The 55,002-nt window shown below is 72.6% G+C and carries 57 protein-coding genes (1 of these 57 only partly in view); 9 read left to right on the top strand and 48 right to left on the bottom strand.

The genetic code is table 11. The annotated features are described in order from the left end of the window. The 3 genes in view from FHU40_RS25745 to FHU40_RS25735 are tightly spaced (at most 29 nt apart) and all read left to right on the top strand, a layout consistent with a single transcriptional unit that may run on beyond the window. Positions 1 to 1,441, top strand: partial view of a CoA-acylating methylmalonate-semialdehyde dehydrogenase gene (locus FHU40_RS25745; protein WP_183595375.1) — the 3' portion only. The gene continues 74 nt to the left of window position 1, outside the view; the window shows 1,441 of its 1,515 coding nt (coding positions 75–1,515); its start codon lies off the left edge, out of view; it ends in the stop codon at positions 1,439 to 1,441. A gap of 29 nt (positions 1,442 to 1,470) precedes the next feature. Then, on the top strand, positions 1,471 to 2,778 hold the full coding sequence (locus FHU40_RS25740; RefSeq protein WP_183595374.1) for an aspartate aminotransferase family protein: 1,308 nt from the start codon (positions 1,471 to 1,473) through the stop codon (positions 2,776 to 2,778). After that, a complete protein-coding gene (locus FHU40_RS25735; RefSeq protein WP_183595373.1) occupies positions 2,765 to 4,177 on the top strand; it encodes an NAD(P)/FAD-dependent oxidoreductase in 1,413 nt (470 codons plus the stop codon). Before FHU40_RS25740 ends, FHU40_RS25735 begins: the two co-directional genes overlap by 14 nt. An 87-nt stretch (positions 4,178 to 4,264) precedes the next feature. Here the strand turns inward: FHU40_RS25735 and FHU40_RS25730 are convergent, their stop codons facing one another. Further along, on the bottom strand, positions 4,265 to 5,086 hold the full coding sequence (locus FHU40_RS25730) for a class I SAM-dependent methyltransferase (RefSeq protein ID WP_183595372.1): 822 nt from the start codon (positions 5,084 to 5,086) through the stop codon (positions 4,265 to 4,267). 138 nt (positions 5,087 to 5,224) lie between these two features. Here FHU40_RS25730 and FHU40_RS25725 point away from each other — a divergent pair, with 138 nt between their 5' ends. Continuing rightward, positions 5,225 to 5,911 (top strand): winged helix-turn-helix transcriptional regulator, encoded by a 687-nt coding sequence (locus FHU40_RS25725; RefSeq protein WP_183595371.1) that lies wholly within the window; start codon positions 5,225 to 5,227, stop codon positions 5,909 to 5,911. A gap of 47 nt (positions 5,912 to 5,958) precedes the next feature. After that, positions 5,959 to 6,540: a GNAT family N-acetyltransferase gene (locus FHU40_RS25720; RefSeq protein ID WP_183595370.1), complete on the top strand. Its 582-nt coding sequence runs from the start codon at positions 5,959 to 5,961 to the stop codon at positions 6,538 to 6,540. Between the two features lie 31 nt (positions 6,541 to 6,571). Here FHU40_RS25720 and FHU40_RS25715 read toward each other — a convergent pair whose 3' ends face one another. From FHU40_RS25715 to FHU40_RS25615, 21 genes are all read right to left on the bottom strand, one after another. After that, positions 6,572 to 7,207, bottom strand: a complete 636-nt coding sequence (locus FHU40_RS25715; protein WP_183595369.1) for a dihydrofolate reductase family protein — start codon at positions 7,205 to 7,207, stop codon at positions 6,572 to 6,574. A gap of 101 nt (positions 7,208 to 7,308) precedes the next feature. Further along, positions 7,309 to 7,923 carry a thiamine pyrophosphate-dependent enzyme gene (locus FHU40_RS25710; protein WP_183595368.1) on the bottom strand — a complete coding sequence of 205 codons (615 nt, stop codon included), beginning with the start codon at positions 7,921 to 7,923 and terminating at the stop codon, positions 7,309 to 7,311. Beyond that, positions 7,920 to 8,495: a thiamine pyrophosphate-binding protein gene (locus FHU40_RS25705; protein WP_183595367.1), complete on the bottom strand. Its 576-nt coding sequence runs from the start codon at positions 8,493 to 8,495 to the stop codon at positions 7,920 to 7,922. The genes FHU40_RS25710 and FHU40_RS25705 overlap by 4 nt, the downstream gene beginning before the upstream one ends. Positions 8,496 to 8,518: 23 nt before the next feature. Next, positions 8,519 to 10,873, bottom strand: coding sequence for a xanthine dehydrogenase subunit D (gene pucD / locus FHU40_RS25700; RefSeq protein WP_221200315.1), 2,355 nt, complete (start codon positions 10,871 to 10,873; stop codon positions 8,519 to 8,521). Then, positions 10,870 to 11,382, bottom strand: coding sequence for a (2Fe-2S)-binding protein (locus FHU40_RS25695; RefSeq protein WP_183595366.1), 513 nt, complete (start codon positions 11,380 to 11,382; stop codon positions 10,870 to 10,872). The genes pucD and FHU40_RS25695 overlap by 4 nt, the downstream gene beginning before the upstream one ends. Continuing rightward, on the bottom strand, positions 11,379 to 12,254 hold the full coding sequence (locus FHU40_RS25690) for an FAD binding domain-containing protein (protein WP_183595365.1): 876 nt from the start codon (positions 12,252 to 12,254) through the stop codon (positions 11,379 to 11,381). Before FHU40_RS25690 ends, FHU40_RS25695 begins: the two co-directional genes overlap by 4 nt. Then, positions 12,247 to 12,522, bottom strand: a complete 276-nt coding sequence (locus FHU40_RS25685) for a hypothetical protein (protein ID WP_183595364.1) — start codon at positions 12,520 to 12,522, stop codon at positions 12,247 to 12,249. Before FHU40_RS25685 ends, FHU40_RS25690 begins: the two co-directional genes overlap by 8 nt. A 14-nt stretch (positions 12,523 to 12,536) precedes the next feature. Continuing rightward, positions 12,537 to 13,028 carry an aromatic-ring-hydroxylating dioxygenase subunit beta gene (locus tag FHU40_RS25680; RefSeq protein WP_183595363.1) on the bottom strand — a complete coding sequence of 164 codons (492 nt, stop codon included), beginning with the start codon at positions 13,026 to 13,028 and terminating at the stop codon, positions 12,537 to 12,539. Further along, the gene (locus tag FHU40_RS25675) at positions 13,025 to 14,329 is read right to left on the bottom strand and encodes an aromatic ring-hydroxylating oxygenase subunit alpha (RefSeq protein ID WP_183595362.1); all 1,305 of its coding nucleotides are present in this window, start codon (positions 14,327 to 14,329) and stop codon (positions 13,025 to 13,027) included. The genes FHU40_RS25680 and FHU40_RS25675 overlap by 4 nt, the downstream gene beginning before the upstream one ends. A 33-nt stretch (positions 14,330 to 14,362) precedes the next feature. Further along, positions 14,363 to 15,067, bottom strand: coding sequence for an ABC transporter ATP-binding protein (locus FHU40_RS25670; RefSeq protein ID WP_183595361.1), 705 nt, complete (start codon positions 15,065 to 15,067; stop codon positions 14,363 to 14,365). Then, on the bottom strand, positions 15,067 to 15,852 hold the full coding sequence (locus tag FHU40_RS25665) for an ABC transporter ATP-binding protein (RefSeq protein ID WP_183595360.1): 786 nt from the start codon (positions 15,850 to 15,852) through the stop codon (positions 15,067 to 15,069). Before FHU40_RS25665 ends, FHU40_RS25670 begins: the two co-directional genes overlap by 1 nt. Positions 15,853 to 15,919: 67 nt before the next feature. Continuing rightward, positions 15,920 to 16,918, bottom strand: coding sequence for a branched-chain amino acid ABC transporter permease (locus FHU40_RS25660; RefSeq protein WP_183595359.1), 999 nt, complete (start codon positions 16,916 to 16,918; stop codon positions 15,920 to 15,922). Then, a complete protein-coding gene (locus FHU40_RS25655; protein WP_183595358.1) occupies positions 16,918 to 17,778 on the bottom strand; it encodes a branched-chain amino acid ABC transporter permease in 861 nt (286 codons plus the stop codon). Before FHU40_RS25655 ends, FHU40_RS25660 begins: the two co-directional genes overlap by 1 nt. Positions 17,779 to 17,902: 124 nt before the next feature. After that, positions 17,903 to 18,685: an SDR family oxidoreductase gene (locus tag FHU40_RS25650; protein WP_183595357.1), complete on the bottom strand. Its 783-nt coding sequence runs from the start codon at positions 18,683 to 18,685 to the stop codon at positions 17,903 to 17,905. A gap of 7 nt (positions 18,686 to 18,692) precedes the next feature. Continuing rightward, the gene (locus FHU40_RS25645) at positions 18,693 to 19,610 is read right to left on the bottom strand and encodes a VOC family protein (RefSeq protein WP_221200314.1); all 918 of its coding nucleotides are present in this window, start codon (positions 19,608 to 19,610) and stop codon (positions 18,693 to 18,695) included. Between the two features lie 44 nt (positions 19,611 to 19,654). Then, positions 19,655 to 21,142 carry an NAD-dependent succinate-semialdehyde dehydrogenase gene (locus FHU40_RS25640; protein WP_343058054.1) on the bottom strand — a complete coding sequence of 496 codons (1,488 nt, stop codon included), beginning with the start codon at positions 21,140 to 21,142 and terminating at the stop codon, positions 19,655 to 19,657. Next, positions 21,139 to 22,128 (bottom strand): ornithine cyclodeaminase, encoded by a 990-nt coding sequence (locus FHU40_RS25635; RefSeq protein ID WP_183595355.1) that lies wholly within the window; start codon positions 22,126 to 22,128, stop codon positions 21,139 to 21,141. Before FHU40_RS25635 ends, FHU40_RS25640 begins: the two co-directional genes overlap by 4 nt. After that, entirely contained in the window at positions 22,125 to 23,147 is a 1,023-nt protein-coding gene (locus FHU40_RS25630) for a dihydrodipicolinate synthase family protein (RefSeq protein WP_183595354.1), read from the bottom strand. The genes FHU40_RS25635 and FHU40_RS25630 overlap by 4 nt, the downstream gene beginning before the upstream one ends. Before the next feature lie 34 nt (positions 23,148 to 23,181). Beyond that, positions 23,182 to 23,373 carry a ferredoxin gene (locus FHU40_RS25625; RefSeq protein WP_183595353.1) on the bottom strand — a complete coding sequence of 64 codons (192 nt, stop codon included), beginning with the start codon at positions 23,371 to 23,373 and terminating at the stop codon, positions 23,182 to 23,184. Next, positions 23,370 to 24,710 carry an NADH-ubiquinone oxidoreductase-F iron-sulfur binding region domain-containing protein gene (locus tag FHU40_RS25620; protein WP_183595352.1) on the bottom strand — a complete coding sequence of 447 codons (1,341 nt, stop codon included), beginning with the start codon at positions 24,708 to 24,710 and terminating at the stop codon, positions 23,370 to 23,372. The genes FHU40_RS25625 and FHU40_RS25620 overlap by 4 nt, the downstream gene beginning before the upstream one ends. After that, positions 24,700 to 25,863, bottom strand: a complete 1,164-nt coding sequence (locus FHU40_RS25615; protein WP_183595351.1) for an ABC transporter substrate-binding protein — start codon at positions 25,861 to 25,863, stop codon at positions 24,700 to 24,702. The genes FHU40_RS25620 and FHU40_RS25615 overlap by 11 nt, the downstream gene beginning before the upstream one ends. Positions 25,864 to 26,170: 307 nt before the next feature. Between FHU40_RS25615 and FHU40_RS25610 the strand changes: the two genes are divergently transcribed. The 3 genes from FHU40_RS25610 to FHU40_RS25600 are packed head-to-tail and all read left to right on the top strand — an operon-like array spanning position 26,171 to position 28,799. Next, positions 26,171 to 27,166, top strand: coding sequence for an acetamidase/formamidase family protein (locus FHU40_RS25610; RefSeq protein WP_183595350.1), 996 nt, complete (start codon positions 26,171 to 26,173; stop codon positions 27,164 to 27,166). Then, positions 27,163 to 28,032 carry a polysaccharide deacetylase family protein gene (locus FHU40_RS25605; RefSeq protein ID WP_183595349.1) on the top strand — a complete coding sequence of 290 codons (870 nt, stop codon included), beginning with the start codon at positions 27,163 to 27,165 and terminating at the stop codon, positions 28,030 to 28,032. The genes FHU40_RS25610 and FHU40_RS25605 overlap by 4 nt, the downstream gene beginning before the upstream one ends. Further along, positions 28,029 to 28,799, top strand: a complete 771-nt coding sequence (locus FHU40_RS25600; protein WP_183595348.1) for an IclR family transcriptional regulator — start codon at positions 28,029 to 28,031, stop codon at positions 28,797 to 28,799. The genes FHU40_RS25605 and FHU40_RS25600 overlap by 4 nt, the downstream gene beginning before the upstream one ends. Before the next feature lie 9 nt (positions 28,800 to 28,808). Here the strand turns inward: FHU40_RS25600 and FHU40_RS25595 are convergent, their stop codons facing one another. From FHU40_RS25595 to FHU40_RS25470, 26 genes are all read right to left on the bottom strand, one after another. After that, positions 28,809 to 30,233, bottom strand: coding sequence for an amidase (locus tag FHU40_RS25595; protein ID WP_183595347.1), 1,425 nt, complete (start codon positions 30,231 to 30,233; stop codon positions 28,809 to 28,811). A gap of 38 nt (positions 30,234 to 30,271) precedes the next feature. Next, the gene (locus FHU40_RS25590; RefSeq protein WP_183595346.1) at positions 30,272 to 31,414 is read right to left on the bottom strand and encodes a M24 family metallopeptidase; all 1,143 of its coding nucleotides are present in this window, start codon (positions 31,412 to 31,414) and stop codon (positions 30,272 to 30,274) included. 64 nt (positions 31,415 to 31,478) lie between these two features. Continuing rightward, positions 31,479 to 32,987 carry an ATP-binding cassette domain-containing protein gene (locus tag FHU40_RS25585; RefSeq protein ID WP_183595345.1) on the bottom strand — a complete coding sequence of 503 codons (1,509 nt, stop codon included), beginning with the start codon at positions 32,985 to 32,987 and terminating at the stop codon, positions 31,479 to 31,481. Then, positions 32,984 to 34,123, bottom strand: a complete 1,140-nt coding sequence (locus FHU40_RS25580; RefSeq protein WP_183595344.1) for a sugar ABC transporter substrate-binding protein — start codon at positions 34,121 to 34,123, stop codon at positions 32,984 to 32,986. The genes FHU40_RS25585 and FHU40_RS25580 overlap by 4 nt, the downstream gene beginning before the upstream one ends. Before the next feature lie 22 nt (positions 34,124 to 34,145). Next, entirely contained in the window at positions 34,146 to 35,054 is a 909-nt protein-coding gene (locus FHU40_RS25575) for an ABC transporter permease subunit (protein WP_183595343.1), read from the bottom strand. Between the two features lie 267 nt (positions 35,055 to 35,321). Next, the gene (locus FHU40_RS25570; RefSeq protein ID WP_183595342.1) at positions 35,322 to 35,954 is read right to left on the bottom strand and encodes a hypothetical protein; all 633 of its coding nucleotides are present in this window, start codon (positions 35,952 to 35,954) and stop codon (positions 35,322 to 35,324) included. Next, positions 35,951 to 36,391, bottom strand: coding sequence for a MarR family winged helix-turn-helix transcriptional regulator (locus FHU40_RS25565; RefSeq protein WP_183595341.1), 441 nt, complete (start codon positions 36,389 to 36,391; stop codon positions 35,951 to 35,953). The genes FHU40_RS25570 and FHU40_RS25565 overlap by 4 nt, the downstream gene beginning before the upstream one ends. A gap of 79 nt (positions 36,392 to 36,470) precedes the next feature. Continuing rightward, positions 36,471 to 36,851 carry an MmcQ/YjbR family DNA-binding protein gene (locus tag FHU40_RS25560; protein WP_246391565.1) on the bottom strand — a complete coding sequence of 127 codons (381 nt, stop codon included), beginning with the start codon at positions 36,849 to 36,851 and terminating at the stop codon, positions 36,471 to 36,473. 78 nt (positions 36,852 to 36,929) lie between these two features. Continuing rightward, positions 36,930 to 38,351, bottom strand: a complete 1,422-nt coding sequence (pntB, locus tag FHU40_RS25555; RefSeq protein ID WP_183595340.1) for a Re/Si-specific NAD(P)(+) transhydrogenase subunit beta — start codon at positions 38,349 to 38,351, stop codon at positions 36,930 to 36,932. 3 nt (positions 38,352 to 38,354) lie between these two features. Continuing rightward, positions 38,355 to 39,884 carry a Re/Si-specific NAD(P)(+) transhydrogenase subunit alpha gene (locus FHU40_RS25550; protein WP_183595339.1) on the bottom strand — a complete coding sequence of 510 codons (1,530 nt, stop codon included), beginning with the start codon at positions 39,882 to 39,884 and terminating at the stop codon, positions 38,355 to 38,357. A gap of 105 nt (positions 39,885 to 39,989) precedes the next feature. Next, positions 39,990 to 40,142, bottom strand: a complete 153-nt coding sequence (locus tag FHU40_RS25545; RefSeq protein WP_183595338.1) for a hypothetical protein — start codon at positions 40,140 to 40,142, stop codon at positions 39,990 to 39,992. A 49-nt stretch (positions 40,143 to 40,191) separates the two neighbouring features. Next, entirely contained in the window at positions 40,192 to 40,860 is a 669-nt protein-coding gene (gene cofC / locus FHU40_RS25540) for a 2-phospho-L-lactate guanylyltransferase (protein WP_183595337.1), read from the bottom strand. A gap of 36 nt (positions 40,861 to 40,896) precedes the next feature. Next, positions 40,897 to 41,568, bottom strand: a complete 672-nt coding sequence (npdG, locus tag FHU40_RS25535) for an NADPH-dependent F420 reductase (RefSeq protein WP_183595336.1) — start codon at positions 41,566 to 41,568, stop codon at positions 40,897 to 40,899. Next, positions 41,561 to 41,962 carry a RidA family protein gene (locus tag FHU40_RS25530; protein ID WP_183595335.1) on the bottom strand — a complete coding sequence of 134 codons (402 nt, stop codon included), beginning with the start codon at positions 41,960 to 41,962 and terminating at the stop codon, positions 41,561 to 41,563. Before FHU40_RS25530 ends, npdG begins: the two co-directional genes overlap by 8 nt. Positions 41,963 to 41,985: 23 nt before the next feature. Then, positions 41,986 to 42,996, bottom strand: coding sequence for an LLM class flavin-dependent oxidoreductase (locus tag FHU40_RS25525; RefSeq protein WP_281374874.1), 1,011 nt, complete (start codon positions 42,994 to 42,996; stop codon positions 41,986 to 41,988). Positions 42,997 to 43,021: 25 nt separating this feature from the next. Continuing rightward, a complete protein-coding gene (locus tag FHU40_RS25520; RefSeq protein ID WP_183595333.1) occupies positions 43,022 to 44,059 on the bottom strand; it encodes an LLM class flavin-dependent oxidoreductase in 1,038 nt (345 codons plus the stop codon). After that, entirely contained in the window at positions 44,056 to 44,778 is a 723-nt protein-coding gene (locus FHU40_RS25515; protein ID WP_183595332.1) for an ABC transporter ATP-binding protein, read from the bottom strand. Before FHU40_RS25515 ends, FHU40_RS25520 begins: the two co-directional genes overlap by 4 nt. Continuing rightward, the gene (locus tag FHU40_RS25510) at positions 44,762 to 45,583 is read right to left on the bottom strand and encodes an ABC transporter ATP-binding protein (protein ID WP_183595331.1); all 822 of its coding nucleotides are present in this window, start codon (positions 45,581 to 45,583) and stop codon (positions 44,762 to 44,764) included. The genes FHU40_RS25515 and FHU40_RS25510 overlap by 17 nt, the downstream gene beginning before the upstream one ends. Beyond that, entirely contained in the window at positions 45,580 to 46,596 is a 1,017-nt protein-coding gene (locus FHU40_RS25505) for a branched-chain amino acid ABC transporter permease (RefSeq protein WP_183595330.1), read from the bottom strand. The genes FHU40_RS25510 and FHU40_RS25505 overlap by 4 nt, the downstream gene beginning before the upstream one ends. 3 nt (positions 46,597 to 46,599) lie before the next feature. Continuing rightward, complete coding sequence (locus tag FHU40_RS25500; protein ID WP_183595329.1) at positions 46,600 to 47,469, bottom strand: branched-chain amino acid ABC transporter permease; 870 nt, start codon at positions 47,467 to 47,469, stop codon at positions 46,600 to 46,602. A gap of 24 nt (positions 47,470 to 47,493) precedes the next feature. After that, positions 47,494 to 48,660, bottom strand: coding sequence for an ABC transporter substrate-binding protein (locus tag FHU40_RS25495; RefSeq protein WP_183595328.1), 1,167 nt, complete (start codon positions 48,658 to 48,660; stop codon positions 47,494 to 47,496). After that, positions 48,657 to 51,062, bottom strand: coding sequence for a xanthine dehydrogenase family protein molybdopterin-binding subunit (locus FHU40_RS25490; protein WP_183595327.1), 2,406 nt, complete (start codon positions 51,060 to 51,062; stop codon positions 48,657 to 48,659). The genes FHU40_RS25495 and FHU40_RS25490 overlap by 4 nt, the downstream gene beginning before the upstream one ends. Continuing rightward, positions 51,055 to 51,600 carry a (2Fe-2S)-binding protein gene (locus FHU40_RS25485; RefSeq protein WP_343058053.1) on the bottom strand — a complete coding sequence of 182 codons (546 nt, stop codon included), beginning with the start codon at positions 51,598 to 51,600 and terminating at the stop codon, positions 51,055 to 51,057. The genes FHU40_RS25490 and FHU40_RS25485 overlap by 8 nt, the downstream gene beginning before the upstream one ends. Then, entirely contained in the window at positions 51,597 to 52,493 is an 897-nt protein-coding gene (locus FHU40_RS29795) for an FAD binding domain-containing protein (RefSeq protein ID WP_183595326.1), read from the bottom strand. The genes FHU40_RS25485 and FHU40_RS29795 overlap by 4 nt, the downstream gene beginning before the upstream one ends. Then, entirely contained in the window at positions 52,490 to 53,173 is a 684-nt protein-coding gene (locus FHU40_RS25475) for an SRPBCC family protein (protein ID WP_183595325.1), read from the bottom strand. Before FHU40_RS25475 ends, FHU40_RS29795 begins: the two co-directional genes overlap by 4 nt. Positions 53,174 to 53,190: 17 nt before the next feature. Continuing rightward, complete coding sequence (locus tag FHU40_RS25470) at positions 53,191 to 54,423, bottom strand: M24 family metallopeptidase (protein ID WP_183595324.1); 1,233 nt, start codon at positions 54,421 to 54,423, stop codon at positions 53,191 to 53,193. A gap of 137 nt (positions 54,424 to 54,560) precedes the next feature. On the opposite strand from FHU40_RS25470, the gene FHU40_RS25465 reads away from it, so the two are divergent. Next, positions 54,561 to 55,002: RsbRD N-terminal domain-containing protein (locus FHU40_RS25465; protein ID WP_221200313.1), on the top strand; the 442-nt coding region annotated here is incomplete at its 3' end.

The raw sequence follows: 55,002 nt of genomic DNA, 5'->3' as shown, positions 1-55,002 counted from the left end.
CACGAACCCCGCCACCGGCCGCGTGACCGGCCGGGTCGCGTTCGCCGGACCGGAGGAGATCGAGGCGGCGGTCGCCTCGGCCCGGAAGGCCGGCCTCGACTGGGCGCAGCGATCGGTGAGCGCCCGGACCCAGGTGGTCTTCCGGTTCCGCGAGCTGCTGAACTCCCGCAAGGAGGAGCTGGCCGCGATCATCACCGCCGAGCACGGCAAGGTGCGCTCCGACGCGCTGGGCGAGGTGTCGCGGGGCCAGGAGGTCGTCGAGTTCGCGTGCGGGATCCCGCACCTGCTCAAGGGCGGCAACTCCCCGCAGGTCTCCACCGGCGTGGACGTGAAGAGCATCCGCCAGCCGCTCGGCGTGGTCGGCATCATCAGCCCGTTCAACTTCCCCGCGATGGTCCCGATGTGGTTCTTTCCGATCGCGATCGCGGCCGGCAACGCCGTCGTCCTCAAGCCCAGCGAGAAGGACCCCTCGGCCTCGATCTGGATGGCCGAGCTGTGGCGGGAGGCCGGCCTGCCGGACGGCGTCTTCACCGTGCTCCAGGGCGACAAGGTCGCCGTCGACGGCCTGCTCGACCACCCCGACGTCGCGGCGATCAGCTTCGTGGGGTCCACGCCGATCGCGGAGTACGTCTACGAGCGCGCCAGCCGGACCGGCAAGCGGGTGCAGGCCCTCGGCGGCGCGAAGAACCACATGGTCGTGCTGCCCGACGCCGACCTCGACCTGGCCGCCGACGCCGCGGTCAGCGCCGGCTACGGCTCGGCCGGTGAGCGGTGCATGGCGATCAGCGTCGTCGTCGCGGTCGGCGACATCGGCGATCGGCTGGTGGAGAAGATCGCCGAGCGCACCGGCACCCTCGAGATCGGCGACGGCGCCCAGGCCCAGCCCGATTTCGAGGCGGACATGGGCCCGCTCGTGACCCGCACCCATCGCGACAAGGTCGCGTCGTACGTCGAGGGCGGCGAGGCCGAGGGCGCGACCCTGGTCGTCGACGGGCGCGCAGTCGACGCGAAGGGCGAGGCGGACGGTTTCTGGCTCGGCCCCACCCTCTTCGACCACGTCACCCCGTCGATGAGCGTCTACACCGACGAGATCTTCGGCCCGGTGCTCTCGGTGGTCCGCGCGGACACCTACCAGGAGGCGCTGGACCTGGTGAACGCCAACCGGTACGGCAACGGCACCGCGATCTTCACCGGCAACGGCGGCGCGGCGCGCGCGTTCGAGCACGACGTGCAGGTCGGCATGGTCGGCGTCAACGTGCCGATCCCGGTGCCGATGGCCTACTACTCCTTCGGTGGCTGGAAGGCCTCGCTCTTCGGCGACACCCACGCCCACGGCACCGAGGGCGTGCACTTCTTCACCCGTGGCAAGGTCGTCACCACCCGCTGGCCCGACCCGGGCACCGCGGGCGGGCTGGAGCTGGCGTTCCCGAAGAACCACTGAAGCTCCCCCCACGACGAGAGAAGAGGACCATGAGCACCGCCTACGACCTGGACCGCAAGCACGTCTTCCACTCCTGGTCCGCGCAGGCCGAGATCACCCCGATGGTGATCACCGCTGCGCGCGGGTCCTACGTGTGGGACGACGAGGACCGTCGCTACCTGGACTTCTCCAGCCAACTGGTCTTCACCAACATCGGCCACCAGCACCCGCGCGTCGTGGCGGCGATCAAGGAGCAGGCCGACCGGCTGTGCACGATCGCGCCGCAGCACGCCAACGAGCAGCGCGCCCAGGCGGCCGAGCTGATCGCCGGACTGGCGCCCGACGGCTTCGAGAAGGTGTTCTTCACCAACGGCGGCGCCGACGCCAACGAGCACGCGATCCGGATGGCTCGGCTGCACACCGGGCGGTTCAAGGTGCTGTCGACGTACCGCTCCTACCACGGCGGCACCCAGACCGCGATCAACGTGACCGGCGACCCGCGCCGCTGGGCCAACGACACCGCGACCGACGGGGTCGTGCACTTCTTCGGCCCGTTCCGCTACCGCTCGGAGTTCCACGCGAGCACCGAGCAGGAGGAGTGCGACCGCGCACTCGCGCACCTGCGCCGCACGATCGAGGCCGAGGGACCCGACACGATCGCCACGATCATCCTGGAGACCATCCCGGGCACCGCGGGGATCTTCGCGCCGCCGCCGGGCTACCTCGCCGGCGTCCGCGAGCTGTGCGACCGGCACGGCATCGTGATGATCCTCGACGAGGTGATGGCCGGCTTCGGCCGCGCCGGCAGCTGGCTGGCGCTGGACCGGTACGACGTCGTCCCGGACCTGATCACCTTCGCCAAGGGCGTGAACTCCGGCTACGTCCCGCTCGGCGGCGTGATCATCAGCGACCCGATCGCGGCGACCTTCGACCACCGGCCCTACCCCGGCGGCCTCACCTACTCGGGGCACCCGCTCGCCTGCGCGGCCGCCGTCGCGACCATCCAGACGATGCGCGACGAGGGCATCGTCGAGAACGCCGACCGGCTCGGCCGCGAGATCCTCGGCCCCGGCCTGGCGGCGATCGCCGAACGGCACGCGTGCGTGGGCGACGTGCGCGGCGTCGGCGCCTTCTGGGCGCTCGACCTGGTGACCGACCGCGCGACCAAGGCGATGCTGCCGCCGGCCGCGCTCAACGAGGTGGTGGCGGCGTGCAAGTCAGCGGGCCTGCTGCCCTTCGCCAACACCAACCGGATCCACGTGGTGCCGCCGTGCACGATGAGCGACGACGAGGCCCGCGAGGGGCTCGCGATCCTCGACGAGGCGCTCAAGGCCGGCGACCAGCATGTCGGGGCCTAGCCCGACCGCCTACGAGCGGAACGCACCCGCGAGCGCTGCCGTCGACGCAGCGCTCGCGGGCTCGCGACAGGCGGTCTTCTGGCTCGAGGACGCGCCGGGTACGACGTACGCACCCCTGAGCGGGGCGACCGACGCCGACCTCGCGGTGATCGGCGGTGGCTACTGCGGACTCTGGACCGCCGTGCTCGCCAAGCGCCGCAATCCCGGCGCCCGGGTGGTCGTGCTCGAGGCCGCGACCGTGGGCTGGGCCGCGTCGGGCCGCAACGGCGGCTTCTGCGAGGCGAGCCTCACCCACGGCGAGGAGAACGGCCGCGGCCGCTGGCCCGACGAGTACGACGAGATCGAGCGGCTCGGCCGGGAGAACCTCGACGCCCTCGAGGCCGACGTCTGCGAGCTCGGCATCGACTGCCAGCTCGAGCGCACCGGGTCGCTCACGGTCGCGGTGGAGCCGCACCAGCTCGCATGGCTGCGCGACGAGCCGGGCTTCCTGGACGCCGACGCGGTCCGAGCCGAGATCGACAGCCCGCTCTTCCTCGGCGGTGACTGGGAGCGCGACACCTGCGCGCTGGTGCACCCTGCGCGCCTGGCTCGCGAGCTGGCGCGAGTGGCGAGCGACCTGGGCGTGGAGATCCACGAGCGGACCCGGGTGACCGGACTCGACACGCCGACTCGCGGACCCGTCGTCGTGCACACCACCGGCGGCACGGTCACCGCCGACCGGGTCGCGCTCGCGACCAACGTGTTCCCGTCGCTGCTGCGCCGCACCCGGCTGATGACGGTGCCGGTCTACGACTACGTGCTGATGACCGAGCCGCTGTCGGACTCGCAGCTGGCGTCGATCGGCTGGGCCAACCGGCAGGGGCTGGGCGACCTGGCGAACCAGTTCCACTACGCCCGGCTCACCGCCGACAACCGGATCCTGTGGGGCGGGTACGACGCGGTCTACCACGCCGGTCGTCGGGTGCGCGCGGCGTACGAGGAGCGGCCGGAGACGTTCCGGCGCCTGGCCGCGCACTTCCTCGCGGCCTTCCCGCAGTTGGAGGGCGTGGCGTTCACGCACCGCTGGGCGGGGGCGATCGACACCTCGACCCAGTTCGTGGCGTTCCACGGACTGGCTGCGGGGGGCCGGATCGCCTACGCCGCCGGCTTCACCGGCCTGGGCGTGGGCGCCACCCGGTTCGCCGCCGAGGTGATGCTGGACCGGCTCTCCGGGCTGTCCACGCCGCGGACCCGGTTGGCGATGGTGCGCCGCAAGCCGCTGCCGTTCCCGCCCGAGCCGCTCGCGGCGATCGGCATCAACGCCACCCGCTGGTCGCTGGACCGCGCCGACCACCGCGAGGGCCGGCGCAACCTGTGGCTGCGCTCGCTCGACGCGATGGGACTGGGGTTCGACTCATGAGTGACCGCGTGCTCTCGACCGACGCCGCCGGGACGTCATACGGACAGTGTGTCCCCTTCCTCCGTCCGTATGACGTCCCACGGGTGCTCAGGTACGGGTGGCGGTGAGCAGCAGGTACTCCCACTCCATCCGGCCGTCGGCCAGCGCCGCGTCGCCCAGGGCGGCGAGGGCGGAGTCGAGCTCGGCGACCCGCTCCGGCGCGTCGGCCAGCGTGCGGTAGACCATGATCGTCGGGCCGTAGGTGGCCTTGAAGAAGTCGCGGAAGTCCGCACCCGTCGCGAAGCGGCTCACCGGCAGCCGCTCGCGGACCGCCTCGACGCCGGAGACCCGGTCGCCGAGCAGGTCGCGCACGTGCGGCTCCGCGCCCCACAGCGGCGGCGGCTGCGCACCCGGCGGCGGGGCGGGGGCGTACGGCTTCATGGTCGCGAACATCTGCCCGATGAAGCCCTCCGGCGTCCAGCTGACCAGCCCGATCCGGCCGCCGGGTCGGACGACGCGGACCAGCTCGTCGGCGGCGTCCTGGTGGCGCGGCGCGAACATCACGCCGACGCAGGAGATCGCGGCGTCGAACTCGTGGTCGTCGTAGGGCAGCGCCTGGGCGTCGTCGGCTCGCCAGTCGAGGTCGAGTCCCTGCGCCTCTGCGGCCCGCTGCCCGACGTCGAGCAGCGCCTGGGTGACGTCGGAAGCGACCACGTCGGCGCCGGTGCCGGCTGCGGGCAGCGCGGCGTTGCCGGTGCCGGCCGCGACGTCGATGACGTGCTGGCCCGCGCCGATCCCGGCGGCCTCGACCAGGCGCCGGCCGAGCGGCGCGATCACCTCGGTGGCCACGGCGTGGTAGTCGCCGAGAGCCCAGAGCGGAGTGGGGGTCTGGGTCGTGTTGGTGGTGTTGGTGGTGGTGTCAGTAGTCATGCCAGAGAGCGTCCGCCCCGAGCCGCCCCGGCCTCTAGTGCCGAGTCTGTATCGGCCCCGGTTCACGATCTGTACTGGTGCCCGGCGCCCTTCCGGGCGTCTACTGGTGGAGGCGCGGAGCGCCGGGGGAGGTGCTGGATGGCGACGTACGGCCAGTTCTGTCCGATGGCCAAGGCGATGGAGGTGCTCGACGAGCGGTGGACGCTGCTGGTCGTGCGCGAGCTGCTGGCGGGCAGCACCCACTTCAACGAGCTGCGCCGCGGCAACCCCAAGATGTCGCCCGCGCTGCTGTCCAAGCGGCTGCGCACGCTCGAGCGCGCGGGCGTGATCCAGCGCGACGTCGTCGGCGGCCGCACCAGCTACCGCCTCACCGAGTGCGGCGAGGAGCTGCGGCCGGTGGTCGAGGCGCTGGGCGCCTGGGGGATCCGCTGGATCGGCGCGCTCGGCGAGGACGACCTCGACCCGCACCTGCTGCTCTGGGACATCCGCCGCACCGTGCCGCTCGACGCGTGGCCGCGCCGCCGCACCGTGGTGCGCTTCGACTTCACCGACCAGCCCGCGCGCACCGCCTCGTGGTGGCTGTGCGTCAACGGCGAGGACGCCGACGTCTGCGACTTCGACCCCGGCTTCGACGTGACCGCGACCGTCACCACGACCCTGGGCACGATGGTCCGGCTGTGGCGGGTCGACCGCACCTGGGACGACGCGATGCGCACCGGCGACGTGCGGATCGAGGCGCCCTCCGACGTACGCCGTGCGGTCCCGTCGTGGCTCGGCCAGATGGCGACCGCCGCGGTGCCGCACCCGCTGCGCGAGCCGGCCTAGGGAAAAGTCGGTGCCGAACCCCCGCCCCGGTCGGGCAGGATCGGCGCATGCCCCAGGACCTGAGCGCCGTCGACTGGCCGGTGCGCACCGAGCGCCTCTCGATCCGCCCCGCCACCGCCGACGACCTCGACCCGACCTGGGCCTACCGGCGCCTCCCCGAGGTCGGCGAGTGGCTGCACCGGCTGGTGCGCGACCGGGACGAGTACGCCGGGCTGTTCGCCGAGCCCGACCGGTTCGCCGCGACGCTCGTGGTCGAGCGCGACGGCGCCGTGGTCGGCGACCTGATGCTGCGCATCGAGTCGCCCTGGGCGCAGGAGGAGGTCGCCGACCGGGCCCGGGGCCGACAGGCCGAGCTGGGCTGGGTGATCGCGCCCGAGCACGCGGGGCAGGGCTACGCGACCGAGGCGGCCGCCACCCTGCTGCGGGTCTGCTTCGAGCCGCTCGGGCTGCACCGGGTCACCGCGCTCTGCTTCGCCGACAACGTCGCCTCGTGGCGGATCATGGAGCGGCTCGGCATGCGCCGCGAGGCGCACAACGTGCGCGAGTCCCTGCACCGCACCCGGGGCTGGCTGGACGGCTACGGCTACGCGCTGCTCGCGGAGGAGTGGCGGGACCGGCAGGTCGGCTGAGCCTCGATGCTGGGCCTCGATGCTGGGCCTGTCAGGCGGTGGCCCGGCGGGTGAAGGTGAGGTGGGTGACGCCGCTGGGAGCGGAGACCGCCTCGATGTCGTAGCCGTCCTCGAGGGCCTCCAGGCCGTCCCAGATCCGGACGCCGCGGCCGAGCACGATCGGCACCTGCACCAGGTGCATGAGGTCGACCAACCCGGCGGCGACGAAGTCGCGGACGATGGTGGCGCCGCCGCCGATCCGGACGTCCTGGCCGCCGGCGGCCTCGCGGGCCACCGCGAGCGCCTCGGCCGGGGTCGCGTCGAGGAAGTGGAAGGTGGTGCCGCCCGCCATCTCGAGCGGCGGCCGCGGGCGGTGGGTGAGCACGTACGTCGGCGTGTGGAACGGCGGGTTCGGCCCCCACCACCCGCGCCACTCCGGGTCGTCGTGCCAGCCGGGCGGGCCGAACTTGTGGGAGCCCATGATCTCGGCGCCGATGCCCTGGCTGTGGCGCTGCGCGAAGGCGTCGTCGACGCCGGCGCTCCCGCCGGCGTCCCAGAACCGGGTGCCGAACATCCACCCGTGCAGGCGCTCGCCGGCATGTCCGAACGGCGCCTCGAGCGACTGCGGCTCGCCGGTGGCGAAGCCGTCCAGCGAGATGGACAGGTTGTGGACCCGGGTCAGTGACATCCGCGCGCTCCTCGACTCGTGACTGCGCCGTGCAGTCTCCTCCGGAGGAACTGACCGGCGCGGCCGCGGACTCTCATCGGTGGCCGCGGACCGCGCCGACCTCAGACGTGCGGGGACGACGCGTGCACGACGATCCCCTCGAGCCGCTCCACGTGTCGGATGAAGCGGTACTTGTCCTCGACGCCGTCGGTGTAGCGCTTCTTCTCGGCTGGCCACACCTGCATGCCCGGCTCGATCTTGGCCACCACGAAGCCGAGCTCGTCGTCGTCGAGCTGGCTGCGCAGCACCTCGCGCAGGATCTCCTCGTCGTGCACGGTCACGCAGTTGAGACACCCGGCGCCGGTGGCGATCTGCTCGAGGTCGGCGTTGCGCGAGGTGAGCGTCGGCGCGCTCCCGATGCATTCGTACAGGCCGTTGTCCAGGACGACGACGGTCAGGTTCGGGGGCCGCTCGGCGCCCAGGGTGCAGAGGACGCCGAGGTTCATCAGCATCGAGCCGTCGGTCTCGATCGCGACGACCCGCCGGTGCGGGAGCGCGATGGCCAGGCCGAGGGCGGTCGAGCTGACCGAGCCGAGGATGCTCACCGACATGGTGTTGTCCTCGCCGCCGGGCCGGTGGTTCCACCAGTCGTCGAGGATGCCCCCGATCGAGGACACGAAGAGGTCCTCGGTCGTCGTCTCCTCACCCAGGACGCGCGCGACGTCGACCCGCCTCATGACAGTCCTCCCTCGATGCACTCGCCGGTCAGCACCAGGCACACCGGCCACTGGCTGGCGTCGGCGTGCACGAACGCCTTCTCGATCACCGTGTCGAGCTGGTCGACCCGGTCGACGACGCGGTACGGGATCCGCAGCGCGTCGAGCAGCGGGCCCATCACCTGGGCGTGGTTGTGGCCCCACCAGTTCGGCTCGCCGAAGTCGCCGCGGTAGCTGACGACCATCACGAGCGGGATCTGGTGCGCGAAGGCGAGCCGCGTGATCGGCTCGCAGGCCTGCCGGAGCCCGGAGTTCTCCGTGATCATCAGCGCCCGCTTGCCGCCGAGGTAGGCACCGGCGAGCAGGCCGGGCAGGTCCTGCTCGTTGCTGACCCGGACCAGCCGGATGTCCTCGGCCCGGTCGATCGCGACGTACACGGACTTCAGCAGCGACTCGGGGAGGGTCCCGACGAGGGACACCCCCGCCGTGCGCAGCGCCGCCACGAAGGCGGCGGCGTACGCCGGGATGTCGCCGGTCGGCTGGGCCTGGTCGTGCTCGGCCTCCGGTCCGGACTGCTGGACTGGCGCTGCCATGTCTCTCCTTTGCTCTGCTCGAGTCAGCTCTGCTCGACTGCGATGAGGTCCCAGGGACGCACCGGGACGTGGGACAGGTCCCGGCCGCTGGCGCGCCGGAGCGCGTTGACGACGGCCGGGGTGCTCGAGATCGTGGCCGGCTCGCCGGCGCCCTTGACGCCGTACGGCGCCTCGGGGTCGGGGATCTCCAAAATGGTCGTGGTCATCGGCGGGATGTCGAGGACGGTCGGGATCAGGTAGTCGGTGAAGGAGGCGTTGCGGATCCGCCCCCCGGACACCTGGATCTCCTCCATCAGCGCGAGCCCGACGCCCTGCGCGGTGCCGCCGTGCATCTGGCCCTCGACGGCGACCGGGTTCAACGCCCGGCCGACGTCCTGGACCACGTCGAGCTGGACGAGCTGGGTCAGCCCGGTCTCGACGTCGACGTCGGCGACGGCCCGGTGGCCCGCGAAGATGAACTGGATGTGCGGCTCGCCCTGCCCGTCGACGCCGTACGGCGTGGTGGCCCGGTGGTCGAAGCGGCGCACCTCCTCGAGCCCGTCGTCGGGCACCAGGTCGGTGAGCCGGGCGACGTGCTGCTCCGGCCCCGCGAGCAGCGCCCCGTCGCGCAGCACGACCTCGTGCCCGTGCTCCAGGAGCGAGTCGGCCCGGTGCCCGTAGCGCTCGTGGGCGAGGTCGATCAGCCGCTCGCGCAGCGCGCGGCAGGCCGCCTGCACCGCGCCGCCGGTCATGTAGGTCTGCCGGCTCGCCGAGGACGATCCGGCCGACCCGACCGAGGTGTTCGCGGGCAGCACCATCACGTCGGCGACCCCGAGCTCGGTCTGCACGATCTGCACCGCGATCGTGTTGACGCCCTGGCCGATCTCGGCCGCGGAGGTCTGCACCTGGGCGACCACCTCGCCGCCGATCGGGAACAGCCGGACGCGCGCGGTCGAGTAGTCGCGGATCCCCTCGGGCATGCCGCCGGCCTTGAAGCCGATCCCGTAGCCGACCCCGCGCCGGATGCCCTCGCCGTGGGTCACGTTGCCCACGCCGCCCGGCACCCGGAGCAGCCCGCCGGACATCGGGCCGAATCCGTCGTCGGTCCGGTCGGCGACCGGCGGGAGGTCGCGCAGCGACTCGAGGATGGCGCGCGCCGGCAACCTGCCGCGCAGCGGCTGCCCGGTGGGCATCAGGTCGCCCTCGTCGAGCACGTTGCGCAGCCGCAGCTCGATCGGGTCCATGCCGAGCGCGTCGGCGAGGCGGTCCATCTGGGCCTCGTGGCCGATCGCCGCCTGCACCGCGCCGAAGCCGCGCATCGCGCCGCAGGGCGGGTTGTTCGTATAGGCCACCCGGGCCCGGATGTCGACGTCCTCGCACACGTACGGGCCGACCGCGAAGGCGGCGGCGTTCGAGACCACGGCCCACGACGTCGACGCGTAGGCGCCGCCGTCGAGATCGATCGAGCAGCGCACGTACAGCAGGCGGCCGTCGGCGGCCGCGCCGTGCTCGTAGCGCAGGACGGCCGGGTGCCGGTGCACGTGCCCGAGGAAGGACTCCTCGCGGGAGTAGACCATCTTCACCGGCCGCCGGGTGGCCAGCGCGAGCAGGCAGAGGTGGGCGTGCAGGGTGATGTCCTCGCGCGCCCCGAACGCGCCGCCGACGCCGGCGAGGGTCACGTCGATCCTGGCCGGCGGCAGGTCGAGCACGGCGGCCAACTGGTTGCGGTCGGCGTGGATCCACTGGCTGTTGACCAGCAGGTGCACGCCGCCGTCGGCGTCGGGGATCGCCAGGCCGGACTCGGTGCCGAGCGGCGCCTGGTCCTGCATGCCGACCGTGTAGGTGCCGCGGACGACGGCGTCGGCGGCGTGCCGGTCCACGTCGCCGCGCCGGATGTCGATGGCCCGCACCAGGTTCCCGTCCGGGTGCAGGTACGGCGCACCCGGCGCGAGCGCGGCCTCCAGGCTCAGCACCGGCTCCAGCTCGGCGTACTCGACCTCGACCAGGGCCGCGGCGAGCCGGGCAGCCTCCGGCGTCTCCGCGGCGACCAGCGCGACCGGGTCGCCGACGTAGCGGACCACGTCGGAGGCGAGCACCGGCTGGTCGCTGACGACCAGCCCGAAGCCGTTGCGGCCCGGCACGTCGGCCGCGGTGAGCACGGCGACCACGCCGTCGGCCCGCCGGGCCCGCCGGGTGTCGATCCGAACGATCCGGGCGTAGGGGTGCGGGCTGCGCACCGTGTGACCCCACAGCATGTCGGGGGCGGACAGGTCGGAGGAGAAGGCGAACTGCCCGCGCACCTTGAGGTCGCCGTCGGGGCGGCGCAGCGACGAGCCGACGCCCGGAGAAGCCTCCCCCGTGTCGCGCGTCAGGTCCGCCGGCGCCTGCTGGCCGCTCACCGGTCCGCCTCCTCGTCGACGGGCGCCGTGCGCGCCTGCAGGATCGCCTCGATGATCTTGGTGTAGCCGGTGCAGCGACACAGGTTGCCGGCGAGCCGCTCGCGGATCGCGTCCTCGTCGGCGTCGGGGTCCGCGCCGAGGATACCGGTCGCGGTGACCACGAAGCCCGGGGTGCAGAACCCGCACTGGACCCCGCCCAGCTCGACCATCGCGCGGCGCACCCGGCCTCCCACCGGGTCGTCGTCGAGTCCCTCGACGGTGCGCACCGTGCGCCCGGAGGCCTGCCCCGCCAGGACCAGGCAGGAGCAGACCACGTCGTCGTCGAGGAATACCGAGCACGAGCCGCACTCGCCCTGCTCGCAGGCGTTCTTCGCGCCGTACAGGGCCATCCGGTCCCGCAGCACGCTCAGCAGGCTGGTCGCGACCGGCACGTCCTCGAGCTCGTAGTCGCGTCCGTTCACGTTCAGGCTCAGGTCCTGGCTCAGCTCCTGGCTCAGGTCCTGGCTCATGCCGCACCGTCCAGGCACCAGCCGAGGCAGCGGCGGGCCATCACCTCGATCGTGTGGGCCCGGTACGCCGCGGTGCCGCGCACGTCGTCGATCGGGTGGGCGCAGCGGCGCACCTCGGCCGCGAAGTCCCGCCGGACCTCGGGCGGGAGCGGCGCCTGCTCGGCGTCGGGCTCCGGCCACAGCCGGGCGGCCAGGAACTCCTCCGCCGCCGTCGCGCGGATCGGCGTCGGGCCCACCGAGCCCAGGCCGACCCCGACGCGCCGCCGCTCGGGGTCGATGACCAGCCCGAGCGAGGCGACCGCGATCACCATCGCGTTGCGGGTGCCGATCTTCGCGAACTCCTGGCGCGACCGGGCCGTCCGCGGCACCGTCACCGCGGTGATCACCTCGGTGTCGGCCAGCACGCTGCGGCCCGGGCCGACGAAGAACTCGTGGGCGGGAACCTCGCGGGTCCCCTGCGTCGAGGCGACCTCGACGCGGGCGTCGAGCGCGATCAGCGCGGGGTGCGCGTCGCCTGCGGGCGACGCCGTCCCGAGGTTCCCCCCGAGCGTCGCGGCCGCGCGGATCTGGGGCGAGCCGACGCCGCGCGCGGCGCGGACCAGGCCCGGCAGCACGTCGGGCAGCTCGGCCTCGATCCGGCCGAAGGTGACAGCCGCGCCGATGCGGACGAGGTCGTCGTCGATCGTGCACCGCCGCAGCTCCGCCACGCCGCCGACGTCGATCACGCCCGCCGGGCGCAGCCGGCCGAAGTTGACGGCGACCATGACGTCCGTGCCGCCGGCGAGCAGCATCCGGTCCGGGTGCTGGGCGCGGAGCTCGAGGAGCTCGGCGAGGGTGGCCGGGCGGACGTACCCGGGCACGGCCCTACTCATCCGGCGACCCCGGCGCGCGCCGGTCCTCCGCGAGGCGCTCGACGAGGTCCCCGGCGTCGCCGGTCTCGCTGAAGACGCCGACCAGGAGGCCGATCCGCTCGTGGTCGAGCGAGGCGATCGCCTCCAGCGCGGTGGCGTCGAGGACCACCTGGTCACCGGTCCGGTCGCTGGAGATCCGGAGCCGGGGGCTGGCGCCGCTGCGGTCGACGCCGACGCGCACGGCGGTGTACTCGTTGACCAGCCGGATCAGCTCTTCGTTGTCAGCCATGTCTCGCCTCCGGATCAGTAGAGCAACGCGATCTGCGCGAGGTCGGGGCGGTCCTGGTCGAGCAGGACGGTACGCCGCGCCAGCCGCGGCGCGGAGCCGCTCAGGTCCACGACGTCCTCGCGGAGCGCCGAGGTCATCGTGGACCCCTCGGGCACGCGGGAGCGGAAGACGATCTCGTCCGACGAGACCGCGACCCGCTGCGGGTCCTCGGTCGGGGCGACCCGGACGGCGGTGAGGTGCCGGCGGTGGAAGGCCGGCGGCCGGTCGGCCCAGGCGAAGTCGGTGAGGATCCGCTCGAAGCGGAGCGTCAGGGAGCGCACCGACTCCCAGGCCAGCAGCGAGACGTCGCTGTACCGCGGCTGCGTCGGGTCGTCGCGGAGCACGGGCATCGGCATCCGGTACTCGAAGTCGTCGGTCAGCAGCCCGAGCCACTCGTCGTACCGCTCGGAGTTGAGCAGGTGCGTCTCGTGCCGGATGAACGCGACGACCGCGTCGTCGTTGCTCACGCGTCGGCTCCCATCATCTCGAGGTAGTGCCGGTAGAACCACCGCTGGTTGACCTCGCTGACGTCGGCGCCGACGACGTTGCCGGGCCCGTCGAACCAGGGCGTGAACGGCGCGACGTCGCGGGCCAGGTCGAAGTTGGCCGGCACCAGGCGGTTGGTCTCGCGGCCGCCGTTGACCTGGAGCATCCGGCGGAAGTTCTCCAGGTCGTCGCTCTCGAAGAACGCCGTGGCGCCGTGCTGGCGCTGCATGGTCTTGAAGGCCGACAGCTTCCAGTCCTCGGGGTAGTCGCGCGGCGTCACCAGCCAGTTGAGCTCCTCGGTCTCGTCGGGGCCGAGGGGGTTGAACAGGCGCACCTGCATCATCGCGGCGTCGACCTCGCCGTCGTCGAAGCCGCCGGCGCGCGGCGTGTGCACGAACGCCATGTTCGGGAAGACCAGCCCGTGCATCACGGTCGAGTGCGCGAACATGCGCGCCTGCTCGGGGCTCAGCTGGGTCGCGATCTCGGGCCAGCGGTCCTCCGGGTAGCCGGGGAACGCCTGCTCCTCCGCGTCGGTCGCGGTGCGCTGCGCCCGCAGCGCGTGGCCGTGCTCGAACTGGACGCAGACCCCCTCGACGGAGCCGGCCTGCGCGCCCATGAGGCCCATCTCGAACCCGGCCCGGTGGGCATGGCGCAGGTGGTAGCCGTCGCCGGCGAGGTTGTCGGCCTCGAGCTTCCAGTTGCCGAGGTGGGTGAAGCGGAAGGAGCCGTACGGCGCGTCCGTGCCGGCCGGCGACACCCCGAGGATGCACTCGAGGTAGAACGCCATCGGCCCGAGGTAGTCGGGCAGGGAGCACAGCTCCTGGTCGAAGGTGGCGAACACGAGCCCGTGGAAGGAGTCGACGCGGGCGGCCCGCAGGCCGAGCTGGCTCTTGTCGAAGTCCTTGCCGTAGAGCTCGCGGCCGCGCGGGACGCCCCGGAGGGTGCCGTCGTTGCCGAAGGTCCAGCCGTGGTAGCCGCACCGGAAGTGGGAGGTGTTGCCCACGTCGGCCTTGCACAGCAGCGTGCCCCGGTGGGTGCACGAGTTGAGCAGGACGTGGAGCTCCCCGGCCTCGGACCGGACCAGGACGACCTCGTCCAGGCCCATCCGCCGGGTCACGTAGTCGCCGGGTGCCGGCACCTCGGACTCGTGGCCGATGAGCAGCCACGCATGCCGGAACACCGCCTCCAGCTCCCGGCGCCAGACGTCGGCGTCGGCGAAGTAGGCGCGCGGGACGTCGAACCTGTCGTCGTCCACGCTGACGGTCAGCTCGCGAGGTGACATGGGCTTCCTTCGTGCTTCTCGGGGGTCTCGGGATCAGGCGCCCAGGTACAGGGCGCGCATCTGCTGGTCGTCGGCGAGCTCGTCGGCGGCTCCCTCGCGGGCCACCCGGCCGCGGTCGAGCACGACGGCCCGGTCGGCGATCCGCAGGGCCGCGCGAGCATTCTGCTCCACGAGCAGCATCGCGGTGCCGCCGTCGCAGATGCTGCGGACGGCGTCGAGCACCTGGCGGACCAGGATCGGTGCCAGGCCCAGGCTGGGCTCGTCGAGCATCAGCAGCCGGGGCCGGCTCATCAGCGCCCGCCCGATGGCGAGCATCTGCTGCTGGCCGCCGGACAGCGACCAGCCACCCTGGTTGCGCCGCTCCTGCAGCACCGGGAACAGCTCGTAGACGCGGGCGAAGCCCTCGTCGAGGTCGGCGTCGCGGCCGCGGGTGGTGGCGCCGAGGATCAGGTTCTCCTCGACGCTGAGCCCGCCGAAGATCCGTCGGCCCTCGGGCACGTGCGCGATCCCGGCGGCGGCGATGGCCTCGGCCTTGGTGGCGCGCAGGTCGATGCCCTCGAACGTGATCGCGCCCGTGTTCGCGGGCACCAGCCCGGAGACCGTGCGCAGCAGGGTGGTCTTGCCGGCGCCGTTGGCGCCGAGCAGCGCGACCAGCTCGCCGGGGGCCACCGTCAGGCTGACCTCGTTCACGGCCTCGACCGCGCCGTAGCGGACCACCAGGTCGTCGATCCGGAGCATCAGCTGGCCAGCCCTTCCGTCGCGTCGGTGCCCAGGTAGGCGTCGACCACCGCCGGGTCGTTGGCGACCTCGGTCGGGGTGCCCTCCGCGATCAGGGTGCCGAAGTTCAGCACCGAGATCCGGTCGGCGACCCCCATCACCAGGGGCATGTCGTGCTCGACCAGCAGCACCGCGGCGCCGCGGTCTCGGATCGCCCGGACCAGGTCGGCCAGCTCCTGCTTCTCCTGGGGGTTGAAGCCGGCGCCGGGCTCGTCGAGCAGCACGACCGCGGGGTCGGTGGCCAGCGCCCGGGCGATCTCCAGCAGCCGCTGCTTGCCGTACGGCAGGGCGCCGGCGACGTGGTCGCGCTCGGCGGCCAGGCCGACGAACTCGATCGCGGCGAGCGCGGCCTCCCGGGCGGCCCGACCCGACCGACGGGCGCGCGGGGTGCCCAGCAGCGAGGCCAGCGGTCCGACCCCGTTCTGCGCCTCGGCGCCGATCAGCACGTTCTCGAGCACGGTCGCCTCGGCGAACAGCTGGAGGTTCTGGAAGGTCCGGGCCAGCCCACAGCGGGCGACGTCGCTGGGCCGCCGGGCTCGCCGGGTCCGGCCGCCGACCGAGACCGTGCCCGCCGTCGCCGACGCGGAGCCGGAGCAGACGTTGATGAAGCTGGTCTTGCCGGCGCCGTTGGGCCCGATCAGCGCGTGGATGGTGTGCGGCCGGACCACGAGGTCGACGCTCTCGAGCGCCGTGACGCCGCCGTAGCGCAGGGTCAGGCCGCGGGTCTCCAGGGCGGGCGCGGTCATCGGGGTCCCCGATCGATTGTCGTGCGGAGGAGCGAAGCGGGGGAGCTCGAGAATCGAGTGGGGTGATTCATCGGGCCACCGCCTCGGTCGCGGGCCGACTGGCGCTCCGCCCGGGTGGTCGCCGCGCGAGGGCGATGGCCTGCTGGGCCAGCCCGGCCAGGCCCTTCGGCACCCACAGCACCATCACGAACAGCAGCACGCCGTAGATCAGCTGCCAGAACTCGTCGCCGACGCGGGCCATCTCCGGCAGGTAGGTGAGGATCACCGCACCCAGGATCGGGCCCGCGATGGTGCCCGGGCCGCCGACGACCAGCATCGCCAGCACGGTGAGCATCAGCGCGAACGAGAACGCGTCCGGCGCGACGTACCCGTAGGTGTGCGCGTACAGACTGCCGGCCACGGCGCCGTACGCCGCGGAGAGCACCAGCGTCAGCGTCTTGATCCGGTCGGTGCGGATGCCCAGCGACTCGGCAGCGCGCTCGCTCTGGCGCAGCGCGGCGGCCTGCCGGCCGAGCTTGGTGGACCGGATCCGGGCCATCAGCGCGGCGCCCGCGGCGAGCAGCGCCAGGGCCAGGTAGTACTGCTGCTCGGGCTCGACCAGCTCGATGCCGAACGCCGTGGGCACCGGGATGCCGAGCACCCCGTTGGAGCCGCCGGTGAGGTCGATCCAGTTGGTGGCGACCACCTGGACGATCACCCCGAAGCCCAGGGTCGCCAGGGTCAGGTAGTGCGCGTGCAGCCCGTTGGTGAGCACCGAGACGACCAGCGCCGCCGCCGAGGCGATCAGCACGCCAACCGCCATCGCGACCAGCGGGGAGGCGTCGTGCTCGGTGGTGAGCAGCGCACTCGCGTACGCGCCGATCGCGAAGAAGCCGATGTGACCCAGCGAGAGCCGGCGGGTGAAGCCGACGGTGAAGTTGAAGCCGAGCACCAGCAGCGCGTTGATGAGCGCGAGCTGGAGCACGCCGAGGTCGTAGCGGCTGGACACCATCAGCGGCGCCGCGACCGCGAACGCCAGGACGGCGACCAGGCCGCCGCTGCGCAGCAGCATCGAGGGAGACATCATCACACCCGCTCCTGGACGCGGCCGAGGATCCCCTGCGGCCGGATGAGCAGCACCGCGAAGAGCAGCCCGAAGATGATCGCGTCGACGTACGAGGAGCTGACGTACGTCGTGATGTACACCTCCAGCAGGCCGAGCGAGAGACCGCCGACGATCGCACCGACCGCGCTGCCGAAGCCGCCGATCACCACCGCGACGTACAGCTTGAGGGTCAGCGGGCTGCCGGAGTCGCTGGCCAGGATCACGATGGGCGCGAGCAGCACCCCGGCGACGCCGGCGTAGGACGAGGCGATGCCTACGGTGAGCGCGGTCATCCGGTCGACCTTGATGCCCATCAGCCGGGCGGTGTCGGGGTCCTGCGCCGAGGCCCGCAGCTGGTAGCCGAGCCGGGTCCGCTGGAACAGCCACCACTGGAAGCCGCACAGCAGCGCGGTGGCGACGACCACGAGGATGCTCTGCCACGGCACCGAGGAGCCGAGCAGGTCGATCCGGCCGTCGACGAGCGGCGCCAGCGTGCGCGGCTCCGGGCCGAGCACGATCAGCAGCAGGCTCGACACGATCACGCTGACCGCGATGCTGATCGTGATCGCGGAGCTGAAGTTCTTGCGGCGCAGCGGCTTCAGCGCGGCCTTCTCCAGCGCCAGGCCGAGCGGGAACATCGCCAGCGGCACGGCGGCCAGCACCAGCAGCGGCGGGGTGCCGAGCGCCGTGGCGGTCGCGGCGGCGGCCATCCCGCCCAGGACGACCAGGTCGCCGTGCGCGAAGTTGACCACGCCGGTGGAGTTGAACACGAGCACGAAGCCCAGGCCGGCGAGGCAGTAGATGGACCCGAGGGTCACCCCTGCGACGATCAAGTCGACCATGGTGTCGGCGCCTCCCTTCTCTGTCGTCTGCGGCTATTCGTTCACGGGGCGGTAGGACGTGCCCAGCAGATCGGGCAAAGGTTCCTCTAGGCGGAAACAAGCCCTCGAAACTCCGAGAAACCCCTTAGGAACAAGGGTTTCCGCGACCGACGGAGAGCCCGCCGTCCGGGCGGAGCACCTCCCCGGTCATGCCCCGCGCCGCCGGCGAGGCCAGGAACAGGTAGAGCTCGGCGAGCTCCTCGGGCCGCATCACGACGTGCAGCGGGTTGAGCCGCTCCACGGCGTTGCGGATCGCGTCGGCGTCGGCGAAGACCGGCTGCTCGGAGGTGGCGCCGGCGGCGGCCAGGCCGGTGATGACACCGCCCGGCGCGACGGCGTTCACCCGGACGACGGGCGCCAGGTCCACGGCGAGATGGCGGACCAGCCCGAGCCCGGCGTGCTTGGCCGCGGCGTACGAGAGGCCGGCGCCGTTGCCCTGCACCTCGAACGAGGCGTCCGAGAGCGTGAACGTCATGCAGCCGCCGGTCGCCAGCAGCGCCTCCCGGCTGGCGTGCGCGCCGAGCGCGTAGCCGAGCACGTCGACCTCCAGCACCCTGGTCAGCACCCGGCGCAGCGTGTCGGCGTCGGCGTCGCCGAGACGCAGGCCGCCGTCGTGGATGCCGGCGTTGCCGACGAAGTGGTCGAGCCGGCCGGCGACCTCCAGCACCCGGGCGACGGCGCGCTCGTTGTCGGCGACGACGGTCACGTCGCCGACGACCACCTCGATGCCCTCGCCCGGCGGCTGCGCGGGCTCCTGCCGGTCGAGCACGACCACGGTGTCGCCGCGGGCGGCGTGCGCCCGCGCCACCGCGAGTCCGATGCCGGAGCAGCCCCCGGTGACCAGGACACCGCGACCGCCCGGGGTCATCGCCGGATCACCATGGCGCCGGCGTCCACAGGCCCGGGTCGGTGGTGCCGTGCATCTCGGCCAGGATCACCTCGTCGAACGGGTTCGACGTGCCCCACTGGTCGGTGTCCTCGGGGCTGGTGGTGTACACCTTCGGGGTCCAGCCGTGCTCCTCGTCGATCTCCTGGAGCGCGGTGGTGTACTCCAGCACGTAGCGGGTGCCCGGGTCCTGGAAGTAGGCGAAGGTGTTGTCGCCGGCGCCGTGCCGACCCGGTCCCCAGAGCATCGAGTAGCCCTGCCGGAGCATCGAGCCGGTGGCGCGCATGAACTCGTCGAGGCCGCGCATCTCGAAGGAGACGTGGTTGAGCGAGGTCTGCTCGGAGCGGGCGAAGGCGAGCAGGTGGTGGGTGCCGCCGGTGCGCATGAAGCAGAAGAAGTCCTCGACCCAGTCGGAGACCTTGAAGCCGAGCGCCTCCTGGTAGAAGAGCCGGGTCCGGTCCAGGTCGCGGGTGTTGAACACGACGTGGCTGATCTTCCGCGGCCGCGGCTCGCCCTCGGCCACCTCGCGGAAGGGGCGCAGGTCCAGGTCCGCGGAGACCTCGACGGTGCGGCCGTCGCAGTCGAAGAACCGGAAACCGTAGCCGGCGCCTCGGTCCTGCCGGGGACCGGGCTCGTCGATCATCCGGGCCTGCGGGTGCTCGCTGACCCGTTGGGCGTACAGGTCCACCTCGGCGGCCGACCCGACCGCCAGGCTGACCGCATCCACGCGGGGCACGTCGGCCTGTCTCAGCCGGATGACGTACGACTCGGGGCAGCCGGCGCCGAGGTAGATCCGCTCGCCGTCCCGGTCCACCTCCTCCAGTCCCCAGCACCGCGAGTAGAACTCCCGCGCCTGACGCAGGTCCTGCACCGCGAGCCCGACGCTCCTGACATGCGTGATCGCCATCTGCGACAACCCCATCCCTGTTGCAGCCCCTGCTGCATCCCTGGCTACGCGTACGGCGTAGCGACGTACTTGGTCTCCATGAACTCGAGCATCCCCTCGTGGGCGCCCTCGCGCCCCAGCCCGCTCTCCTTGCTGCCGCCGAAGGGTGCGGCCGGGTCCGAGACCAGCCCGCAGTTGAGGCCTACCATCCCCGACTCCAGCCGGCGGCTGACCGCCAGGGCCCGGTCCAGGCCCGCGGTGTAGACGTAGGAGACCAGGCCGGCCTCCGAGTCGTTGGCCAGCGCCAGGCCCTCCTCGAGCGTGCCGAACCGGGTGACGGCGGCGACCGGGCCGAAGATCTCGGTGCCGCTCAGCTCGCTGCCGGGGTCGACGTGGTCGAGCAGGGTCGGCGGGTAGTAGTAGCCGACCCCGTCCGGCCGGGTGCCGCCGGCCCGCAGCACCGCGCCCGCGGCGACCGCCCGGTCGACAAGGTCGGCGACCCGGTCCCGCTCGACGGCCGAGACCAGCGGGCCGACCTGCGTCTCCTCGGCCAGCCCCGGTCCGACCCGGAGCGCCTCGATCCGCTCCTGGATCCGGCCCACGAACTCCTCCGCGACGGACTCCTGCACCAGGATCCGGTTCGCCGCGGTACAGGCGCTGCCGCCGTTGCGGAACTTGGCCAGCATGAAGCCCTCGACGGCGGCGTCCAGGTCGGCGTCGTCGAGCACCACGAAGGGGGCGTTCCCGCCGAGCTCCATCGACGAGCGCATCACCGACCGCGCGGCCTGCTCCAGCAGGAGCTTGCCCACCTCGGTCGAGCCGGTGAACGAGATGGCCCGGACCCTTTGGTCCCGCATCATCCGGGAGACCGACGACCCGGTGCGCTCCGGCAGCACGACGTTCACCACGCCGTCCGGTACGCCGGCCTCGCGCATCACGTCGGCGACGAAGAGCGCCGCGAGCGGCGTCTCCATGGCCGGCTTGAGGACGACGGTGCACCCGGCGGCGAGCGCGGGCGCGATCTTGCGGGTCGCCATCGCGGCCGGGAAGTTCCACGGCGTCACCAGCAGGCTGACGCCCACCGGCTCGTGCGACACCAGGATCCAGTTCCGGCCGGCCGGGGACCGGCGCATGTCGCCCGGGGTCCGCACCGCCTCCTCCGCGAACCAGCGGAAGAACTCGGCGGCGTAGGCCGCCTCTCCGCGCGCGTCGGCCAGGGACTTGCCGTTCTCCAGCGTGATCAGCCGGGCCAGGTCCTCCTGCTCGGCGACCAGGATCTCCCAGACCCGGCGGAGCAGCTCGCCGCGCTCGCGGGCGGGCAGCGCCGCCCACGCCGGCTGCGCCCGGGCGGCCGCGTCGACGGCCGCGTCGCACTCCTCGTCGGCCAGCGTCGAGACCGTGGCCAGCACGCTGCCGTCCACCGGGTTCAGCACCGGCCGGTCGTCGCCGCCTCCCCGCAGCCACCGGCCGTCGACGTACGACGCCGCCTCCGCGCCGGCCAGCCGGCGCCGGGAGAGGTCGTGGGACGGGGACGGCTCGAGCGTGGTGCTCACAGGTTCTCCTTCACAGCCGAGAGTGGGTCGATCCGGCGGCCGAAGCCGGCCGCGGCGGCGTGCTGCACGATCCGCGCGGCCAGCACCAGGTCCTGCTCGGGCGAGCCGATGGACTTGTAGACCACCCGCTCACCGGCGGCCGGCGTGGGTGCGCCCAGCGCGGTGCCGAGCAGCGTGGCGCCGGAGGTGTCCCAGCCGGCCCCGATCGCCTCGATGGCGTCGCCGGACTCCTCCAGCACGTCGTAGGTGTCGAGGACCACCCGGTCGGCGTTCGCGAGCACCGCGCCCTCGAGCTCGCGCTGCACGGGCAGCGTAGACCCGATCGAGGCGACCAGCCCGACGCGGGCGACGTCGTCGTGGGTGAGCACCACCCGGCCGCCCGAGTTGGTCGCCACGTAGACCACGTCCACGTCGGCGAGCACCTTCTCCACCGAGTCGGAGACCGCGACCACGTGGCCGGTCTCGGCGTGTACGGCGTCGGCGAACTGCTCCCGGTTGACCGCGCTCCGGCTGGTGGCCCGGATCTCGTCGAGCGAGACGACCCGGCTCAGTGCCTGCACCCCGGTGAGCGCCTCGGAGCCGGTGCCGACCACGCCGAGGCGCACCGAGGACCGGTCCCGGAGCAGGTGCCGGACCGCGACCGCAGCGGTGGCGGCGGTGCGCAGCGCGGTGATCCGGGCGGCGTCGACGATGCCGAGCGGCCGGCCGCTGGCGGTGTCGAAGACGTGCACGGCGTACCGGACCAGCCGGTCGCCGGCCAGGTGGAACTCCTTGTAGCCGAAGACGCCCAGCGAGGAGACCTCGGCCGACATCACCCGCATCCACCCGCCCTCGAAGAACAGCTGCGAGCGGCGGGTGGTGACCGCCCCCTCGGCGACGGCGAGCGCGGCGGTGCGGGCGGCCTCGATGGCCAGGTCCAGGGACACGTGCTCGGCGATGTCCGCCGAGCTGACGTGCAGCGGCTGGGGGTCGGTGCTCAGCCTCATCCTCGGATCCGCCCCTCGAAGAAGAGCGCATCGTCCTCGTCGGTGATCGGCAGCCCGGCCTCGATCGCCGCCGAGCGGAGCTGGCGCATCTGCCGGTCGTGCAACCGGGTGTGCGGGCTGCGCACCGGTCCGCCGTTGAAGCCCTGCAGCCAGCCCTGGTACTTCCACAGCAGCCGGTGCACGAACGACGTGCCGGCGTTGGCCTCGCGCATCAGCGCGCCGGTGGCGGCGCGGGCCGGGTGCACCCGCCAGTAGAGCTCCATCGCCTCGTCGAACCGCTCCGGGTCCTGGGCGAGCGCGTGGATGCGCGGCACGACATCGCCGAAGTACTCGTAGTTGGAGGTGCCCATCCAGGGCATGCCGAAGGTGCTGCTCCAGGCCGGCGCGTTCATCTCGAGCGGGTCGGCGACGATCACCCGGTCGCTGAACCGGCGGAAGACCTCGGCCAGGCCCGCCACGCCCGGGTCGCCGATCTCGTTCTTGATCGCCACGACGTTCGGGATCGTCTCGACGATCTCCTCCAGCCAGTCCGGGGCGAAGCCCGACGGGTGCAGGCGCATGAAGTTCCACAGGTTCATCGCGAAGACGACCACGCCCAGGTCGCCGGCGTCGGCGATCGCCCGGGTGTACTCGACGATCTCCTTGTAGTGCTGCGGATAGAAGGAGATCGGGTACGACGGCATCACCAGGTCGACGCCCTTGGCGGCCGCCATCTCGACGATGGCCAGGTTCTCGGCGAGGGTCCCGGCCGCGGCCTGCACGATCGTGACCAGGTCGTCGCCGGCCTCCTCGACGGAGATCTCCACGAACCGCTCGAGCTCCTCCGGCGACGTGCCGCACTCGCCGACGATGAGGAAGCCGGTGAACCCCAGCTCTCGCTCCCGCTGGATGTCGTGCCGGATCGCGGCCTCGTTGAGGCCGGTCTGGTCGAGGGTGAACGAGGGCAGGATACAGCCGCTCACCCCGCGCAGGCTCTCCATCGCCCACGCCCGGGCGTTTCCTGGTTCGAACTTGGCCATCTCTGGTCTTCTCCTTCCGAGCGCAGCGCGCCGGTCAGTCGGTGGTCTTGATCGCCTGGGCGGGGCAGGCGCCGACCGCGCGCCGCACGCTCGGCTCCTGGCCGGCGGGCACGACGTCGTCGGCGAGCACGGGGTAGCCCCACTCGTCGAGATCGAAGACCTCCGGTGCCTCCTCCGCGCACAGCCCGTAGGCCTGGCACTTGGTCATGTCGACCTGGACTCTCATCTCTCCTCCTTGATCTCCGCGGGCCACGGGACGGCGAACGCGGTCGCCTCCGGCCGCTCGGGATGGTCGGCGCACCAGCCGCAGGGTGCCTCCAGGTGGCGGGCCACGACGTCGGCCCGCTGCTCCAGCAGGCTGGTGACCACGCCGCAGGCGGCGTCGAGGGTGCCGCAGTCACCGCGGCCGCGCAGGCTGGTCCCCCAGCCCGCGAGCCGCTGGACGTCCTCGGCTCCCGCCGTGCCGGCCGCCAGCGCGTCGGCGACCCCGGCCATCGCCGGGATGCCCTTGAAGCACGGCCCGCACTGCTCGGCGTTCTCGCGGTCCAGGTAGCGCAGCACCTGCGCGACGGCGCTCACCGGGCACGTGTCGTGCAGGGCCAGCACGATGCCGCAGCCGAGCACGTCGGGGTGCGCCCGGGAGGCCAGCTCGCGCAGCGGCCGGCCCCGGGTCCCGGTGGAGACGAACCGGCCGAAGAAGCCGCCGAGCAGCACCTCGTCGGCGTCGACCCGCAGCCAGGCGAGGACGTCGCCCAGGGTGCGGTCGTCGGGCACCTCGACCACGACGTGCTCGCCGCGGTCGGTGCCCACGGTGAGCAGCACCGTCAGGCCGTCTCCCTCGGTACGACGGCGCACCAGCCGCGCCAGCTGGGCGAAGGTCTCCACGTTGCCGACCAGCGTCGGCCGGCCCGCGACGCCGGACTCGTAGGGCCGCGGCGGCTTGTGCGTCGGCTTGGCCGGTCCGCCATCGAGCCAGCGGACCACCGCGGTCTCCTCGCCGCTGACGTACCCCGACGGCGCGGCGACGACCCGCAGGGCGCCCGGGCCCGGCCACACCGCACCGGCCGCGGCGATCCGCTCCCGCGCCGCCGGATCGCTGACGTAGGCGTAGGAGGTCTCGGCGCCGAGCGCCGCGGCGACGAGGCGCAGCCCCTCCAGGGCGAGCCCGGGGTTGAGCGTCATCAGCACCCGGTCCTTGGCGCTGGCCGGCTCGCCCTCCTCGCCGTTGAGCACCACCACGGGGGCGAGCCCGGTCCGACCGGCCTGCTCGGCCACCGCGCGCAGCTTCACCGCGAACGGGAAGCCGGCGCCACCGCGGCCGCGCAGCTCCGCGGCCTCGGCGAGCTCGGCCAGCGCCTCCAGGTCCAGCCTCTCCGGGTCCAGCCGCTCCGGGTCCGGCACCTCCAGGTCCGGGCCAGGCGCCGGCGGGGCCGGCCACGGGAGGCCGGGGCCGAGCAGCGCCGCGCGCTCGCTCAACCCCGGCCACACCCGGACCCGCAGGGGGCGGGACCCCGCAGGCATGGAGGTCGGGCCGGTCGGCCCGACGACGGTCTCAGCTCTCACCGGGCTCGAAGTCCAGTTCGATCGTGCTGACCGGCGTGGCCACCTTGCCGTCGTCGAACTGCAGCACCGAGACGGTGTGGAAGAGGTTGCCCTCGTCGTCGGCGGCGAGCCGGCCGGTGATCCCCGTGGTGTCGAGGGTGGCCAGCGCGTCGCGGAGCTCGTCGGCCGAGCCGGCGCCGTCGGCGACCAGCTGGCCGATGGTCATCACGGAGTCGTACATCACCGCCGCGTACACGTCCGGTGCCTTGCCGTACTCGGCCTGGTAGGCCGCGGTGAACGCCTGGACCTTCGGGTCGTCGGTGTCGAGCGAGACGCCCGGGGAGTAGATCCCGGCGGCCTCCTCGTCGGTGAGCAGCTCCAGCGTCGAGGGTGACGTGATGCCCGGCGCCGCGAAGACCTCGCCCTCGAAGCCGGCCCGGCGCAGGCCCTTGATCGCGACCGCCAGCGGGGATCCGGTGAGCAGCTGCACGAAGACCGCGTCCGCGCCGGCCCGCTCGATCCGGGCCACCTGGCCGGTGACGTCGACGGCGTTCTGATCGACCGACTCGTTCGCGACGACGTCGATGCCCTGCTCGTCGGCGGCCTCGAGCAGCGCCTCGGCGTCGCCCTGGCCGAACGCGGTGCTGTCGGCGAGGATCGCCGGCTTCGTCACGCCGAGCTCGTCGAAGGCGTACGCCGAGGTGGCCTGCACCGACATGTCCGAGCTCGGGAAGTTCCGGAAGATGTACTCGTTGTCGTCCTCGGTAATGGCGGTGGTCGCGGCGGTGGTGATCATCGGGATCCGGGCCCGCTCCACCTCCTGGCGGATCGCCAGCATCATCGTGCCGATGATCGGCCCGACCACCACGTCGGGGTCCTCGCGCAGCACCTTGCGGTAGGCGTTCAGCGCCGAGGTGTTGGTCTCGCCGGCGTCCTCCTTGGCGACCACCTGCAGGTCGGCGATGCCGTCCTTCTTCAGCTGCGCGACCGCGAGCGCGACGGCGTTCTGCTGGTTCTGGCCGAAGACCGCGGCCGGACCGGTGGTGGTGAGCACGGTGGCGATCCCGGCCGTGGGCAGCCCGGAGTCCGACTCCTCGGAACCGTCCGCACCGCACCCGACAGCAGCGAGCATCGACGTCGTCGCCAGCACGGCGGCGAGGGTCCTGCGCTTCATCACGTTCCTCCTGCGATTCCGGCGCGGCGGTCCCAGTCGGCCGCCGTCGCTTGACGGCGACGACTCTGGTCGCCGGGTGCGGCGCCGATCCATGCGGAGCGGCAGAGATTTCGCTGGAGAGAAAAAACGGGCGTGATCTCGGGGCCGGTTCTTCCGGTCCCGCCGCCTGGAGGGTCGGAACGCCCCGACCCCGCGATCGGCCACTTTTCCGCGACGCGGAATGTTGGGCCGGTGCCGACGGCCGGCTCGCACCCGCCGTTCCTATAGTCGCGACACCCCGGCCGTCGGGGTGATCCGAGGAGGCGACATGGCCACGCATCACGAGCTCCGGGCGTCGAGCGAGACGGTCCGTCTCGGTGCCGTCGACCGCACCGACACCCCGGTGCTCACCATCGAGTCCGGGGACACCGTCAGCCTGGACACCTGGACCGCCTGGGGCAACCGGGTCACCCCGGAGCTGACCATCGAGGACGTCGGCAGGTTCGTCGGCGAGGCCGGCCAGGCCGGCCCGCACGACCTCACCGGCCCGATCGCGGTGCACGGCGCCCGGCCCGGCGACGTGCTGCGTGTGGACGTGCTCGACCTGAGGCTGCGCAGCCACGTCTTCAACCTGAGCCTGCCCGGCCACCTCGGCATCGGCCTGCTCGCCGACGACATCGCCGAGGGCCAGGTCCGGCACTTCCGGCTGACCGGCGACACCGTCGAGTTCGCGCCGGGCATCGAGGTGCCGGTCCGCCCGTTCCTCGGCTACCTAGGGGTCGCCCCGCGGTCGGAGGGTCCGCACAGCTCGATCCCACCCGGTCCGCACGGCGGCAACATCGACGTCCCGGACCTGGTCGTCGGGTCCAGCCTGTTCCTGCCGGTCTGGGCCGAGGGCGCGCTGTTCTGCGCCGGTGACGCCCACGCCGCCCAGGGGTACGGCGAGGTGAACCTGACCGCGCTCGAGGCCTCGGCCGAGGAGGCGGTGCTGCGGTTCACCGTGCTCCGCGGCGGCCCGGCGCTGACCAGCCCGCGCGCCGAGACGCCCACCGAGGTGCTGTCCCTGGCGTTCCGCGAGTCGCTCGACGCGGCCAGCAAGGAGGCCCTGCGGGACCTGGTCGCCGAGCTGGCCCGGCTGCGGCCCGAGCTCGACCCGATCGACGCATACTCCCTGTGCTCGATGGTGGCCGACCTCAAGGTCAGCCAGGTCGTCAACGCCGAGCTGGGGGTGCAGGCCAGCATCGCCAAGGACGTCTTCACCGACGGGCTGCCGTGGTTCGGCGACGGCTCCGGCTGGGCGCCGCTGCCCGGAGGATCGGCATGACCACGCTCGCCTGGCCGGGCGACAAGGGCGTGGCGTTCTACCTGGGCCTGAACCTGGAGCACTTCACCCCGGGCAAGCCGGCGATCAGCGTGTTCCCGCGGACCGCCGGCCTCGACCCGGACGTGCTCAACCAGGGCTGGCGGGACTACGGCGCGCGGGCCGGAATCTGGCGGATCGTCGAGAGCCTGGACCGGCGCGGCGTCCCGGTGACCGCGCTGGTGAACGCCGCCACCTGCCTCGAGCACCCGGAGATCGTCCGCGCCGGTGTCGAGCGCGGCTGGGCCTGGGTGGCGCACGGCTGGGACAACAGCACGCTGCTCTCCGACCTGCCGCCCGAGGAGGAGGCCGGCCACCTGCGCGAGGCCGTCGAGACCATCGCCCGGGCGACCGGCTCGCGGCCGCGGGGCTGGCTCGGCCCGGCGCTCACCCAGACCCACCGGACCCCCGCGCTCCTGGCCGGGCTCGGCCTGGAGTACGTGCTGGACTGGTGCAACGACGACCGGCCGTACTGGCTCGACACCCCGGGCCTGCTGTCGGTGCCGTTCACCGTCGAGGTCAACGACCTGACCCTGTTCGTGCTCCGGGGGCACTCCGGCCCCGAGCTGGTCCGCGTGGTCGAGGACCAGGTCGACCAGCTGCGCCGCGAGGGCGGCGGCCGGGTGATGGCGCTTGCGCTGCACCCGTTCGTCACGGGTCAGGCGTTCCGGCAGCGCTACCTCGACGAGGCCCTCGACCATCTGCTCGGCCTGGACGACGTCTGGGTCACCACCGCCGACGAGATCGCCGCGGCGTACGCCGCGCGCTGCCCCGCGCCCGCCCCGGCATCCCCTATGCCGGAAAAAATCGGAACTATCGTTCCGTCATGACGAACGCATCGGGCAACAGCCTCGCCTCGGTCACCAACACGCTCCGCCTGCTCTCCATGCTCTCCTCGCAGCCCGAGCTCCGCGTCGTGGACGTCTCCCGCCGCCTCGGCATCGCCCCGTCGACCTCGCACCGGCTGCTCTCCCGCCTCAAGGAGGAGGGCTTCATGCAGCAGGCGCGCACGTCGAAGCGCTACATGGTGGGCCCGGAGCTGCTCCGGCTGGCCCGGCACTTCAGCTCCCAGAACAGCCTGGAGCGGATCGCCCGCCCCCACCTCGTGTCCCTGTGCCGACTCGTCGACGAAGCCGTCAACCTGCAGATCCTGGTCGGCCCCGAGGTGCTCTGCCTCGACGCGGTCGTCGAGGACCGGCACGACCTCCACGTCAAGCGGATCGCCGGCCGGCGGGTGGCCGCGCACGCCTCCGCCGCGGGCAAGGTGCTGCTGGCGGCGACGCCGCTGAGCGTCCGGCAGGCGCTGTACGGCGACCACGGGCTGCCGGCGATCACGGCCCGAACCATCGTCGACCCCGACGCGTTCGAGGCCGAGCTGGCCGGCGTGCGCGCCGCCGGGTTCGCCACCAACCTCGGCGAGCGCGAGGACGGCGTCCACGCGGTCGCGGTGCCGGTGCTCGACCTCAACGACCACCCGATGGCCGCCCTGGCCGTCGCGGCACCGGCGGTCCGGCTGCCGCCGGCGCGGGTGCCCGGGCTGGTCCGCGACCTGCGCCGGGCCCGCGCCGCCATCACGGCGGAGTACTTCGCCCGCTGATGCAGGGGCTCACCCCGCGAGCCCGGCCGGACGCCGGCCGAGCCACGGCGAGGCCGCCTCGAACGCCGCCGAGGCCCGGAGCACGAGGTCGTCCTCGAGCCGCCGGCCGGTGATCATCAGCCCGACCGGGAGGTCGTCGTCGGTGAGCCCCGCGGGCACCGACGCCGCGGGCTGGCCGGTCAGGTTCATCGGCACCACGAACGGCGACCACGCGCGCAGGTCCGTGGGTCCGTGCTCCTCCGCCGCCCACGGGAGCACCGCCGTCGTGGGGGTCAGCAGCAGGTCGTAGCGGTCCATGATGTCGGCCATCTGGCGGACCACCTGCTTACGGGCCATGGCGGCCGAGGTGAGCTGCTCGACGGTCCAGTCGGCCTGGAGCATCCCCCGGATGTGCGGCGAGATCGCGTCGCCGTGCCGCTCGACGAGCCGGCGCATGCCGACCAGGTCGGTCTCGGTGGCCAGCATCGCCCAGAAGTGCTCGTAGAAGTCCGGTCCGGGGAGCGTGACCTCCTCGACCGCGCAGCCCAGGTCGCGGTCGAAGACCTCGACGGCACGGCGTACGACGGCGTCGATCCGCGGATCGACCTGAGCGAAGCCGAAGTCGGGTGAGAAGCCCACCCGCAGCCCACGGACGTCGCCCTCGGTGGCGTCCCGCCAGTCGCGGTCGGCGGCGGGCAGGGAGTGCCGGTCGCGGGGGTGCGGACCGCTGACGGCCGCGAGCAGGAGCGCGCTGTCGCGCACGGTCCGGCTCAGCGGCCCGATGTGCGATCCGGTCTCGAAGCCGGAGAGGCCGGGGAGCCGCTCGTCGCGACAGCTGGGGTACTGCGGGACCCGGCCCATCGTCGCCTTCAAGCCGTAGATCCCGCAGAAGGCGGCGGGCACCCGCACCGAGCCGGCGGCGTCGCTGCCGACCGCGAGGGGCGACATCCGCGCGGCCACCGCGGCCGCGGAGCCGGCGCTGGATCCGCCGGTGGTGAGCTCGGTCCGCCAGGGGTTCCGGGTGGCGCCCGAGACCGGGTTCACGCCGTTCCCCGCGAGGCCGAGCTCGGCGGTGTTGGTCTTGCCGACGATCAGCGCGCCCGCACGCCGGGCCCGCTCGACGACCACGTCGTCGAGCTCCGGCACGAAGTCGGCGTAGGCGTGGCTGCCGGCGGCCATCGGGAGGCCCTTGACGAAGATCAGGTCCTTCACCGCCAGCGGCACCCCGGCCAGCAGGCCGAGCTCCTCCCCCGCGGCCTGGCGCCCGGCCAGGTCCGCAGCGGCGGCCAGCAGGCCCTCGCGATCGACGTGGCAGAAGGCGTTCAGCGCCGGGTCGACCTCGTCGATGCGAGCGAGGGCGGCCTCGGCCACCTCCACGGGCGAGAGGTCGCCCGCCCGGACCCGGCGGGCGGTCTCGACGGCGTCGAGGTCGCAGATGTCGGTCGGCCCACTCATGGTGTCCTCCTGGGTTCCTGGGGTCGTGGGGTGTCGGGTCACCAGTAGCGGACGTCGCTGGCGCTGAGCACCTCGACCCCCGCCTCCGTGACCAGCACGTTCTGCTCGAAGTAGACGCTGCCGACCCCCGGCCGGGCGGCCATGGTCTCGACCGAGATCGTCATGCCGGCCTGGATCGTGCGCTGCTCGAAGGGCAGCACGAACGGCCACTCGAACCCGAGGCCGATGCCGTGCCCGTGGCCCATCAGCTCGCTCTGGGGCGTGTTCACGCCCTGGTCGACGAGCACGTCCTCGACCACCTGGTAGAGCTGCGCGCCGGTCATCCCGGGACGCACGGCCTCGATCCCGGCGTCGACCGCGGCGATCGCGGCGTCCAGCAGGTCGGCCTGCGCCTGGCTGGCGCGGCCCCCGGTGACCAGGCTCCGGGCGGCGTCGAACATGTAGCCGCCGACGTAGCCCGCGTGGTCGACGTGGAAGAGGTCGCCCTTCTCCAGCGCCCGACCCTCCCACCGCGGCACCTGGGCGGCGCAGTAGTAGTCGCTGGCCGGACCGGAGGCGATCAGCGCGTCGATCGGTACCGTCCCGTGCTCGACGCCGAAGGCGTAGCCCGCCGCCACCGCCTGGGCCTCGGTGGTCCCGGGGCGCAGCGCGGCCCGGGTGATGGCGTCGAGCGCGCCGCGGCCGATCTCGGCGGCGGCCCGGATCAGCTCGATCTCGGCGGGCGACTTCTGCACGCGCAGGTCGACGACCGCGTCGTCGAGCGGGACGAACCGGTCCGCGGCGGAGAGGCGCACCAGCTCGAGGTAGGTCTGCGCGAGAAGCGCCGGGCCGCCGACGAGGCCGAACCGACTCCCCGAGCCGAACTCCGCCAGCAGGCTGCTCACGGCCGCGGGCAGGTCGAACGCGAAGCGGACGTCGGACACCTGGATCTGGTCGCGGCGCGGGTCCAGGACGTCCATGAACAGCACCGGCTCGCCGTGGGCGGGTACGACGAGGGCGGCCTGGGACCGGTTGAACCGCGGATAGAAGTTGGCCAGGTAGAACACGTCGGCGGCCGAGTCGGAGTGGCCGCCCTTCGACCAGACGACGATGGCGTCGAGCCCCTCGTCGCGGCAGCGCCGGGTCAGCGCGGCCCGGCGGGCGGCGTACTCACTCGAGTCGAGCAGGGGTGCGGCGAGCATGCGTGCTCCTCACTTCTCCGGTACTTCTCTGGGCTTCTCTGGGCTTCTCCGGCGCGTCGGGCCGCTACGACGCGGCGGCGACGAGGATCTCGTGATGGGTCTTGTCGGCCCCCTCCAGCGACTGGACGAGGCGGCCACGCCGCATCACCAGCACCCGGTCGCACAGCGCCTCCAGCTCCTCGTAGTCGTTGGAGACGACGAGCACCCCGGCCCCGGCCTCGGCGAGGTCCCGGAGCGCGCGCAGGATCCGCTGGCGCGAGCCGACGTCGACGCCCTGGGTCGGCGCGTGCACGACGACCAGCGACCCGCGGCTCTCCTCGATCCGGCCGAGGAGCACCTTCTGCTGGTTGCCGCCGCTGAGGTTGCGCAGCGGCGCGAGGTCGGAGGGGCAGACCACCTCGTAGCGGCGCACGATCGCGGCGGACTCGGCGGACTCGCTCCCGAAGTCGATGCCGTACCACCGGCGCAGCCGCCGGAGGTTGCCCAGCGTGGCGTTCTCGCGCACCGTGGCGTTCGGGATCGCGCTGTCGCCGAGCCGGTCGGCGGCCAGGAAGGCGACGCCCGCCGCGCGCGCCCAGCGTGGGCCCGACCGGGTGGTCGCGACGCCGGACACGCTCAGGTCCAGCGTGGCGGCCGGTCGGGCGCCGACCAGCAGGTAGGGCACGTCCTCGTGACCGGCGCCGACCAGCCCGGTGAGTCCGACGACCTCGCGGGCGTGCACCCGGAAGCTCAGGTCGTGCACCGACGGGCCGCTCAGCGCGCGGACGTCGAGGACGGCGTCACCCGGCGCCGCCGAGGTCCCGAGCTCGGCGCGCCGGAACGAGTCGCCGACGACGAGCCGGACCAGCTCGTCCACCCCGAGGCCGGCGGTCTCCCGGCTCGTCGCGACCCGCCCGTCGCGCAGGATGGTGACCCGGTCGGTGAGCGCGAGCACCTCCTCCATGTCGTGGGAGACGAACAGGACGGCGACGCCGGCGCGCGCGGCCCGGCGTACCGCCTCGAGGAGCTGGGCCGTCTCCCGCATGGTGAGCGAGGTCGTCGGCTCGTCGAGCACGAGCACCCGCGGTCGCTCCGCGCCGGGCGCGCCGAGCGCCCGGGCCATCCCGACCAGGGCGCGCTGGCCTGGGCCGAGGGCGCTGATCGGCGCGTCCGGGTCGACGTGGTCGGCGCCGAGGCTCCCGAGCATCTCGGCGGCCTGCCGGCGCATCCGCCGGCGGTCGATCCAGCCACCCGCGCCGCGCGGGTACCGGCCCACGAAGAGGTTCTCGGCGACCGTCATCGACGGGCAGAGCCCCAGGTCCTGGTGCATGAACCGCAGGCCCATGGCCTCGCGGTCGCCCGAGGAGGCCGACGCCGTCAGCTCGACGCCGAGCACCCGGATGGTGCCGCCGTCGGGTCGGTGCAGGCCGGAGAGCACCTTGATCAGCGTCGACTTCCCGGACCCGTTCACCCCGAGCAGGCCGTGGATCTCCCCGGGCTGCAGGGACAGCGCGACGTCGCGCAGCACCTCGACCGGACCGAAGGACTTGCGGAGCCCGACGACCTCGAGCGCCGGCGGGTCGGGCTCGGTCACTCCAGGCCCCAGAGCTCGCGGAACCCGGCCACGAAGGGGTCGCCGTAGACGTCGCGCTCGTTCTCGACGTCGACGTCCTGGACCGACGCGGTGTCGAGGTAGAGGTACGGCACCATCGGGTCGCCCGGCTCGAGGCCCTGCATCCCGCGCATCGCCTGGTCGATCGCGGCCCAGCCGGCCCACTCCTCCGAGACGCCCGGGTCGGCGGTCATGACGTCGCCCTTCTTGACCAGGCTCAGCGCGGCCGATCCGCCGTTGTGGCTGACCACGTGCACCGTGCCGGCCGCGCCGGCCTGCTGAACGCCCGCGGTGGCGAAGATCGCCATCGAGTCGAACAGCGTGATCACGTAGTTGATGTTCGGGTTGGCGCGCAGGCTGGTCACGACCAGCGGGGTGATGTCGGTGCCCCAGTTGGCGACGGGCACGTTCTTGGTCTCCAGCGTGCAGCCGTCGCACTCGCCCAGCGTCTCCTTGACGGCCGCGGCGACCGGCGGCTGCGGCGAGAGCCCCTCGGAGTCGACGAAGAGGACGTTCGCCTGGCCGTCGGTGTCGACGATCGCCTTCTCGGCGATCAGTCGGCCGCCGAGCCCGAGGTCCGTGCCGACCGAGGCGTAGAACTCCTCGCCGGCACCCTGCCCGGGCGCGTCCATGTCGATGGGGTTGTTCAGCACGTTGATCACCGGGATGCCGGCGGCCTTGGCGTCCTGGAGCGCCGAGCGCACCAGGTCCACGGGGACGCCGAGGATCAGCAGCGCGTCGGCACGCTGGGCGATGGCGTCCTGGATGCCCTTCTGCATGCCGGTGACCTGGTCGTCGGCGTTGTGGATGCTGACCTTCATCCCGAGCTCGCCGCCGACCTCGCTGACGTACTCCGAGATGTGGGAGAGCAGCGGCACCTGCAGATTGAGCGCCACGACGTGGATCGAGGAGCCGCGCGACTTCGACGCGTCGAGCGGCGGGCCGGGCGCGGTGAAGGTGAGCGGGGTCGACGCCTCCTCGATCTCCGCCTGGGCGGCCTCGACAGCGGCGGAGTCACCGGTGGTGGTGGAGGAGGACGCCGTGCTGTCCTCCCCGCAGGCGGTGGCGCCCGCGAGGAGCAGCGTGCCGACGACCGCCATGACGAGCTTGGAACGCATATCGATCTTTCCTTTCGGTTGTTCAGCGAGAGCCGGAGCGCCGGCTCAACGTGGCCACCGAGACCGCGACGACGAGGACGCCGCCACTGAAGACCTGGGTCACCCACTCCGGCGACCCGAGCATTTGGAGTCCCTGCGTCCCGACCGCGAGCAGGTAGACGGCGAGGAAGGTGCCGACGACACCGAACCGGCCGCGGTGCACGGTCGCGCCGAGGAACACGGCCGCGTAGGCGGGGAGCAGGAAGGGCGCGCCGTACGACGTCGACGCCGCGCCGGTCTGCGCGACCAGCACCAGGCCCGCGATGCCGGCGCCGACCGAGGCGACCAGGAAGCTGCCGATCCGGATCCGGTTGACGTTGAGCCCAACTAGTTGTGCGGCTGTGCGGGCCTGGCCGACGAAGTAGATGTGCCGGCCGGTCGCGGTGCGCTGCAGCAGGTAGGCGAGCAGGGCCGCCAGCACGACGGCGTAGAAGAAGGGCAGGCCGATGCCCCAGACGTCGGTCTGTCCGAGCCGGGTCACGCTCTCGGGCAGCCCGCCGATGACGGTCGGGCCGACCCAGCCGAGCGCGACGCCGGTGACGACGGTGCTCATGCCCAGCGTCGTGACCAGCGAGTCGACGTCGAGCAGCACCACGAACAGCGCGTTCACCAGGCCGACGAGGGCGGCGACCCCGAGCGCGATGACCATCGCCGGCACCGCACCCATCTGGTGCTGGGTGGTCAGGTCGGCGACCAGCCCGGCCGAGAGGCCGAGGACCGCGGCCGCCGACAGGTCGAACGCCCCAGAGGCACTCAACACGGTGAGCCCGAGAGCGAGAATCACCAGCACTGCCTGGGTGGTGACCAGCGACTGGAAGTTCGCGGCGGTCCCGAAGGTCGTCGGTCGCAGCACCGAGAAGACCACCACCATGAGCACCAGGCCCAGCGGCACGGCGTACGAACCGGACTTGAGCAGATCCGTCGCCTGGTGGCGCGCGCCGCGCCCGCGACCCGGATCCGCACTCGTGTCAGAGCCGCGGCGACCCGCTTCGGTCGACCGCCTCGTGCTCGTCTTGCTGGCCACTCTTCCTCCCTCGCCCCCGTGCCTGGGACGAAAGCATCGGGGCAGGGGAAGGAGGGGTCGCGACTGCGCGACCAAGATTCCCTCCCGGGGAATGCGGGGGCGACAACGGCCGGGTCGGAGGGGTCCGGCTCGAGGTCAGTGCGCGGTCGACCGGACGGCGCTGCGGACCTGCGCCACGAACTCCCTGGGGTCGTCGGCCAGGAACGTCAGGGCCGTGACCGCCAGCGGCTCGCCGGACACCGGGACGGTCATCGGCTCGGTGAGCACGAGGTGCACGTTGGCGCGGCCGCTGACGCCGATCTGGAGGTCGATGCCGCCCTCGCCGTCGACCCCGGCGGGGCATGGCTGGAAGGTCCGGACGGACGAGGGCAGGTCGCGGTCGACCGTCGTCACCCGGGCGATCCGCTCCCACGGCACCCGGACGTCGGCCCGCTTGCCGTGCCGCACCCGCAGGCCGTCGTCGTCGACCAGGTGCGGGTAGACGCGGTAGCTCGCGAGCAGCCCGACCATCCAGAGCAGGCCCCAGACGCCGACGGCGAGGAGCACCAGCCGGACCACGAGCCAGGGCGTGATCACGTGCACCACCACGACCTCCACCGCGGACCCGAAGATCCACAGCCAGATCACCGGGGTGACCAGGCGGGCGTAGCCCCACGGCGTCACGCCCGTCGGCACCGCGGGCCGACGGAGCAGCCATCGGCCCAGCGCGACGTACAGGTTGATCTCGAAGCGGACGCCGACGACGATCCAGCCCCACAGGCGCGTCATCCGATCCCCTCCTCGACGAGCCTGGCCCGGAGTCGGTCGACGACCCGGCCGAGGGTGCGCCCGAAGGCGGCGAGCTCGCGGTCGGGGAGGCCGCCGAAGAGCACCTCGTGCATCTCCGCGTAGCCCTCGGTCATCGACCGCAGCAGGTCGGCGCCGGGCTCGGTCAGGTCGACGAGGGTCGCCCTGCGGTCGGTCGGATGCGCGCGGCGTACGACGTGGCCGGAGGCGACCAGCCCGTCGACGAGGCCGGTGATGTTGCGTGGCGTCACCCGCAGCGCGTCAGCCAGCGCCCGCTGGGTCGTCGGACCGTCCTGGAGCACCCACAGCAGGTGCGCCCGCGCCTCGGTGAGCCCGTCGCGGGCGAACGAGTGCGCCATGTCCCGCTGGAGCAGGGACACCAGCTCCATGACCTGGTCGACGGGGGTGGTCTCGGGCATATCGTGAATATACTGCACTATCCAGTGCATTCACGAACTGCGCACCGGCGTCCCGCCACGAGGTCCGGGAGCCCGATGGTCAGCCCGGGCCGTCGGGATGGCTGAGGTCGTAGGCGCGGGAGAGCTTCTGGGGCACGACCATCCGCCAGGCGTCGACGACGAGCTCGCGGGCCTCGGCCCGGTCCAGCGCGGCGAGATCGGCGTGCACCCAGTTGAAGCGCAGGTCCGACTCCGACGGCAGCTGGAACTTGTGGGGCTCGCTCGCGACGAGCGCGGCCCGCTCCTCCTTGGGGAAGGCGAAGCCCATCACCCGCTCGTCGAGGGAGAAGGCCACGTAGACCAACTGCTGGACGCGGAACTTCAGCCTGCCGCGCACGTACACCTCGTACGAGCGCTCCAGCTCCGCGCCCAGCGGCCGGACGTCCTCGAGCACCGCCATCGCCGTCCACTCCTCGCGCATCGTCTACCCGAGGGTCGACCGCGGCGGCGGCCCCGATTCATCGGTCGGGGCCACTCCGGGCTCCACCGGACGTCGGCGTCAGCCGAGCGCCCGCACGATGTCCTCGACCCGGTCCTTGGCGTCGCCGAAGAGCATCTGGCTGTTGTCGCGGAAGAACAGCGGGTTCTGCACGCCGGCGTACCCCGCCGCCATCGACCGCTTGAAGACGACCACGTCGTGCGCGTTCCACACCTCGAGGACGGGCATGCCGGCGATCGGCGAGGCCGGGTCCTCGGCGGCCGACGGGTTGACGGTGTCGTTCGCGCCGATCACGAGCACGACGTCGGTGTCGCCGAAGTCGCCGTTGATCTCGTCCATCTCGAGCACGATGTCGTAGGGCACCTTGGCCTCCGCCAGGAGCACGTTCATGTGCCCGGGCAGCCGGCCCGCGACCGGGTGGATGCCGAACCGGACGTCGACCCCCTTGGCCCGCAGCTTCGCGGTCAGGTCGGCGACCGGGTACTGGGCCTGGGCGACCGCCATGCCGTAGCCCGGCGTGATCACGACCGACGACGCGCGCTCGAGCAGCTCCGCGACGCCCGCGGCCTGGATCTCCCGGTGCTCGCCGTAGTCCTTGGCGTCGCCCGGGCCCGCCTCGAGGCCGAAGCCACCGGCGATCACGGAGATGAAGGAGCGGTTCATCGCCGCGCACATGATGTAGGACAGGTAGGCACCCGAGGAGCCGACGAGCGCGCCCACGATGATGAGCAGGTTGTTGTTGAGCAGGAAGCCGGATGCCGCGGCCGCCCAGCCGGAGTAGCTGTTCAGCATCGAGACGACGACCGGCATGTCGCCGCCGCCGATCGAGGCGACCAGGTGCCAGCCGAGGGCGAGCGCGAGGATCGTGACGACCACCAGCAGCCACAGCTGCGGGTCGACGACGAACCACACGGTGAGGGCCAGGAAGAGCACCAGGCACCCGATGTTGATGAGGTTCTTGCCCGGGAGCATGAGCGGGGCGGACTTCATCCGCGCCGACAGCTTGAGGTTGGCGACGATCGAGCCGGTGAAGGTCACGCCGCCGATGAAGATGCCGATGAAGACCTCGGCGCTGTGGATGCCGAGCAGGCCGGCCGCCTCCAGCACGACGGCGTCGACGCCGTCCGGGTGGTGCTCGATGTGCAGGTAGCCGTTCCAGCCGACCAGCACCGCGGCGAGGCCGACGAAGCTGTGCAGGAGCGCGATCAGCTCCGGCATGCCGGTCATCTCGACCGTGCGGGCGAGCTGGAGGCCGATGACCGCGCCCAGGGCGACCGCCACGAGGAGCAGGACGAGTCCGACCGACTCGATGTCGGTGTCGATGGCCAGGGCGACCGTGGCCACCAGCGCGATGGCCATGCCCAGGATCCCGAAGTAGTTGCCGAGCTTGGCCGACTCGTGCCGCGACAGGCCCGCAAGGGCCAGCACGAAGAGGAGGGCGGCGACCAGGTAGGCCGCCACCGAGGCAGAGTAGATGTCCACGGGTCAGCTCCTGGAGAACATGCCGAGCATGCGACGGGTGACGGCGAAGCCGCCGAAGACGTTGATGCTGGCGAGAAGGATCGCGACGAACGAGATGACGGTCACGGCCGTGTCACCCCTGCCGATCTGCAGGAGGGCGCCGACCACGATGATCCCGGAGATCGCGTTGGTGACCGACATCAGCGGGGTGTGCAGCGCGTGGTGCACGTGCCCGATCACGTAGTAGCCGATCACGATCGCGAGCGCGAAGACGGTGAGGTTCAGCTGGAGCTGGGCCGGCGCCAGGCCGACGAGGACGAACAGCACCGCGGCCAGCCCACCGACGATGGTCAGCGCCTTGCTCGTGGTCATCGGGGTCCGCTGCTTCGCGGCCGCCACCGGTGCGGCGGCCGGCGCGGCGGGCGCGGCCGAGACCTGGACGGGCGGCGGCGGCCACATCGACTCGCCGTCGCGCACCACCGTGACACCCCGCTGCACGACGTCGTCGAGGTCGAGCGCGAGCGCGCCGTCCTTGGCCGGCGTCAGCAGCTTGAGCAGGTTGACGATGTTGGTGCCGTAGAGCTGCGAGGTCTGCGCGGGCAGCCGGCCCGCCAGGTCGGTGTAGCCGAGGATCGTGACGCCACCCGAGGTCACGATCCGATCCCCGGGCTGCGTCCCCTCCGCGTTGCCGCCGTTGGCGGCCGCCATGTCGACGATCACCGACCCGTTCCGCATCCCGGCGATCGTCTCGGCGCTGAGCAGCTTCGGCGCCGGTCGGCCCGGGATCAGCGCGGTGGTGATCACGATGTCGGCGGCGCGAGCCTCCGCGTCGTACATCTCCGCGGTGGCGGCCTCCTGCTCGGCGGTCATCTCCTTGGCGTAGCCGTCGGAGCTGACCTCGCTCTCGAAGTCGACCTTGACGAACTGGGCGCCCATCGACTCGACCTGCTCGGCGACCTCCGGGCGGACGTCGAAGGCGCGCACGACCGCGCCCATCGCCGAGGCCGCGCCGATGGCGGCGAGACCGGCCACGCCGGCGCCCACCACGAACACCCGGGCCGGCGGGATCTTGCCGGCCGCGGTGACCTGGCCGGTGAACATCCGGCCGAACTCGTGTGCGGCCTCGACCACCGCGCGGTAGCCCGCGACGTTCGCCATCGACGAGAGCACGTCCATGGACTGGGCCCGCGAGATCCGGGGCACGGCGTCCATCGCCAGGGCGGTCACGCCGGCCGTCTGCAGCGCGGCCAGCAGCTCGGGGCTGCGCGCGGGCGCCATCATCGAGATGACCGTCGCGCCCCGGCGCAGCCGGGCGATCTCGCCGTCGGTGGGAGCGTTGACCTTGGCGACGACGTCGGCCGCCCAGACCTCCTCCGGCGACCCGATCCGGGCCCCGGCCTCGACGAACGCCTGGTCGGGTTGGTCCGCGGACGCACCCGCGCCGGACTCGATGATGACGTCGTAGCCGAGCTCGACGAGCTGGGCCGTCGTCTTCGCGGTCGCCGCGACGAGTGTCTCGCCCGGTCTTGACTCACGGGGAATGCCGATGAGCACCGAATGCTCTCCTTACTGCTTCCTGGGCTTCTTCCTGGACTGCTTCCTGGGTGTGGACATGCAACGCTGCGCCGGCCGGCTCCGAGGTGCTGAAGCGGGCCGGCGTCAGAGGTTCGGGTCTGTCGCCGCCGAGCGGGCCACCTGATCGTAGGTGGTGCGCCCGCGCCCGAGCGGCCGGGCACGCTCCGCGGTCACCGACGTCAGCGCACGCTGCGCCGCGCTCTCGGGGTCGGCCTCCGCCGCGGTGAGCGCCGCCATGCCGAGGAGTCTGGCGGTTGTCGGGGGCGCGCCGGGACCCGTCTCGAAATCACGGGTGCGCCATCTCGCCGAGCGCCGACAGGCCCGGCAGGCGCTCGAGCGCCTGCCTCGTGTGCGGGCCGACGCCGATGTAGACGGCCATCCGGAGGGACTCGAGGTCGTCGACGTCGCACCGGGCGCCGACGAGCTCGCCTCCGACGGGGCGGGCCCCGGCCGACCGGTGGCGCGCCGCGGAGCGCGCGCCGAAGGCGGGCACCAGGTCCCCCCGCCGGCTGGTGAGCATCGTGGTGCCGCCATCACTGAGATCCTCGACGTAGGTGGGCCGGTGCTCCCGACGTCCGAGGGTCAACGCCTCCTCGAGCTCGTGAGCGGTCACGGACGGCAGGTCCGGCATCAGGATCGTGGTGGGTCGCCCGCCGGGCAGGCGCTCGGCCAGCACCTGCGCGAGCTCGCCGTTGAGGCCTCTCGCGTCGCCCGGGACCACGACGCTGGCACCGCCCTCCCGGACCACGTCGGTGACCTGCTGGTCGCGGGTGACGACCACCAGGTCACCGACCAACCGGCACTCGGCGGCGGCTCGCAGGGTGTCGAGCAGGAACGCCAGTGCCAGGCTTCGTCGTCCCGCGTCGGTGAGCTCGAGGCGGGACTTCGCGGTGTCGAGGCTCTTGACGGGCAGGAGCACCTGGAACTCCCCCCGGCCCGGCGACGAGGAGCTCACCCGGCCCTCCGGGTGAGTGGACGCCGCCGGAGCGGGTCAGGGAAGGCCGACGATGCGGATACCTGCATGGGTCTTGTTCCTGATGTTGATGCCGATCAGCAGGGGCGTGAGGCTCTCCACCAGCCGGCTCATCTCGAGGCGTCCGGCGTCCACCACCCGGAGCCCCGTGACCGACCCGATCAGGACGCGAACGACCTGCTTGTCGTCCTTGGAGTCTCCGCAGATCAGCGTGTCCTGATCCAGGTCCTGGTCGAGCGCCTCCAGCGACGCCGCGCTCAGCGTGTGGAGCCCGGAGACGACCCCTACGCCGGGCGGCACCGCCGCGGCGGCCTGCTCCCCCGCCGACCCGCTCCACAGGCCGACCAGCTGGGTCGGCCGCCCGCCGACGGCCGGCGCCAGGGGGACGGTGGCGTCGAGGAGGATCTTCCCCGCCTCCAGGTCCTCGGCCACGGCCTTGATCGTGCTGACCTGGCTCGTCAGCGGCACCGAGAGGATCACCAGCCGGTCGGCCGCGCGGGCCGCGTCGCCGTTGGCGCAGCCTCGGACGTCGGCCTCGGGCAGGAGGGCGCGCAGCCGGTCCGCCGCGCCCTCGGCCCGGCCAGCGTCCCGGGACCCGATGACGACCGCATGGCCCGCGGCCGCGAGGCGGAGGGCGATGCCGAACCCGAGCGCTCCGGTGCCTCCGAGGACGGCGATCGACTCACTCATCCGAGGAGCCCGGGATCGCGACGATCGCGTCGATCTCGACGCGGGCGCCCTTCGGGAGCGCGGCGACGCCGACGGTGGTCCGGGCCGGGACGTGGCCCGGGAACCCGGCCGCGTAGGCGTCGTTGATCTCGGCGAACCCGTCGAGCCGGGTCGTGTAGATCGTCATCCGCAGCGCGTGCTCCAGCGAGGTGCCCGCGCTCGCACAGACGGCCTGGAGGTTCGCGAGCGACCGCCGGGTCTCCGCGGCGAGGTCGGCGTCGTCGAGGACGCCGGACGCCGGGTCGAGGGGCAGGGACCCGGAGCAGTAGAGGACGTCGCCGTGCCGGACGGCGTGGACGTACGGTCCCACGGCCTCGGGGGCGGCGTCGCTGACGACGGGGGTGATCGTGCTCATCGCGGTGGTGGTGCCTTTCGTTCTCAGTCGGTGAAGGCCGGCATGACCTCGGTGGCGAAGCGGCGCATCTGGGCGCGCAGCTGCTCCACGTTGTCGGCGGCGAAGTAGATGCCGGCGAGGTGGGTCGCCCCCGCCTCCTCGAACTCCTTGACCTTCGCGATCACGTCGTCCGGGTTGCCGATGCAGTTGTTGGTCACGTAGGTGTCGACGCTCACGCCCTTGAGCGTCGACTGCTGGAGGGTGACCAGGTGGTGGAAGAGCTGGGAGCGGCGGTAGGTGTCCTCGGCCTCCTCGGTCGTGTCGGCGATGCAGACCATGACCTGCGGGGCGATGGCGAACTCCTGGTCTGCCCGGCCCTCCTCCGCGGCGTACGCCCGCAGCTTCTCCCTGCCCGCTCCGACGGCGGCGGGGCTCAGCCCGGCGGGCAGCCAGCCCTGGCCGTAGCGGGCGGCCCGGCGGATGGACGCGTCGGCGTTCCCGGCGGGGTAGATCGGGAGCACGTCCTGGACCGGCTTCGGGTACATCTCGATGTCGTCGAACGAGACGTACTCACCGGCGTAGCTCGCGCGCCGCTCGCGGAAGAGCAGCTGGACGGCCTCGATCGACTCGTTGAGCAGCCGCCCCCGGTGCGCGTGCGCCAGGTGCGGCTGGGACGCGACGAACTCCTCGCGGTAGGCACCGCTGCCGGCGCCGACCATGACCCGGCCGCCGGAGAGCTGGTCGAGGGTCGCGAGCTGCTTGGCGAGGAGCACCGGCTGCCGCATCGGCATCACCAGGATGCCGGTCATCAGGCGGAGCGTCGACGTCCGCGCGGCGATGTAGCCGTAGGTCACCAGCGGCTCGAAGAAGTCCGGCGGGACCGGGTAGGACTCCCGGACGTACTGCTGGGTGGTGATGTGGTCGTTGCCGGCGACCTCGAAGTAGCCGAGCTGCTCGGCCTCGACGGCGATGTCGACCACGTCGGCAGCGCTGGCGAACGGGGTCGGGTACATCATTCCTGCGGTGGCTGTGGGCAGGCCTACGCCAAACCTCATCGTTGCTCCTGGGGTTGTTCCGGACTCAGGCGGGGTGTGCTGGGACGGGGAAGGCCGCGTCCCGGGCACGGGCGATCGCGGCGATCGTCTGGTCGACGTCGTGGTCGGTGGTCGGCACCGGGTTGACCAGGATCTGGTCGGCGACCTCGCCGATGTCCCGGAGCCGGGCGACGACCTCGTCGAAGGTGCCGGCGACGGCGAAGTGGTCGACCAGGCCGTCGGGGATGTGCGGCGCGGCCCACCCGATGGCCTCGTAGCGCCGGGTGGCGACGAGCTCCACGACCTCGGCCGGCAGTTCGACGCCGGTCGGCTCGAGGTAGTCGAGGTTCGGGTAGCTCGACCAGATCGGCATCGCGACCATGTACCTGACGGCGTCGCGGGCGACCACCGGGTCGTGGGAGATCGCGACGTCGACGCGCGCCACGATCGGCGGGCGAACGCCGTCGGTGCGGGCCTCGACCCCGGCCGCGACCGCGGCGGCGGCGCCGCCCAGGGTGAGGCTCGAGGCGAACGGCGCGGTGATCACCCCGTCGGCGACCCGCCCGGCCGCCTGGAGCACCTTCTCCCCTCGGCCGGCCAGGAAGATCGGCAGCGGGACCGCCGGGAAGTTGAGCCGTCCGGCCGTGAAGCTCAGGACCTTGCCCTCGACGTTCACCTCCTCGCCGCTCAGCAGCCCGCGGATGATCGCGACGGCCTCGGTCAGCGCGGCGACCGGGGCGCGCCGGGTGACCCCCATCGGGGGGAACCCGGAGCCTCCGGCGCCCATGCCGATGGTCACCCGTCCGGGCGCCTGCTCGTGCAGGGTGCCCATCGCCATCGCGATCAGGGCGGGGTGCCGGGCGTAGGGCTCGGTCACGCAGGTGGCGATCCCGATCCGCTCGGTCCGGGCCGCGACGGCCGTCAGGGTGACGAACGGGTCGCGGTAGAACTTCTCGTCCGCCACCCAGACCGAGTCGAGCCCGGACCGCTCGACGTGCGCGGCCCGCTCGACGAGGTCGCTGACCGGCAGGTCCGGGATGATCAGCACCCCGACCTGTGGTCGCCCCGACGCGGCTGCCGTCACGCCTCGGCCCCCATGTAGGCGCGCGCGATGTCGTCCCTGGTCATCTCGCTCGCGGGGCCGCCGTTGACGACCCGACCGGAGTCCAGGACGTACACGTAGTCGACGAACGCCGTCGTCAGCTCCGCGTTCTGCTCCACGAGGAGCACCGAGACGTCGGACGACGCGACCAGGTTGTGCAGGGCGTCGAAGATCTCACCGAGGACCAGCGGGGCCAGGCCGAGGGAGGGCTCGTCGAGCACGAGCAGGCGGGGCCGGGCCATCAGCGCGCGGCCGATGGCGACCATCTGCTGCTGCCCGCCGGACAGCGATCCGGCCGCCTGGTTGCCGCGCTCGCGCAGGATCGGGAACATCTCCAGGACCCGCTCGAGGTCGGCGGCCGCCTGCGTCCGACCCTGCCGCGAGGACAGGTGCGTGTGCGCCCCCAGGCGGAGGTTCTTGTGCACACTGAGGTTGGGGAAGAGCTCCCGGGCCGCCGGCACCAGCGAGATCCCCCGGCGGACCAGGTCCGGCGTCGGCCGGCCCGTGACGTCCTCCTCGTCGAAGACGACGGTGCCGCCGGCCAGGGGGACGATCCCGCAGACGCCGTGCAGGAGGCTGGTCTTGCCGGCCCCGTTGGGGCCCACGATCCCGACGGTCTGGTGGGCCGGGACCTCGATGGAGACGTTCTCGATCGCCTTCAGTCCGTCGTAGGCGACCGACACGTCATGACAGCGCAGCATCGCTCTTCACCTCTTCGTCGGGACCGGCATCGGTCGTGGTGGCGTGGCCGAGGTAGGCGTCCATGACCCCCTGGTCGCGAAGCCCTTCGGCGACGGTCCCGGTGTAGAGGAGCTCGCCGAAGTTGAGCACCACGAGCGCCTCGGACGTGTCCTGGACGAACCGCATGTTGTGCTCGACCACGAGGACGGCGTACCCGTCCGCGCCGAGCGAGCGCACCAGCCCGGCGAGCTCGTGCCGGTCCCCGGCGGTGAGTCCGGAGGCGACCTCGTCGAGGAGGATGACCTTGGGTCGCATCGCGAGGGCGCGGGCGACCTCGAGGAGACGCTCCTGACCGAGTGGCAGGGTGCTCGCCTCCCGGTCGGCGAGGTGTCCGATGCCGACCCGGTCGAGCAGCTCGAGGGCCTCGCGCCGGACCGCCTTCTCGGCGTGCCGGACGCCCGGACCGCCGAGGAGCGCGCGTCCGAACCCGTAGCCGCTGTCGGCCTGGAGCGCGACGACGACGTTCTCGAGGACGGTCAGGCTCTTGAAGACCTGCGAGATCTGGAAGGTGCGGGCGATGTCGGTGCGGCGCTCCGCGGCCTGGTTCGTGATGGTCTCGCCGTTGACGAGCACGCTGCCGGACGTCGGGCGCAGCACGCCCGAGATCACGTTGATCGCCGTGGTCTTGCCGGCTCCGTTCGGCCCGATGAGCGACGTGACCACGCCGTGGTCCAGGCGCAGGGAGACGTCGGAGAGGGCGCGGAGCCCACCGAACTGCATGGTGACCCCGCGCAGCTCCACCGCCGCCGTCGTGGTGGTGGTCATCGGCCGACCTCCTGCTTCGGGAGCGGTCCGGCGGCGACCGGCGCGGCGGCGCCGTCGCCCGCGCCGGGCCCACCCCCGCTGTCGGTGCCACCTCTCAGGCGCCGGAACACCGCCTTGGCGGTGCCGGTGATGCCGCCCCGGGCGAACATGAAGACGAGGATCAGGAGCAGCCCGTAGACGAGCTCGGAGTACTCCTGGTAGGAGCGCAGGTACTCACGCATCACGAAGATGGCGATGGTGCCGACCACGGCGCCCCAGAGGTCCTTCATGCCGCCGACGACGACCATGATCACCACGAGCAGGGACAGCTCGAGGTTGAACGTGTCGGAGCTGATGAAGGAGAAGTAGTGCGCGTACATCGCGCCGGCCACGCCCGCCAGTCCCGCGGCGAAGCAGAAGGCCAGCGTCTTGACCCGGTCGACGCGGACGCCCACGGAGCGGGACGCCACCTCGCTGTCGGCCAGCGCGTGGAACATCCGCCCGTACCGCGACCTCGCGAGGTTGCTCGCGATCACGAAGGCGAGCACGGCCACGGCGAGGGCCAGCCAGTAGAAGTTCCGCGGCTCGAGGAAGTCGATGCCCGGCGCGGACGGAGCGGGGATCCCCGAGAGTCCGACCGGGCCGCCCGTGACGTCGAGCTGCTGGACCAGGATGAAGACCATCTGGCCGAACGCGAGCGTGGCCATGGCGAGCGAGAGCCCCTTGAGCCGGAGCACCGGACGGGCGATGACGTAGCCGATCACGACCGCGGCCACGCAGCCCACCAGCATCGCCAGCCACACGTTCCAGCCGCGCTGGAGCGTGAGCAGGGCTGAGACGTAGGCGCCGATCGCGAAGAATCCGCCCTGGCCGAAGGAGACCAGGTTCGCCTTGCCGAACAGGACGTTGAGGCCGATCACCATCGGCATGTAGATCAGTGCGAGGGTCAGCAGGTTCAGCCAGAACAGGTCCACCACCAACGGCGCGACCAGTGCGACTGCGACGACGAGACCGACGCTGGCTTTGCGCAGCATGTCTCAGGCCTCCAGGGCGCGGGATCCGACGATCCCGCGGGGAAGGATGATCAGGATCACGAGCAGGGTCGCGAGCGCGAAGAGGTCCTGGTAGCCCGTGGAGATGTAGCCCGCGCCGAACTTCTCGATGAGGCCGAGGGAGAGCCCTCCGACGACGGCGCCCACCGGGCTGCCGAAGCCGCCGAGGACCGCCGCCGTGAAGCCCTTGACCGAGAACTCCAGACCGAGCGCGAAGCTGATCGTGGTGATCGGCGCGATGAGCACGCCGCCGAGGGCGGCGAGCCCGGCACCGAGCATGAACGCGAACAGCGCGACCCGGTTGGTGCGGATGCCCACGATCTTGGCGCCCGTGCGGTTGTCGGAGGCCGCCATCATCGCGTCGCCGATGCGTGTCCGGGTGAAGAAGACGTACAGCAGCGGCATCGCGACGAGCGCCGTCCCGATCACCCAGAGCGCCTGCGGCGGCATGGTGCCGCCCAGGACGTGGATGGACTCACCGTCGGTGAAGGCGGGCAGCGAGCGCTCCTCGCTGCCCCAGACCAGGAGCATGAGGGTGCGCAGCACGATCGCGATGCCGACGGTGACCATCAGGAGTCCGAAGGTGTCGAGTTTCGGGACCCGGGAGAGCGTCAGCAGGTGCACGATCCCGGCGATCAGGGCCGACCCGATCACCGCACCGACGGCGGCGAGGCCGAGCGGCAGGCCCGTGAGGTAGAGCGCGACGGCGAGGAACCCGCCCAGCATGACGAACTCTCCCTGCGCGAAGTTCACGACTCCGCTGGAGTTGTAGGTCAGCGTGAAGCCCAGGGCGATCAGGGCGTAGATGCTGCCGGTCGTGAGGCCGGCCAGCGTGAACTGGATGGCTTGGTCCATGGTGGTGGTCTCCGAATCGTCGGATCAGTCGAGGACCGAGATCGGGTCGTCGACGCGGCGGTAGGTGCCGTCCTCGACGGCGAGCCAGACGACGCTGTCGATGCCGACGCCGTCGTGGTTGTCCGCGGAGTAGCTGAACGTGCCGGCGACCGTGTCGACGTCCTGCAGGCTCTCCAGGGAGTCGCGCAGCGACTCGCGGTCGGCGTCGTCGCCGGCGTCCTCGAGGGCCTGGGCGATCAGGTCGATGCCGGCGTACCCGGTCACGGAATAGACGTCGGGCTCGTAGTCGCTGTGGGCCTTCTTGAGCGTCGCGATCGCGTCCTCCTGGCGCGGCAGCGGGTTCGCGGGGTCGATGAGGCCGACGTTGAGCCAGTGCTCGAGCACCGAGGACTTGCCGGCCGCGGTCAGGTTGCCGGCGGTCGGGCCCACGACGCCGCTGAGCATGGGGATGTTGAGCCCGACCTGCCCGGCGTTCTTGAGCACCAGGCCCGCACCCGGGGTGATGGACCAGACGAGGAGCGCGTCGGGCTGCTTGGCCTTGATCCGGGTCAGCTGCGTGGTGACGTCGGTGGCGTCGGCCTCCATCTCCTCGACGGCGACGACGTCGAGGTCGCTCTCGCTGAGGAGCTTGCCTCCCTGGGCGCCGTAGGCGTCGGTCGAGTGGAGGATCGCGACCTTCGTGAGACCCGCCTGCTGGAGCAGGTCGACCACGGCCTCGACCTCGGTCTGCGCGGAGATGATGCCCCGGAAGAGCCACTCGTCGACCGGGTTGGTGACCTCGTGCGTGGTGTTGGGGGCCAGCACGGCGATCTTGTTGCGCGCCAGCAGCGGCTTGATGGCGAGGGTCGCGGCGCCGAAGGTGGAGCCGAACATGCCGATCACGCTCTGGTCGCGGATCAGGTCGTTGAACCCGCTCACCGCGGTGTTCGGGTTGCCCGCGTCGTCGCGGACCACGAGCTTGAGGTCGCGGCCGTTGACGCCGCCGGCGGCGTTGATGGCGTCGACCGCGGCCTGGGCGCCGTCGCGCTGGTGCTGTCCGGCCTGGGCCGACGGTCCGGACAGGGCCGCCAGCATCCCGATCTTGTACGTGTCGCTGTCACCGGAACCGCCGGCGTCGCTGCAGCCGGCCAGCGTCATCGCGCTCGCCAGCGTGGCGACGGCCGTGAGACACAGAGTGCGGTTGAGCTTCATTTCTGGTTCTCCTCATGGGATTCCGGAACGCGCCCGGTCGGGTCGACGTTCAGTAGGTTGAGCACCCGCTCCGGGGTGAGCGGGACCTTGCGGACGAATCCGCCCCCGAGTGGACGCATGGCGTCCTCAACTGCGCCGGCGATCACCGCACCCGGTGCGATGGCGCCGCCTTCTCCCATGCCCTTGATGCCGCCGATGGTGAAGGGCGAGAGGCTTTCGAGATGGCCGATCTCGACGAAGGGGACGTCGTGCGCGGTCGGCCAGAGGTAGTCGAGCAGCGACGTGGTCAGCGGCTGCCCCTCCGCGTCGTGCACGATCTCCTCGAGGAGCGCGCCACCGAGACCCTGCGCGACGCCGCCGGTGACCTGGCCGTCGACGATCATCGGGTTCACGATCCGGCCGCAGTCCTCGGCGACGACGTAGCGCAGCACCTGGACGGTCCCGAGTGCCGGGTCGACCTCGACCAGCGCCATGTGCACCGCGTGGGAGAACGCACCGGTCCCCGGCGGCGCTCCGTAGCTGGAGGTCACCTCGAGGGTGGGCTCCAGGTCGCTCGGGATCCGCTCGGGCCGGTGGTGCGCCCACCGCGCGATCTCGGTGATGGCGACCGCGGTCGCGGGCGACCCCTTGACCCGGACCTCGCCGTCGGCGACCTCGAGGTCACCGGGGTCGACCTCCAGGTTGTGCGCGGCGATCCGGACCAGTCGGTCGCGGAGCTCGACCGCGGCGAGGTGGGCGGCGCCGCCGGCCATGACCATGCTCCGGCTCCCGAGCGTGCCGCTGCCGTACGCCACGTCCTGGGTGTCGCCGTACACGACCCGGATCCGCTCGATCTCGATGCCGAGCGCGTCGGCGACGACCTGGGCGATCGTCGTCTCGTGACCCTGCCCGTGGGAGTGCGAGGTCGGGTGCACCAGGACGTTCCCGGAGGCGTCGATGCGGATCCGGCTCGTGTCGTAGCCGAAGATGACCGGCAGGCCGCGCTTCACGAACTCGGCCGCGCCGTGCGCCGTCTGCTCGACGTAGCTCCCGACCCCGATGCCCAGGTAGCGCCCCTCGCCGCGCAGCTCCTCCTGCTGCTCGCGCGTGGCGTCGTAGTCGAGGATCTCGGCGGCCTTGCGGAAGGTGGCCTCGAAGTCGCCGCTGTCGTACTCGAGGCCCGACGGCGTGGTGTGCGGCATCTGGTCGGCCCGGACGAGGTTGCGCCGGCGCAGCTCGAGCGGGTCGATGCCGGTGTCGTGGGCGACCGCGTCCATGAGCCGCTCCATGGCGAAGCACGCGGAGGGCCGGGCCACGCCCCGGTACGGACCGAGGGGGGTCTTGTTGGTGGCGATCGCCCAGGAGTCGGCGTGGTAGACCGGTACGTCGTACATGCCGGTCAGCACGCCCATCGCCATCCCGGGCTCCATGGAGGCGCTGTAGGGGTAGACGGAGTACGCGCCGCCGTCGACCCGGATCTCCGCGCGGACGGCGAGGATGCGGCCGCTCTCGTCCCACGCGGCCTCGAGCTCGTAGAAGTGCTCGCGGGCGTGGATCGTGCCGAGCAGGTGCTCGCGTCGGTCCTCGACCCAGCTGACCGGGCGCCCGAGCCGGGTGGCCAGGTGGGACACGAGGATGTCCTCGGGGTAGAGCTCGGCCTTGACCCCGAACCCGCCGCCGACGTCCTTGGAGATGACGCGGATCTGGTGCTCCGGCATGCCGAGGTGGTCGGCCAGGCCGGTGCGCATGATGTGCGGCATCTGGGTCGTCATGTGCACGGTGAGCGCGTTGCTCGACGGGTTGTAGTCGGCGATGATCGCCCGGGTCTCGAGCGGCATGCCGGTGTGGCGACCGACCTCGACCGAGCGGCGGGTCACCCCGGCCGCCTCCGCGAAGACCCGGTCGATGTCGCCGACGCGGAGCTGCTTGTGGGTGAACCACGCCTCGTCCCAGGCCTCGTGCACCTGGGTCTCGGGACCCGCCTCCGCGGCCGTCACGGTCATCACCGGAGGGAGCTCCTCGTAGGAGACCCCGATCGCCTCGAGCGCGTCCTCCGCGACGTAGCGGCTGTCCGCGACCACGGCGACGACGGGCTCGCCGACGAACCGGACCTTGCCGTCGGCGAGGATCGGGTACGCGCTCGTCTGCCAGGCGCCCGGCGGCAGGATGTCGCAGACGATCGGCTGCACCCGGTCGCGCAGGTCGTCGGCCGTCACCACCAGATGCACGCCGGGCAGCTCGGCGGCCGCCGCGGTGTCGATGCCGACGATCCGCGCGTGGGCGACCGAGCTGCGCAGGAGTGCGACGTGGAGCATCCGCGGCAGGTGGACGTCGTCGACGTACTCGCCGCGACCCGTGAGCAGCCGGGGGTCCTCGACCCGCTTGACGCGCTGGCCGACCAGGCGGGGGATCATCTCACTCATCGCCGGCTCCCGACCGAGGCGCGTCCTCGCCCAGCGACCCGAGGTCGTCGACCGTGCCGATGTCGGGGTCGTTCCAGATCGTGTTCGAGGCGTGCCGGACGGCGTCGACGATGCCCGCGTAGCCGGTGCACCGGCAGATGTTGCCGCTGATGGCGTCGCGGATCGCCTGCTCGTCGTCGAGCGGGCCGCTCGCCAGCGCGGGCTCCAGGCTCATCAGGAATCCCGGGGTGCAGAAGCCGCACTGCAGGCCGTGGCACTCCCGGAACGCCTCCTGCAGCGGGTGCAGTGCGCCGTCGCGCTCGTCGCTCAGCGCCTCGACGGTCCGCACGGTCGAGCCGTCGACCTGGATCGCGAAGAGCAGGCAGGAACGGACCGCGCGACCGTCGACCTGGATGGTGCAGGCGCCGCAGCCACCCTGTTCGCAGCCGACGTGGGTGCCGGTCAGGCACGCCTCGTGGCGGATGAAGTCCGAGAGCAGCATGCGCGGCTCGACGTCGGCGGCGAAGGGCTTCCCGTTGAGGTTGATCTCGACTCTCACGACGCCTCCTTCCTCTGGCCCCGGTCGCGGGCGGACCGCGCGAACGCCTCGGTCAGGGCCCGGGCGGCCATCTCCCGGGCCGCTCTCGTGCGGTACGCCGAGCTGCCGTGCACGTCGGAGGGCGGCTCGATGTCGGCGGTGGCGAGCGCGACCGCCTCGGCCAGCACCGCGTCGGTGAGCTCGTTGCCCACGAGGTGCGCTTCGGCGGCCGCGCGGCGGATCGGGGTCGGGGCCGCTCCGAGCAGGCACAGCGAGGCGCGCTCGCACCGCCCCCGGTCGTCGGTGGTGACGGCGGCGGCGGCGCCGGCGAGGGCGAAGTCGCCGTGCCGGCGGGCGACTTCGTGGAACGCCGTCCCGGTGCCGGCCGGCGGCGGGGGCACGACGACGGCGGTCAGGATCTCGTCGGCCTCGATCGTCGTCACGAACTGCCCGACGAAGAGGTCCGAGGCGTCGATCTCGCGCACGCCGCGCACCGAGGCGACCTCGACCCGTCCGCCGTACGCCAGCAGCACGGAGCAGATCTCGGCCGCCGGGTCGGCGTGGGCGACGGAGCCGCCGACGGTGCCGCGGTTGCGGATCTGCTGGTGCGCGACGTGGGGGAGCGCCTGGCGGAGCAGGGGCCAGCCCCGGGCGATGATGCCGGACTGCTCGGCGTCCGCCTGCCGGGTCGTGGCGCCGATGCGCAGCTCGCCGTCGCGGCGGCGGATGCCGGTGAGCTCGGGGATCCGGTTGACGTCGACGAGCAGGCCCGGCCGGGCGAAGCGGAAGTTCATCAGCGGCACGAGGCTCTGTCCGCCCGCGATCACCTTGCCGTCGCCGGCGGCGTCGGCCAGCGCGCGGAGGGCCTCCCCCAGCGAGCGCGGCGCGGTGTAGTCGAACGGCGGGGGCTTCACGGCTTCGTCACGCTCGTCGGGTGGAAGTGCAGGTGCACGGTGACGCCGGACCGCTTGCGGCGGCCGAGCAGGAGGCCGACGGCCAGGCCGGCCACGGCGACGACCGCCGTCCGGCCGAGGGCCGGGATCGGGAGCGCGGGGAGCAGGCTCGCGACGTCGAGCGGAGCGCCGCCGGCCGTGGGAGCCGGGGTGGCCTGCGCCGCGGGTGCGTCCTCGGCCGGCGCGGCGTCCGGTCCGGCGCCGCTGATCTCGGCCTCCAGGTTCGCGGCGAACCTCGTGATCATCGCGCCCGCGACGGACTGGAGGATGCCGCGCCCGAACTGGGCGTGCGCGCCGGTCATCTTGAGGTCGGTCTCGACGGAGATCCGGGTGGAGTCGTCGCCGCCGGCCAGGCGCATCGTGAGGACGGCGTTCGCGTTCCCCTGACCCCGTGCCTCCCGAGCCTCCAGCCGCATCACGACGACGTGGGCGTCGTCGTCGATCTCGAGGACGGTCGCGGTGCCGGCGTACGTCGCGCTGATCGGTCCGATCTTGGCGCTCATCCGCCCGCGGTGGACGGCGCCGTCGCTCGACTCGAGCTGGGCGCCCGGGAGACAGCGGGCGACCCGCGGGATGTCCAGCAGCACCGGCCAGGCCCGGTCGAGCGGTGCCCCGACCTCGAAGTCGTTGGTGATGATCATCGGATCTCCGTTCCGTCTCAGGCCTCGGCGACCCAGAGCCGCCGGTCGGTTTCGTTGAGGCGCTCGTAACCGGATTCGGTGACCAGAACGGTGTCCTCCACCATCATCCCGCCCCAGCCGAGCTCGTAGTACGGCGTCTCGATGCACAGCGTGCTACCGACGGGGATCGGCGCGTCACCCGCGGGTGACACGCTCGGCCGCTCGTAGATCGACAGCCCGATGCCGTGGCCGCAGTGCTGCCGGCGGTACGGCAGGCCGCGCGCGTTGACGGTGCGCACCGCGGCCTCGAACAGGGAGCGTCCGGTCGCTCCGCTCCTCGTCAGCTCGAACGCCGCCTCCTGGCCGGCCAGGATCGCCTCGTACCGCACGAGCTGGACCTGCGAGGGCGTGTCGAGCACGACCGTGCGGCCCAGGTCGGACCAGTAGCCGTCGACGACGCATCCGGCGTCGAAGCGGAGGATCTCCCCGGGCTGCCAGGTCCGCCCCGAGGCGAAGCTGTCAGAGAGCGCCGAGCGGGTCCCGGTCCCGGAGACCACGAACCGCGGCTCGCCCCCGCCGGCGACCATGACGCCCGCGACGTGGTCGGCGATCTCCTTCTCGGTCATGCCGGCGCCGGCGTGCGCGACCGCCGAGGCCATGGCGGCCTCGGTCAGGAGCGCGGCGTACCGGAGCAGGTCGACCTCGGCGGGCAGCTTCTCCCGGCGCGCTCGCGCGACCGCGTCGGTGGCGTCGACGAGGCTGACCCGGTCGCCGAACTCGTGGCTGGTCGACAGGCCGTCGACACCCCACCGCATGACGCCGGAGCCGACCGACCCGACGGCGCCGACGACGTACCGGACCGCCGCCTCGAGGTGGGGGTGGCGCCCGACGTTCTCGCTCAGCGGGGAGCGGTCGACGCTCTCGAAGAAGAAGGTCCCGAAGGGGACGATGCGCTCGATGGGGAGGCCGGCGTCGACGGCGGCGCCCGCGTCGCCCGCGGGGCAGACCAGCCAGCAGTCGTCGGCGGTCAGGATCGCGGCCATCCGGTGGGTCGCGTACAGGCCGGCGCCGACGGAGCGGTAGCCGGTGGCGTACTGCACCGCGTCGGGGGTCAGCAGCACCAGCGCGTGGACGCCGATCTCGTCGATGACGCGACGCAGCCGGTCCCGGCGGGCGGTGGCCAGCGCCTGCTGGTCGACGACCGGACGCGTCGGGAGGGTGGGCGTCGGCGCGTCGACGGCGATCGAGGCGTGCTGCGGCAGGGCGGTCATCCGTCGACCACCGGGTCCCCGGAGCCGGCACCGGCGGAGCGGCGGCCGGTCGTGGCCTGAACAATCATGAGGATGATCTTGGCCACTAGCATCTTGTTGAGATACGTGGATCCTGGCGAGAAATTCATGGGAGAACTGTGGACATCACACAACGTGCGCGGGAGTTGCTGGCGACCGACGAGCAGATCGCGGAGCACCTGACCGCCGCGGTGTGGGAGCGGCTCCCGGGCTACGAGGTGAGCATGCTGGACCGCACCGAGCTGTCGGAGGCGATCACCGCCAGCATGCGGTCCATCCTGCTGGCGGTGATCGACCGCCGCCCTCCGAACGACGCCGAGCTGGCGCCGGCCCGGCGGCTGAGCGAGCGGCGCGCCGTCCAGGGTGTGCCGATCGAGAGCGTCGTCGGCTCGTGGCACAACGCCGAGCGGGTGCTGCTGACCCGGCTGCTCGGGGGCACGGGTGCGCTGACCGCCGGCGAGGTCCAGGAGGCGGCCCGCCGGGTCGGTGTCGCGATCGACGCGATGATCACGGCGAGCACCACGTCGTACCGGCAGATCGCGAGCGAGCTGCACGCGCAGG

This window comes from Nocardioides soli (genome assembly GCF_014191495.1).
Taxonomy (GTDB): domain Bacteria; phylum Actinomycetota; class Actinomycetes; order Propionibacteriales; family Nocardioidaceae; genus Nocardioides; species Nocardioides soli.
The sequence above is the reverse complement of the archived record's forward strand: the minus strand, read 5'-3'. Positions and strand labels throughout refer to the sequence as shown.

Excerpts from the sequence above, each read along its gene's own strand:
- FHU40_RS25570 (WP_183595342.1), bottom strand. The coding sequence starts at position 35,954 with ATGACGCGCCTGTGGGGCTGGATCGTCGTCGGCGTCCGCTTCGAGATC.
- FHU40_RS25715 (WP_183595369.1), bottom strand. The coding sequence starts at position 7,207 with ATGTCACTGACCCGGGTCCACAACCTGTCCATCTCGCTGGACGGCTTC.
- FHU40_RS25705 (WP_183595367.1), bottom strand. The coding sequence starts at position 8,495 with ATGGCAGCGCCAGTCCAGCAGTCCGGACCGGAGGCCGAGCACGACCAG.
- FHU40_RS25595 (WP_183595347.1), bottom strand. The coding sequence starts at position 30,233 with ATGAGTGGGCCGACCGACATCTGCGACCTCGACGCCGTCGAGACCGCC.
- FHU40_RS25655 (WP_183595358.1), bottom strand. The coding sequence starts at position 17,778 with ATGGTCGACTTGATCGTCGCAGGGGTGACCCTCGGGTCCATCTACTGC.
- FHU40_RS25580 (WP_183595344.1), bottom strand. The coding sequence starts at position 34,123 with ATGCGTTCCAAGCTCGTCATGGCGGTCGTCGGCACGCTGCTCCTCGCG.
- FHU40_RS25675 (WP_183595362.1), bottom strand. The coding sequence starts at position 14,329 with ATGTCACCTCGCGAGCTGACCGTCAGCGTGGACGACGACAGGTTCGAC.
- FHU40_RS25660 (WP_183595359.1), bottom strand. The coding sequence starts at position 16,918 with ATGATGTCTCCCTCGATGCTGCTGCGCAGCGGCGGCCTGGTCGCCGTC.
- FHU40_RS25530 (WP_183595335.1), bottom strand. The coding sequence starts at position 41,962 with ATGAGCACGATCACCCCCGTCGTCAGCGACGCCGCCCCCGAGGCCGTG.
- FHU40_RS25545 (WP_183595338.1), bottom strand. The coding sequence starts at position 40,142 with ATGGCGGCGCTCACCGCGGCGGAGGCCGACCCCGAGAGCGCGGCGCAG.
- FHU40_RS25515 (WP_183595332.1), bottom strand. The coding sequence starts at position 44,778 with ATGCTGCGCTGTCATGACGTGTCGGTCGCCTACGACGGACTGAAGGCG.
- FHU40_RS25470 (WP_183595324.1), bottom strand. The coding sequence starts at position 54,423 with ATGACCGCCCTGCCGCAGCACGCCTCGATCGCCGTCGACGCGCCGACG.
- FHU40_RS25505 (WP_183595330.1), bottom strand. The coding sequence starts at position 46,596 with ATGCTGCGCAAAGCCAGCGTCGGTCTCGTCGTCGCAGTCGCACTGGTC.
- FHU40_RS25525 (WP_281374874.1), bottom strand. The coding sequence starts at position 42,996 with ATGAGGTTTGGCGTAGGCCTGCCCACAGCCACCGCAGGAATGATGTAC.
- npdG (WP_183595336.1), bottom strand. The coding sequence starts at position 41,568 with ATGAGTGAGTCGATCGCCGTCCTCGGAGGCACCGGAGCGCTCGGGTTC.
- FHU40_RS25630 (WP_183595354.1), bottom strand. The coding sequence starts at position 23,147 with ATGGCCAAGTTCGAACCAGGAAACGCCCGGGCGTGGGCGATGGAGAGC.
- FHU40_RS25490 (WP_183595327.1), bottom strand. The coding sequence starts at position 51,062 with ATGAGTGAGATGATCCCCCGCCTGGTCGGCCAGCGCGTCAAGCGGGTC.
- FHU40_RS25495 (WP_183595328.1), bottom strand. The coding sequence starts at position 48,660 with ATGAAGCTCAACCGCACTCTGTGTCTCACGGCCGTCGCCACGCTGGCG.
- FHU40_RS25610 (WP_183595350.1), top strand. The coding sequence starts at position 26,171 with ATGGCCACGCATCACGAGCTCCGGGCGTCGAGCGAGACGGTCCGTCTC.
- FHU40_RS25590 (WP_183595346.1), bottom strand. The coding sequence starts at position 31,414 with ATGCTCGCCGCACCCCTGCTCGACTCGAGTGAGTACGCCGCCCGCCGG.
- FHU40_RS25510 (WP_183595331.1), bottom strand. The coding sequence starts at position 45,583 with ATGACCACCACCACGACGGCGGCGGTGGAGCTGCGCGGGGTCACCATG.
- FHU40_RS25560 (WP_246391565.1), bottom strand. The coding sequence starts at position 36,851 with ATGCGCGAGGAGTGGACGGCGATGGCGGTGCTCGAGGACGTCCGGCCG.
- FHU40_RS25635 (WP_183595355.1), bottom strand. The coding sequence starts at position 22,128 with ATGAGGCTGAGCACCGACCCCCAGCCGCTGCACGTCAGCTCGGCGGAC.
- FHU40_RS25720 (WP_183595370.1), top strand. The coding sequence starts at position 5,959 with ATGCCCCAGGACCTGAGCGCCGTCGACTGGCCGGTGCGCACCGAGCGC.
- FHU40_RS25645 (WP_221200314.1), bottom strand. The coding sequence starts at position 19,610 with ATGGCGATCACGCATGTCAGGAGCGTCGGGCTCGCGGTGCAGGACCTG.
- FHU40_RS25710 (WP_183595368.1), bottom strand. The coding sequence starts at position 7,923 with ATGAGGCGGGTCGACGTCGCGCGCGTCCTGGGTGAGGAGACGACGACC.
- FHU40_RS25695 (WP_183595366.1), bottom strand. The coding sequence starts at position 11,382 with ATGAGCCAGGACCTGAGCCAGGAGCTGAGCCAGGACCTGAGCCTGAAC.
- FHU40_RS25500 (WP_183595329.1), bottom strand. The coding sequence starts at position 47,469 with ATGGACCAAGCCATCCAGTTCACGCTGGCCGGCCTCACGACCGGCAGC.
- FHU40_RS25685 (WP_183595364.1), bottom strand. The coding sequence starts at position 12,522 with ATGGCTGACAACGAAGAGCTGATCCGGCTGGTCAACGAGTACACCGCC.
- FHU40_RS25605 (WP_183595349.1), top strand. The coding sequence starts at position 27,163 with ATGACCACGCTCGCCTGGCCGGGCGACAAGGGCGTGGCGTTCTACCTG.
- FHU40_RS25600 (WP_183595348.1), top strand. The coding sequence starts at position 28,029 with ATGACGAACGCATCGGGCAACAGCCTCGCCTCGGTCACCAACACGCTC.
- FHU40_RS25735 (WP_183595373.1), top strand. The coding sequence starts at position 2,765 with ATGTCGGGGCCTAGCCCGACCGCCTACGAGCGGAACGCACCCGCGAGC.
- FHU40_RS25670 (WP_183595361.1), bottom strand. The coding sequence starts at position 15,067 with ATGCTCCGGATCGACGACCTGGTGGTCCGCTACGGCGCGGTCGAGGCC.
- FHU40_RS25565 (WP_183595341.1), bottom strand. The coding sequence starts at position 36,391 with ATGCCCGAGACCACCCCCGTCGACCAGGTCATGGAGCTGGTGTCCCTG.
- FHU40_RS25615 (WP_183595351.1), bottom strand. The coding sequence starts at position 25,863 with ATGAAGCGCAGGACCCTCGCCGCCGTGCTGGCGACGACGTCGATGCTC.
- FHU40_RS25740 (WP_183595374.1), top strand. The coding sequence starts at position 1,471 with ATGAGCACCGCCTACGACCTGGACCGCAAGCACGTCTTCCACTCCTGG.
- FHU40_RS25665 (WP_183595360.1), bottom strand. The coding sequence starts at position 15,852 with ATGACCGCGCCCGCCCTGGAGACCCGCGGCCTGACCCTGCGCTACGGC.
- FHU40_RS25475 (WP_183595325.1), bottom strand. The coding sequence starts at position 53,173 with ATGATCATCACCAACGACTTCGAGGTCGGGGCACCGCTCGACCGGGCC.
- FHU40_RS25650 (WP_183595357.1), bottom strand. The coding sequence starts at position 18,685 with ATGACCCCGGGCGGTCGCGGTGTCCTGGTCACCGGGGGCTGCTCCGGC.
- FHU40_RS25725 (WP_183595371.1), top strand. The coding sequence starts at position 5,225 with ATGGCGACGTACGGCCAGTTCTGTCCGATGGCCAAGGCGATGGAGGTG.
- FHU40_RS25730 (WP_183595372.1), bottom strand. The coding sequence starts at position 5,086 with ATGACTACTGACACCACCACCAACACCACCAACACGACCCAGACCCCC.
- FHU40_RS25625 (WP_183595353.1), bottom strand. The coding sequence starts at position 23,373 with ATGAGAGTCCAGGTCGACATGACCAAGTGCCAGGCCTACGGGCTGTGC.
- FHU40_RS25690 (WP_183595365.1), bottom strand. The coding sequence starts at position 12,254 with ATGAGTAGGGCCGTGCCCGGGTACGTCCGCCCGGCCACCCTCGCCGAG.